Here is a 56,934-nt window from a genome sequence, read left to right as displayed (position 1 = left end):
TCCTGACGCGCCTGGCAAGCGTGGGCGGCGTTGTTCGTCGTTGCGTGGCTCGCCACGCGGCCTCCTCGCGCCTTGCCCACGTTTGCCATGCAATCGCCATGAGCTTCCCCCCGTCTACTGAGACAGGCTCTTATTCAACCAAAGTGTGGCACCTGTATGAAAAATCAAGCACACGGGTGTCATCTTAAGCTGGCACGCATTCTGCTAAAGGAAAGGTAAGCCGAATGACGCACAGATTGTAAACCGCATCGAACTCATTGTTCCAATAACAGGGGAATCGTCATGAAAAGCAGGATGGCAGCAAGCGCGGCGGCGTTCACGCTGATGGCAGCAGGCAGCAGCCTGGCCCGGGCCCAGGAAGCGCCGGCGCCCGAGCACCAGGTGAGCTACAACGCGGCGCTCACCAGCGAATACCGCTACCGCGGCCTGGCGCAGACGCGCTTCGAGCCGGCCCTGCAGGGCGGCGCCGACTACACCCACACGCCGAGCGGTTTCTACGCAGGCACCTGGCTCTCGACCATCAAGTGGATCGACGATGCCGGCGGCGATGCGAACGTCGAGGTCGACCTGTATGCCGGCAAGCGCGGCCAGCTCACCGACGCCATCAGCTACGACGTCGGCGGCCTGTACTACGTGTATCCGTCGAACGGCCTGCCGACCAACGCCAACACCTTCGAGCTCTACGGCCAGCTCGGCTACGGCCCGGCCTACGTCAAGTACTCGCACGCGACCAGCAACCTGTTCGGCACCGCCGACAGCAAGGGCAGCGGCTACCTCGACATCGGCGCCAACGTCGAAGTCGCCGACAAGCTGGTGCTGAACCTGCACGCGGGTCGCCAGCGGGTGAAGAACAACGGCGCTTACTCGTACAACGACTACAAGGTGGGCCTGAGCTACGACTTCGGCGTCGCCACCGCCTCGCTGGCCTGGGTCAAGGCGAACACCGACGCCTACCTGAGCCCGCGCGGCAAGAACCTCGGCAAATCGGCGGCCGTGTTTTCCGTATCAAAAACTTTCTGAAAGAGGCAACACCATGAAACTCATTACCGCCATCATCAAGCCCTTCAAGCTCGACGAAGTGCGCGAGGCCCTGTCCGAGATCAACGTGCAGGGCATGACGGTGACCGAAGTGAAAGGCTTCGGCCGCCAGAAGGGCCACACCGAGCTCTACCGCGGCGCCGAGTACGTGGTCGACTTCCTGCCGAAAATCAAGATCGAAGCGGCCGTCGACGATGCCGTGATCGACCAGGTGATCGACGCCATCCAGGGGGCCGCCCGCACCGGCAAGATCGGCGACGGCAAGATCTTCGTTTCCGACCTGAACCAGGTCATCCGTATCCGTACCGGCGAGACCGGCAACGACGCACTCTGAGGGGATCCCCATGAAATCAATAACGAGCAAAATCCTCGGCGCCGCGCTGGGACTGGGCCTGGCCCTGCCGGCCATGGCCGCGCCCTCCATCAACAAGGGCGACACCGCCTGGATGTTCGTCGCCACGCTCTTGGTGATCATGATGTCGATCCCGGGCCTGGCGCTGTTCTACGGCGGCCTGGTGCGCGCCAAGAACATGCTGTCGGTGCTGCTGCAGGTGTTCATGATCTTCTCGCTGATCATCGTGCTGTGGTGCCTGTACGGCTACTCGCTGGCCTTTACCAGCGGCAGCCCCTTCATCGGCGGCTTCGACCGCGCCTTCCTGAACGGCATCTACGATCCGGCCAGCGGCGTGTTCAGCATGGCGGCGACCTTCAGCAAGGAGACGATGATCCCCGAATTCATCTTCGTCGCCTTTCAGGGCACCTTTGCCGCCATCACCTGCGGCCTGATCGTCGGCGCCTTTGCCGAGCGCGCGCGCTTTGCCGCGGTGCTGCTGTTCGTCGTGATCTGGTTCACCTTCGGCTACCTGCCGATCGCGCACATGGTCTGGTTCTGGGCCGGTCCCGACGCCATCACCGACGCCGCCTCGCTGGCCAGCGTCACGGCGGACGCCGGCTGGCTGTGGCAGCAGGGCGCGCTCGACTTCGCCGGCGGCACCGTGGTCCACATCAACGCGGCGGTGGCCGGCCTGGTCGGCGCCTACGTGATCGGCAAGCGCGTCGGCTACGGCCGCGAATCGATGGCCCCGCACTCGATGACCATGACCATGATCGGCGCCTCGCTGCTGTGGGTCGGCTGGTTCGGCTTCAACGCCGGCTCGGCGCTGGAAGCGGGCGACGTCGCCGCCCTGGCCTTCATCAATACCCTGCTGGCCACCGCCGCCGCCACCGTCGCCTGGACCTTCGGCGAGTGGGCCACCAAGGGCAAGCCCTCGATGCTGGGCGGCGCCTCGGGCGCGGTCTCGGGCCTGGTGGCGATCACCCCGGCCGCCGGTTTCGTCGGCCCGATGGGCGCGCTGGTCATCGGCCTGGTCGGCGGCCTGGTCTGCCTGTGGGGCGTGAACGGCCTGAAGCGCATGCTGCGCGTCGACGATTCGCTCGACGTGTTCGGCGTGCATGGTGTCGGCGGCATCGTCGGCGCCCTGCTGACCGGCGTGTTCGCTTCTCCCGAACTGGGCGGCCAGGGCGTCTGGGACTACGTCGCCAACAAGGCCTCGAGCGAGCCGTACTCGATCGCCCACCAGCTGTGGGTGCAGCTCGAAGCGGTCGGCGTGACGATCATCTGGTCGGCCGTGGTTGCCTATGTCGCCTTCAAGCTGGTCGACCTGGCGATCGGCCTGCGCGTGACCGAAGAGCAGGAACGCGAGGGCCTGGACCTTACCAGCCACGGCGAAAGGGCGTACCATTCCTGATAGCCGCGAGCCGGTAGCGAAAGGGCGTCCTGCGGGACGCCTTTTTTGCGTGCGGGCCCGGCGGCCTTTAAAATGGCTGCATTGCCCCCAGATGAGGGCACTCATTGCCAAGAAGCCAATTAAGGACACCCACATGGTTCCGCACCTCGCCACCGCCTTGACCGGCCCGCTGCTCGACCTGGAAAAGAAGATTCTCGATGCCACGCCGGCCATCGAGCGCTGGTTCCGCCTCGAATGGCAGGAGCATACGCCGCCGTTTTATTGCTCGGTCGACCTGCGCAATGCCGGCTACAAGCTGGCGCCGGTCGACACCAACCTGTTCCCGGGCGGCTTCCATCACCTGGCCACCGAAATGCTGCCCCTTACCGTGCAGGCGGCAATGGCGGCCATCGACAAGTATTGCCCGGACGCGCGCAACCTGCTGCTGGTGCCGGAAACCCATACGCGCAACCCGCAATACCTGCAGAACGTCGCGCGCCTGATGCAGATCTTCCGCCAGACCGGCCTGCACGTGCGCCTTGGCTCGCTGTCGCCGGAAGTGACCCAGCCGACGCCGCTGGCGCTGCCGGACGGGAACATGCTGGTGGTCGAGCCGCTGGTGCGTTCGGCCAACGGGCGCCGCCTGGGCCTGGCCGACTTCGATCCCTGCACGATCCTGCTCAACAATGATTTGTCGGCGGGTATTCCTTCGATCCTGGAAAACGTCCACGAGCAGTCGCTGTTGCCGCCGCTGCATGCGGGCTGGGCGCTGCGCCGCAAGAGCAACCACCTGAAGGCGCTCGACGAAGTGGCCAAGAAGTTCGGCAAGCTGATCGACATCGACCCGTGGATGGTCAACCCGCTGCACGCGAAAGTCAGCGAAGTCGACCTCGAGCACGACCAGGGCACCGAGGCGCTGGCCGACGCCGTTTCCTCGCTGCTATCGAAGATCAAGAAGAAGTACAAGGAATACGGCATGAAGGAACAGAAGCCCTTCGTGATCGTGAAACCGGACGCCGGCACCTACGGCATGGGCGTGACGACCATCAAGGATGCCAGCGAAGTGCGCGATCTCTCGCTCAAGCAGCGTGCCAGGATGTCCGTGATCAAGGACGGCGTGGCCGTGACCGACCTGATCGTGCAGGAAGGCGTGCCGACGTTTGAAAGCATCGACGACGCCGTGGCCGAGCCGGTGGTCTACATGATCGACCGCTACGTGGTGGGCGGCTTCTACCGCGTGCACGCCGAGCGCGGCGTCGACCAGAACCTGAACGCCCCGGGCTCGCAGTTCGTGCCGCTGGCTTTTGCCCAGCAGCACGCGGTGCCGGACCTGAAGGCAAAACCCGGCACCGCCGCGCCGAACCGCTTCTACGTCTACGGCGTGGTGGCGCGCCTGGGCCTGCTGGCGGCCTCGCTCGAGATGGAGCGCACGGATCCGAATCCCGAAGTGTATTGAGCGGAAAGGGACCTCGACGGTCCCTTTTTCATGGGACCTGTAGGGTGGGCACCCCGTGCCCACGCGTTACGCACGTGACCGCTAGTCCCATGCGGCGATGTGTCGCCCGCAAAATGTGCGATGGACGCAAATCGGGCAGAGGCGAGGTTAGCAGGCGATACGTTCGGCCAACGTGAAAAGGATGTGCACGTAACGCGTGGGCACGGCGTGCCCACCCTACGTCTTTTTCCTGCACATGTAGATGAACTGCGAGCGCAGCGGCGGCGCCACGCTCGCCAGGATCTCGGTCACCAGGGCGGGCAGGCCGGCCAGGGCGCGGCCGACGGGCGGGACCAGCAGCAGGGTCTGGTATTGCTGGCGCTCGCCGGGCCAGAAGCCGTCGAGCTCATCGCGGGTGACGCGCCGCACGTGCGGGTTCTTCGGGTTGTTGTAGCGGAAGTCGAACACCATGCACCAGCCGCCGGGCTTGAGCAGGCGCCACATGTCGGCCGCGAGCTGCTGGCGCATGCCGGGATCGAGGTAGGACGAGAACACGGTTTGCGCGGCGACCAGGTCGCTGTTGCCGGCTGGTAGCGCCGACAGCGCACCGCAATGCCAGCCCACGCCGGGTGCGGTGCGCGTGGCGGCGATGTCGAGCCGGTCCTGCTGGAATTCGGTGCCGGTGAGGTTGGCGGGCGTGGCCCCCCAGTCGATCAGCTGGCGCAGGAAGGCGCCGGTGCCGCAGCCGACGTCCACCACGCGCACACGGGTGAGATCGGTGCCGACGGTGGAGACCAGCATGCGCGAGAGCACGCGTGCCCGCATGGCTTGCTGGCGCACGACGTCGGGCCGGTGCCAGGCATGGCGCGCCAGCGCGGCGCTGCCGTGCCAACCGCGGTACGCGCGCGCGATGCGTTCCTGTTCGGCCTGCTGGTCGAGTTGAACGTCCATGCCGCCATCCTTGCGCAGCTAATCGAAAAGGATTTGCGCACGCTCAGGCGTGCGCGCGATCCCCGTGCCTTGCTTATCTGAACAGTTCGCCTGCGCGGCAGATGCCGGCCGGGCCGCTCGGCCGCGCGGTTTCGGGTTTCCAGCTAAAATCGTGGGCATTACCTTCGATGGACACACCCATGAAAATCGCTTTCCTCGCCGATCCCTTATCCGGTTTCAAGATCTACAAGGACTCGACCTTCGCCATGATGCGCGAGGCGGCGCGGCGCGGCCACGAAGTCCATGCCTTCCAGCAGCGCGACATGGCGCTGGAAGACGGCGTCGTCACCGCCGAGGTCGCGCGCATCCACCTGACCGGCGAGCAGGATCCCTGGTACCGCGCCGACGAGGCGCACGACATCCGCCTGTCGAGCTTCGACGCGATCATCGAGCGCAAGGACCCGCCGTTCGACATGGAATACGTCTACGGCACCTATCTGCTGGAATTGGCGGAAAAGCAGGGCGCGCGCGTGTTCAACAAGCCGTCGGCGATCCGCGACCACAACGAAAAGCTGGCGATCGGCCAGTTCAGCGAATTCACTTCGCCGACCCTGGTCTCGTCGTCCGAGCAACGCCTGCGCGCCTTCCACGCCAAGCATGGCGACGTGATCTTCAAGCCGCTCGACGGCATGGGCGGCACCGGCATCTTCCGCGTCAAGCACGACGCCATGAACCTGGGCGCGATCATCGAAACGCTCACCGACAACGGAAAACGCACCATTATGGTGCAGCGCTACATTCCGGACATCGTCAAGGGCGACAAGCGCATCCTTGTCATCGGCGGCAAGCCGGTGCCGTTCGCGCTGGCGCGCATTCCACAGGGCACCGAAGTGCGCGGCAACCTGGCTGCCGGCGGCATCGGCGTGGCCCAGCCGATCACCGAGCGCGACCGCCAGATCGCCGAAGCCATCGGCCCCATGCTGGCCGAGCGTGGGCTGTTGCTGGTAGGATTAGATGTGATCGGCGATTTCCTGACCGAGGTGAACGTCACCAGCCCGACCTGCTTCCAGGAGATCACCGACCAGACCGGTTTCGACGTGGCGGCGATGTTCATCGACGCGGTCGAACAGCAGGTCGTGGGTAAATAAGCGGGCAAATAAATCAGGAACATACGACATCATGGTAGGGATATTGCTCCTGACCCACGCACCATTGGGACAGGCATTCATCGCGGCGGTCGCGCATGTGTTTCGCGGACCGACCGAACGCTTCGAGGCCATCGACGTGGCGGCCGACCAGGACCTGGTCGACGTCAACTGCAAGGCCAAGGAAGCGATCGCACGCCTGGACGACGGCGACGGCGTGCTGGTCATCACCGACATCAAGGGCGGCACGCCCTCGAATTGCTGCAATTCGCTGGCCGACGCCGGCCATGTGGAGGTGATCGCCGGGATCAGCCTGCCGATGCTGCTGCGCGCGATCACCTATCGCCGCGACACGCTCGACGTGGTGGTGGAAATGGCGCTGGCCGGCGCCCAGAACGGCGCGGTGCGGGTCGATAACCGCATCCGCGTCGGTTCCTGATGATTGGAAGTGGCAGCACGAAGCAGTAGCGAGGGCGCTGTGCGTCCTTTTGGCGTAGCGCGGTTCTGAAGACGAAGAAGACAACGACAACATGATTCAACAAGAGCTCGAGATCATCAACAAACTGGGCCTGCACGCCCGCGCATCCGCCAAATTCACCCAGCTCGCCGCCAAGTACAAGAGCGACGTCTGGCTCACCCGCAATGGCCGCCGGATCAACGCCAAGTCGATCATGGGCGTGATGATGCTGGCCGCCGGCAAGGGCGCGAAAGTGACCCTGGAGGCCGACGGCGCCGACGAACAGGATGCGGTCAGCGCGCTGAGCGCCCTGGTCAACGACAAGTTCGGCGAAGGCGAGTAATGCCCGACGCCGGCCGCTATCGCTCGGGACCCTCGATGGCTTCGTTCACCCTCCACGGCATTCCGGTTTCGCGCGGCATTTCGATCGGCCGCGCGCACCTGCTCACGCCGGCGGCGCTGGACGTCAAGCACTACCTGGTGCCCGAGGAGCAGGTCGAAGCCGAAGTGAAACGCCTGCAGGACGCGATCGCCGAGGTGCACCGCAACCTGCAGGAGCTGTGGACCGACCTGCCGAAGGACGCCCCGACCGAACTGGGCGCCTTCATCGACGTCCACGCCCTGATCCTGTCCGATCCGATGATCTCGGAGGCGCCGCTCGACATCATCCGCATGCGCCACTACAACGCCGAGTGGGCGCTGGTGACCCAGATCGACGAGCTCTCGGCCCAGTTCGACGAGATCGAGGACGAGTACCTGCGCGAGCGCAAGCAGGACATCCAGCAGGTCGCCGAGCGCGTGCTGAAGGTCCTGATGGGCACCGCGCTGTCGGTGCCGCCGGTGCTGGCCGGCGACGACGACTACCACCCGCAGATGATCGTGGTCGCCCACGACATCTCGCCGGCCGACATGCTGGCCTTCCGCGATCGCGGCGGCGCACCGCGTTCCTTCATCGGCTTCGTCACCGACGTCGGCGGCCAGAACTCGCACACGGCCATCGTCGCTCGCTCGCTCGACATCCCGGCGGCGGTCGGCATGAGCCAGGCCTCGCGCCTGATCGAGCAGGATGACTGGGTCATCATCGACGGCGACGCCGGCGTGGTGATCTGCAATCCGAGCCAGCTGGTGCTGGAACAGTACCGTGCGCGCCAGGCCACCCTGATCAAGGCCAGGAAGCGCCTGCTCAAGCTCAAGAAGACGCCGGCGGTGACGAAGGACGGCACCGCGATCCGCCTGCTGGCCAACATCGAGCTGCCCGACGACTGCCCGCATGCGCTGGAAGCCGGCGCGACCGGCGTCGGCCTGTTCCGTTCCGAATTCCTGTTCATGGGCCGCGGCGCCCATGGCCTGCGCATCCCAAGCGAGGACGAGCAGTTCGAGCAGTACCGCAAGGCCGTGGTCGCGATGAAGGGCCGGCCGGTGACGATCCGCACGCTCGACGTCGGCGCCGACAAGCCGCTCGACCCGAGCGAGCACACCGCCCTGAACCCGGCGTTGGGCCTGCGCGCGATCCGCTACTGCCTGGCCGAGCCGCAGCTGTTCCTGACTCAGCTGCGCGCCATCCTGCGCGCATCAAGCTTCGGCAAGGTGCGCATCCTGATCCCGATGCTGGCGCATGCCTTCGAGATCGACCAGACCCTGAACATGATCGAGCAGGCCAAGTTCCAGCTGCGCGAACAGAACATCAAGTACGACCCGGCGATCGAGGTCGGCGCCATGATCGAGATCCCGGCGGCCGCGCTGGCGCTGCCGATGTTCGTCAAGCGCATGAATTTCCTGTCGATCGGCACCAACGACCTGATCCAGTACACGCTGGCCATCGACCGCGTCGACTACGAGGTCGCGCACCTGTACAACCCGCTGCACCCGGCGGTGCTGCAACTGATCGGCATGACCATCGCGGCCGGGCAGAAGGCCGGCATCGACGTCGCCGTCTGCGGCGAGATGGCGGGCGACATCAAGCTGACGCGCCTGTTGCTGGGCATGGGCCTGCGCGAATTCTCGATGCACCCGGCCCAGCTGCTGGCGGTGAAGCAGGAAATCCTCGGCGCCGACCTGGCGCAGATCGCTCCCCGAATGCGCCGCATCATGCGCTCGATGGAACCGGGCGAGATCCAGGACGCGGTCGAACAGCTGCAGCTCATGTAATCCAAGGGCGGCCTCCGCAGCCGCCGCTCTCGCAAGTAAAGTCAAAGAAAGTCTCATGGGATCCATTGGAATCGTCTCACCGCAAGCGATGCATTTCGCCGAACCGCTGCGCCTGCAAAGCGGCGCCAGCCTCGGCGACTACACGCTCATGTATGAAACCTACGGCACCTTGAATGCCGACCGCTCGAACGCGGTGCTGATCTGCCACGCCCTGAACGCCTCGCACCACGTGGCCGGCACCTATGCCGACCAGCCAAAGAGCGCCGGCTGGTGGGACAACATGGTCGGGCCGGGCAAGCCGGTCGACACCGACCGCTTCTTCGTCATCGGCGTCAACAACCTCGGTTCCTGCTTCGGCTCGACCGGCCCGATGCACACCAACCCCGCCACCGGCAAGCCCTATGGCGCGGCGTTTCCGCTGCTGACGGTCGAGGATTGGGTGGCGGCGCAGGCGCGGCTGGCCGACCGCCTCGGCATCGACTGTTTTGCTGCCGTGATGGGCGGCTCGCTCGGCGGCATGCAGGCGCTTTCCTGGAGCATCATGTTCCCCGAGCGCCTGCGCCACTGCATCGTGATCGCCTCCACGCCGAAACTGTCGGCCCAGAACATCGCCTTCAACGACGTCGCGCGCCAGGCCATCCTGACCGACCCGGACTACCGCGGCGGCGACTTCTACGAACACGGCGTGGTGCCGAAGAACGGCCTCAAGGTCGCGCGCATGGTCGGCCACATCACCTACCTGTCGAACGACGACATGGCCGAAAAATTCGGCCGTAAATTGCGCAACGCCGCCGAGACCCCTAGCGCGGGCCGCAACGACTACAAATTCGACTTCGGCATCGACTTCGAGATCGAGTCCTACCTGCGCTACCAGGGCGACAAGTTCTCGGAATACTTCGACGCGAATACCTACCTCCTGATCACCAAGGCCCTCGACTACTTCGATCCGGCGCGCGAGCACGGCGGCGACCTGACGAAAGCCCTGGCGTCGACCCGCGCCCAGTTCCTGGTCGCGTCCTTCACCACCGACTGGCGCTTCTCGCCGGAGCGCAGCCGCGAGATCGTCGAAGCCTTGATCTCGAACCGGCGCAAGGTGACCTATGCCGAGATCGACGCGCCGCACGGGCACGACGCCTTCCTGCTGGAAGACGCGCGCTACATGGGCGTGGTGCGGGCCTACTACGACCGCATCTGGGAACAAACGACGAGCCGGGAGGCGGCATGAAATTCGACAACCTGAACACGCTGCGCCCCGACCTGGCCTTCATCGCCGACTGGGTGCCCGAGCGCGCCCACGTGCTCGACGTCGGCTGCGGCGACGGCGCCATGCTGCGCTACCTGGAAACCGGCAAGAAGTGCACCGGCTACGGCGTCGAGATCGCCGACGACAAGGTGCTCGAGAGCACCCGGCGCGGCATCAGCGTGATCCAGCACGACATGGAGCAGGGCCTGGACCTGTTCGGCGAGAATTCCTTCGACACGGTGCTGTGCCTGTCCTCGCTGCAGATGATGCTGCACGTCGAGGCGCGCCTGCGCGACATCGTGCGCGTCGGCACCGAGGCGATCGTCTCCTTCCCGAACTTCGCCTACTGGCCGCACCGCGTGGCGCTGCTGAAGGGCCGCATGCCGGTCTCGCGCACCCTGCCTTACCAGTGGTTCGATACGCCGAACGTGCGCTACGCCACGATCGTCGACTTCAAGGAACTGGCCGAGGAGTGCGGGCTGGAAGTGCTGGACTACGTGGCCCTGGCCGAGGGCAAGCCGGTCAGCTTCTTGCCGAACCTGCGCGGCAGCCTGGCGGTGTTCAGGTTGCGCAAGAAGGCGAAGCCCGCGTAATCGTAGGGTGGGCGCCCCGTGCCCACGCGGATGTGTGCGTCGCGTTGGCATGTCGGAGTCGCGTAGCCCGCATTTTGTTACAGTGTGCCCTGATCGACCGATAACGTCGAAACGCAGCCACCACTTGCCGGCTTCCGCGTGGGCACAGAGTGCCTACGCCGGCCGCGCCCACCCTACGGGTAGTTGCATGTGATCTCAGCTTGCGCCATGATGGCGCCGTTTATCGTGCGTACCCCATCCACGTATTTCTGCGACGATGTTGTTATCAAAAACAGCACGCTCATCGATACCATGAAGAAACTAAAACACCTCGCTCTCAGCCTGACGATGCTTGCCAGCATCGGCACCGCCTACGCCCAGGACCAGGTGGTCCAGGACGGTATCGCCGTCAAGCCGCTGTCGCGGGTACGCGTGCTCGTTCCGGAAGAACAGATGAACGAAGCCGCTGCCCAGCAGTACCGGGAAATGCTGTCGGAAGCGCAGCAGAAGGGCGCGCTGGTGCCCGCCAGCTCGCCGCAGGTACAGCGCCTGCGCGGCGTGGCCCAGCGCATCATCCCGCACACGCCGCGCTGGAACCAGTCGGCCAAGAACTGGCAGTGGGAAGTCAACCTGTTCGACGCGCCCCAGGTCAACGCCTTCTGCATGCCGGGCGGCCGCATCGGCTTCTTCACCGGCATCATCGACCAGCTGAAACTGACCGACGACGAGATGGCCGCCATCATGGGCCACGAGATCGCGCACGCGCTGCGCGAACACGGCCGCGAGCGTACCGCCAAGTCGGGCATCACCTCGATGGTCGCGCGCGGGGCCGGGGCGCTGGGCGCCGCCATCTTCGGCATCGATCCGAACATCACCAATACCGTCACCGGCCTGGTGGGGCAGGGCGTCGTCCTGAAATTCTCGCGCGACGAGGAGCGCGAGGCCGACCTGGTGGGCCTCGACATCGCCGCCCGCGCCGGCTACGATCCGCGCGCCGGCGTCGCCCTGTGGCGCAAGATGGGCGCGCTGAACAAGGCGGCGCCGCCCGAGTTCATGTCGACCCACCCGGGCGGCGAGACCCGCATCGGCGACATGGAACGGCACATGAACGTGCTGCTGCCGCTGTACGCGCGCGCGAAAGGCACGACCGTGAACAAGCTGCCGCCCTACCGCACCAACGTCGCGCTGAAGTAAGAATGGGTCGCCAGGCAGAAGCCAACGCCTACGTCCCCCTGCCGGTCCGCAACGGCGTCGCGCCCAGCTACCTGTGGCTGACCGAGACGCTGGCCGGCGGCATGCTGCGCTTCCTGGCCGAGCGTTTTCCCGACGTCTCGCGCGACTCCTGGGCCGCGCGCCTGCAGCGCGGCGAAGTGGTCGACGCCGTGGGCAAGCCGCTGCAAGCGGACAGCCATGTCCGCAAGGGCATGCGCATCTGGTACTACCGCGAGCTGGATCAAGCCGAGACCCCGATTCCATTCAGGGAACGCATCCTGTTCCAGGACGAACACCTGCTAATCGTCGACAAGCCGCATTTTTTACCAATGATCCCGACCGGGCGCTTCCTGCACGAGACCTTGCTGGTGCGCCTGAAGGCCCAGCTCGAACTGCCGCACCTGGTGCCGATCCACCGCCTGGACCGCGAGACCGCCGGCGTGGTGATCTTCTCGCACAACATCGAGACGCGCGGCAAGTACCAGTCGATGTTCCAGAAGCGCGTGGTGAAGAAGGTGTACGAGGCCCTGGCGGGCCCGATCGAAGGGCGGGAGTTCCCCTTCACCTACCGCAGCCGCATGCAGGACGCGGCGCAGTTCTTCGTCAGCGAAGAGGTGCCGGGCGAGCCGAATTCGGAAACCGTGGTGGAGATGATCGAGCGCCGCGGCGACGTGGTGCGCTACCGCCTGCATCCGCACACCGGGCGCAAGCACCAGCTGCGCCTGCACCTGGCGTCGCTAGGGGCGCCGATCCTGAACGACGCCTTCTATCCGGTGGCGCTGCCCTGCAAGGGCGACGATTTCAGCGCACCGCTGCAGTTGCTGGCGCGCTCGATCAGTTTCGAGGATCCGCTCACGGGCGAGCAGCGCAGCTTCCACAGCGAACGCACGCTCGACTGGCCGGCGTAGGTGATCGGTGGGCACGGGGCGCCCACCCTACATTATCGAAGACCGATACGCTTGATACGTAGGGTGGGCGCCCCTGTGCCCACGCGGTGATCGTTTGCGGTGACTGCTTCGTGCGGGATGATCTTGCCGGAAGCACCCACATGCATCACAGCCTGTAATCGATGATCAACGGCGCGTGATCCGAGAAGCGCTCGTCCTTGTAGACCGACACCGCATGCGCCGTGGCGGCGATGCCAGGCGTTGCGACGTGGTAGTCGATGCGCCAACCGACGTTGTTGGCCCAGGCCTGGCCGCGGTTGCTCCACCAGGTGTAGTCGGCGGCTTCCGGCGCCACCACGCGGTGCACGTCCACCAGGCCGACCTCGTCGAAGATGCGCGTCATCCAGGCGCGTTCTTCCGGCAGGAAGCCCGAGTTCTTCTGGTTGCTCTTCCAGTTCTTCAGGTCGATTTCCTTGTGCGCGATGTTCCAGTCGCCGCAGATCACGACCTCGCGTCCTTCCGCCTTCAGTTGCTCGAGGTGGGGCAGGAACACTTCCATGAAACGGAACTTGGCCAGCTGGCGCTCCGGGGAGGAGGAACCCGACGGGGCGTACAGCGAGATCACGGTCAGGTTGCCGAAGTCGCAGCGGGTGTAGCGGCCTTCGGCGTCGAATTCCGTGCAGCCGAAGCCGATGCGCTTGTTGTCCGGGGCGGTGCGGCTATACACGCCGGTGCCCGAATAGCCCTTCTTTTCCGCGTAGTGGAAGTGGCCGTGGTAGCCATGCGGCCCCAGCAGCTCCTCGGTCATGTCGGCTTCCTGGCACTTCAGTTCCTGCACGCAGATGTAGTCGGCGTCCTGCTTGGCCAGCCAGTTGAAAAAGCCCTTCTTGTGGGCGGAACGGATCCCGTTCAGGTTCGCGGAAATGATTCGTGGCATTGGTAGAAAAATAAAGAATGGCGGCGCAATGGGACGCGGCCGCAACGGCATGCGGGTCGCTAGTGTAGCGCGTTTTTCCGGGTGCGGAAATGCAGGGAGGCAATCTGTTAAACTGCTGTGCATGCGAAGTAACAAGACGCTTCACCCTCTCTCGACAGTTGCGCCGGCATCCGACATGCCGGTGCCTGCCGCACACGCGGCCGCGCCGTCCATCCGGTTCTTCGACACCGACGCCGTCCTGCTCGACGAAGCGGCCGATTTCATCGACGTCGCATTGCGCGCCGGCGGCACCGGGGTCGTGATCGCCACCCCGCCGCACGTGACGCAGCTGCGCCGCCGCCTGGCCGGCTTCGGCAGCTCGACCGGCGGCGCCTGCTGGTTCCCGGGGCGCCTGCTCGTCCTCGACGCCGAGGACACCCTGGACGCCTTCATGGTCGACGGCCAGCCCGATCCGCAGCGCTTCCGCGACAGCGTCGGCGCCCCCCTGGCGGCCGCCTGTGCCGGCGGCGGCGCGGTGCATGTCTTCGCCGAGATGGTGGCGCTGCTGTGCGCGCGCGGCCAGTACGAGGCCGGCGTGCGCCTCGAACAGCTCTGGGATGCGCTCGGCGACGAATTGCGCTTCTCGCTGTTCCATGCCTGTCCCACGCAAGCCCTGGCCGAGAGCGGCGCGCCGGCCGCCTTTGCGCACAAGCCGGGGCCGCGGCAGGAGGGCGCCGTGTCCGTGCGCGGCGAGCACGACCAGCGCACTTCCCAGCTCGAAGCCGAGATCGCGCGCCGCAAGGCGGCCGAGCAGACCCTGCGCCGGCGCGAAAAGGAATTCGCCGACTTCGTCGAGAACGCCGCCGAAGGCCTGCACCGGGTCGCCGGCGACGGCACCATCCTGTGGGCCAACCGCGCCGAGCTGCAGATGCTGGGCTATACCTGGGAAGAATATGTGGGCCGCCACATCGCCGACTTCCACGTCGACGCCCCGGTCATCGACAGCATCCTGGTCAAGCTGTCCTCGGGCGAGACCTTGTACGACCAGCCGGCGCGCCTGCGCTGCAAGGACGGCTCGATCCGCCACGTGGTGATCCATTCGAACGGCTATTTCGACGACGGCCAACTGCGCTACACGCGCTGCTTCACGCGCGACGCCACCGAGCGCCACCAGCGCGACGCCGCGCTGGCCCAGCGCGACCGCATGCTGCTCAACGCACCGGTCGCGGCTGCCTTGCTGATGGGCCCGGAGCTGCGCTTCCGCCTTGCCAACCGCCGCTATTGCGAGCTGGTCGGGCGCGATGCGCTCGAGACCCAGGCCTTCGCCGCGGCCTTCCCCGAGTGGCGGGGCAGCGAGATGATGCGCCTGCTGGAGCAGGTCTACCGCAACGGGGCGCCGGTCTCGGTCGAGGAACTGCGCGTCGAACTGGCGCGCCCCGGCGGCGGCCTCGAGGAGCGCTTCCTGAAGTTCAGCCTCGAGCCCCTGGCCGACACGCCGGGCGAGGAGCAGGGCGTGATCCTGGTTGCGATCGACGTCACCGAACAGGTGCGCAGCCGCCGCAGCCTGGAGCGCGCCCATGCCGAGCGCGAGCAGCTGCTGGAAGAACTCACCGCCGCCAACCGCACCAAGGACGAATTCCTCGCCATGCTCGGCCACGAGCTGCGCAACCCGCTGTCGCCGATCGTCACCGCGCTGCAGCTGATGCGCATGCGCGGCGAGGGCGGCGCATTGCGCGAGCGCGAGATCATCGAGCGCCAGGTCGAGCACCTGGTGCGCCTGGTCGACGACCTGCTGGACGTGGCGCGCGCCACGCGCGGCCAGGTCGAACTCAAGTTCGAGCAGGTCGACCTCGGCGCGCCGCTGGCCAAGGCGGTGGAGATGGCCAGTCCGCTCTTGGAGCAGCGTGGCCACCGCCTGTCGGTCGAGGTCGAGCCCGGCCTGCGCTGGGAGGGCGATCCGATGCGCCTGGCGCAGGTGGTGTCGAACCTGCTGACGAATGCCGCGCGCTACACCGAGCCCGGCGGCGAGGTAGCCCTGCGCGCCGGGCGCGACGGCCCCGGCTGGCTGCGCATCGGCGTGAGCGACAACGGCATCGGGCTGGCGCCGGAGATGCTGACCCAGGTGTTCGGCCTGTTCTTCCAGGGCAAACGCAGCGTCGACCGCAGCGAGGGCGGCCTGGGCATCGGCCTGGCGCTGGTGAAGAACATCGTCGAGCTGCACGGCGGGAAGGTCGAGGCGAGCAGCGCCGGACCGGGGCAGGGCAGCCAGTTCGTGGTCCGCCTGCCGCTGCGCAGCACGGGCGCAGGCTGCGGGGCAGAGGTCGTGACGGCCGCGCCGGCGCCGGCGGCGCCGCACAGGCGCATCATGGTGGTCGACGACAACGCCGATGCCGCCGAGACCCTGGGCCTGCTGTTGAAGGCGCATGGCCACCAGGTCGAGGTGTTCAACGATCCGCTGCAGGCCTTGTCCGCGGTGACGCGGGTGCAGCCCGACATCGCGGTGCTCGACATCGGCCTGCCGGGCATGGACGGCTGCCAGCTGGCGCGCAGCCTGCGCGCGCTGCTGGGCACGCACCCGTGCCGCCTGGTCGCGCTGTCCGGCTATGGCCAGGCGGCGGACCGCCAGCGCAGCAAGGAAGCCGGTTTCGAGCAGCACCTGGTCAAGCCGATCGGCCCGGACCAGGTCGCGCGCCTGGCGCTGGCGCTACCCTAAAAGCAGGGTCGGCCGGCGCAGGCGCGGCGGCGCGGATTACAATACCCGTTTTCGAATTTCAGGAGAACAGCGTGAGCAATCTGCGCCAGGAGTTTATTGCGTTTTCGGTCGAGACCGAAGTCTTACGATTCGGTCAATTCACGACCAAGGCCGGGCGCCTCTCGCCTTACTTCTTCAACGCCGGCCTGTTCCACGACGGCGCCACCCTCGGCCGCCTGGCGCAGTTCTACGCCCAGACCCTGCTCGCCTCCGGCGTCGAGTTCGACATGCTGTTCGGCCCGGCCTACAAGGGCATCACCCTGGCCAGCGCGACCGCGGTAGCGCTTGCCGCCGAGGGCCGCAACACCTCGTTCGCCTACAACCGCAAGGAAGCCAAGGACCACGGCGAAGGCGGCACCATCGTCGGCGCCAAGCTTGCCGGCAAGGTCGTCATCGTCGACGACGTGATCTCGGCCGGCACCTCGGTGCGCGAATCGGTCGACATGATCCGCGCCGCCGGCGCCGAGCCGGCCGCCGTCCTGATCGCGCTCGACCGCATGGAGCGCTCGGGCAAGGACGACGCGCTGTCGGAAGGCTCGGCGGTGCAGCAGGTGGCCAAGGAATTCGGTATTCCCGTGATCTCGATCGCCAACCTGGACGACCTGTTCACCTACCTGTCGGGTGAGGGAGCGGGCGCCGAGCTGGGCCAGCACAAGGAAGCGGTGGCGGCCTACCGTACGCGTTACGGCGTGTAGGGTGGGCGGGGTCCCCGCCCACGCGTTCGACGCACGGTTGAAACGAGGGAACGGTATTGCAGGCGCCGCTTGAACGCGTGGGCGGCGTTCCTGCCGCGTGAACGCACGCAGAAGCGTGTAGCCGCCCACCCTACGTCCTTCCGCAAACGCTGCGGACGTAAAAAAACCGGAACATGCTCCGGTTTTTTTATGCTTCGTTTTTCTACTGCCGGGCCGATCAGCCTGCCAGCTTCTGCTTCAGCAGCTCCGTCACCTGGGCCGGATTCGCCTTGCCCTTGGACGCCTTCATGGTCTGGCCGATCAGCGCGTTGATCGCCGCTTCCTTGCCGGCGCGGTACTGCTCGACCGACTTGGCGTTCGCCGCCAGCACCTCGTCGACGATGGCTTCCAGCGCGCCGGTGTCCGAGATCTGCTTCAGGCCCTTCTGCTCGATGACGACGTCGGCGAGGTTTTCGTCCGTCGACTTCGCTTCCCACATGGCCGCGAACACTTCCTTCGCGGCCTTGTTCGAGATCGTGCCGTCGGCGATGCGCTTCACCAGCAGCGCCAGCTGCGAGGCCTCGACCGGCGACTCGGTGATGTCCACGCCTTCGCGGTTCAGGGTCGAGGAGACGTCGCCCATCATCCAGTTGGCGATGGTCTTCGCGTTTTCCTTGCCGGCTTTCGCCACCACGGCTTCGTAGTAGGTCGCCATGCCCTGCGACGAGGTCAGGATCAGGGCGTCATACTCGGGCAGGCCGTAGTCGCCGGTGAAGCGCGCGCGCATTGCGCCCGGCAGTTCCGGCATGTCGGCCTTCACGCGCTCGATCCAGTCTTCCGAAATCATCAATGGCGGCAGGTCCGGGTCCGGGAAGTAGCGGTAGTCCTGCGCGTCCTCCTTCGAGCGCATGGCGCGGGTTTCCTTGCGATCCGGGTCCCACAGGCGGGTGGCCTGCTGGACCTTGCCGCCGTCTTCGATCAGCTCGATCTGGCGCCGCACTTCGTAGTGGATCGCTTCTTCCATGAAGCGGAAGGAGTTCAGGTTCTTGATCTCGCAGCGAGTGCCGAATTCCTTCTGGCCCAGCGGGCGCACCGAGACGTTGACGTCGCAGCGGAACGAGCCTTCCTGCATGTTGCCGTCGCAGACGCCCAGCCACATCACCAGCGAGTGCAGAGCCTTCGCGTAGGCGACCGCTTCGGCGGCGCTGCGCATTTCCGGCTCCGAGACGATCTCGAGCAGCGGCGTGCCGGCGCGGTTCAGGTCGATGCCGGTCATGCCGGCATAGTCCTCGTGCAGCGATTTGCCGGCGTCTTCTTCCAGGTGAGCCCGGGTCAGGTTGACGGTCTTGGTCTCGAGCTTGCCGTCCTTCTCGTAACCGAAGGTGATGGTGCCGCCCTGGACCACCGGGTCCTCGAACTGGCTGATCTGGTAGCCCTTCGGCAGGTCGGGGTAGAAGTAGTTCTTGCGCGCGAAGACCGACTGCGGCGCGATCTTCGCCCCGACCGCCAGGCCGAAGCGGATCGCGCGCTCGACGGCGCCCTTGTTCATCACGGGCAGCACGCCCGGCAAGGCCAGGTCCACGGGGCTGGCCTGCGTGTTCGGCTCGGCGCCGAACTGGATCGAGCTGCCGCTGAAGATTTTCGAGTTGGTCGTGAGCTGGACGTGGTTCTCAAGACCGATGACGACTTCCCATTGCATGGTGTTCTCTCTTTTCTGTTCGGTTCGGGCCGCAGGTTGCTCTTATGTCACGCGTGGGCACGGGGTGCCCACCCTACGGTGTCCGATTCCTGATGCTTTAGATGCCTTCGGGTGCGCGCTGGTGCCAGTCGGTGACCTGCTGGTACTGGTGCGCGATGTTCAGCAGCTTGGCTTCGGCGAAGTAGTTGCCGATGATTTGCAGGCCGACCGGGCGCTTGGCGTTCTTTTCGCCCTGGCCGAAGCCGACCGGGATCGACATGCCCGGCAGGCCGGCCAGGCTGGTCGACAAGGTGAAGATGTCGGCCAGGTAGTTGGCGACCGGGTCGTTCGCCTTCGAACCGAGATCCCAGGCCACCGTTGGCGCCACCGGACCCATGATCACGTCGCACTTGTCGGCAAAGGCGGCCTGGAAGTCGTCGGCGATCAGGCGGCGGATCTTCTGCGCCTGGACGTAGTAGGCGTCGTAGTAGCCATGGCAGAGCACGTAGGTGCCGACCATGATGCGGCGCTGGACCTCGCGGCCGAAGCCTTCGGCGCGGGTTTTCTTGTACATGTCCTGCAGATCCTTGTACTCGGCTGCGCGGTGGCCGTAGCGCACGCCGTCGAAGCGCGACAGGTTCGACGAGGCTTCGGCCGGGGCGATGATGTAGTAGGTCGGGATCGACAGCGCTGTTTTGGGGAGCGAAATGTCGACCAGGGTCGCGCCCAGCTTCACGAACTGCTCGAGCGCGGCGCGCACGGCCTGCTCGACGTCGGCGGCCAGACCCTCGCCGAAGTATTCGCTCGGCACGCCGATGCGCAGGCCGGTCAGGGGCTTGTTCAGGTCGCGCGCGAAATCCTCGTGCAGGTTGCCCTGCTCGGGCGTGAGGCTGGTCGAGTCGCGCTCGTCGTGGCCGATCATTTCGTTCAGCAGCAGGGCGCAGTCCTCGGCGGTCTGGGCGATCGGGCCGCCCTGGTCGAGCGAGGAGGCGAAGGCGATCATGCCGAAGCGCGAGACGCGGCCGTAGGTCGGCTTGATGCCGGTGACGCCGCAGAAGGCGGCCGGCTGGCGGATCGAGCCGCCGGTGTCGGTCGCGGTCGCGGCCGGCGCCAGGCGCGCGGCGATCGCGGCGGCCGAGCCGCCCGAGGAGCCGCCCGGCACCGCCAGCGGATCCCAAGGGTTCTTCACCGGGGAGAAAGCCGAGTTCTCGTTCGACGAGCCCATCGCGAATTCGTCGAGGTTCACCTTGCCCAGCGTGACCATGCCGGCGGCGCCGAATTTCTCGACCACGGTGGCATCAAAAGGGCTGACGTAGTTGGCCAGCATCTTCGAGCCGGCAGTCGTGCGCCAGCCGCGCGTGACGAAGATATCCTTGTGGGCGATCGGGACGCCGGTCAGCGGGCCGGCCGTGCCTTCGGCGATGCGCGCGTCGGCGGCGGCGGCCTGGGCCAGCGACAGTTCCGGATCGACGTGCAGGAAGGCGTTGTGGCCGCTCGCGTCGATGCGGGACAGGTAATGGCGGGTCAGTTCCGTGCTCGAGACTTGTTTCGAGTGCAGCAGCGCGGACAGCTCTTTGATAGTCTTGTTGTGCATATGCGTGTTCCGTTCGTGGATGCTGGTTACTCGATCACCTTCGGCACCAGGTACAGGCCGTCCTGGGCTTTCGGCGCCGGCGCCTGGTAGGCGTCGCGGCGGTTTTCTTCCGTGACCACGTCTTCGCGCAGGCGCAGCGGCAGCGCCAGGATCGCGGCCAGCGGGTGCGACAATGGCGCAACATCGGTGGTGTCGACCGCCTGCATCTGTTCGGCCAGGGCGAAAATGCCGTTCAGCTCGGACAGCGCGGTCTCGGCGTGGGCGTCGTCCATATCGAGCTGGGCCAGATTGGCGATCCGTTTTACGTCTGAAAGAGTCAGGGACATGGCAAAAGGCGCGGCGCGGTGCCGCGTTCAAAATGGGGTTGGGCGCATGACGGGATCGCGGCGCCCTTTGTTGAACGCCTTGCTACAGCCGATAAAACCTTGCTAATCCCGTCGATCTCGCTTGAGGAACTGGGGGCTAAAACCACCTGTTTTCAGCGTTTAATCGGTAAATTATAAGGTAGAATGGCGGGCTAATGCGTGGTTGGCGCCGAACGAGCGCCGCCACGGCAGCTTCAACAAGACCGCAGGGTGCAGCAGCAGGCCAGGGCGGCGAGGATTCCCGATCAATAGTTTAGGCGCGGCTAGCGCGCATCAGGACATACATGTTTGGTTCTTTACGCAGTTATTTCTCGAACGACCTGGCCATCGACCTGGGTACCGCCAATACGCTGATCTATGTGCGCGGCCAGGGCATCGTGCTGGATGAACCTTCGGTCGTGGCGATCCGCCAGCAGGGCGGCCCGAACGGCAAGAAGACCATCCAGGCGGTCGGCAAGAAGGCCAAGCAGATGCTGGGCAAGGTGCCTGGCAACATCGAAGCGATCCGCCCGATGAAGGACGGCGTGATCGCCGACTTCACCGTCACCGAAGAAATGCTCAAGCAGTTCATCCGCATGGTGCACGACTCGAAGTTCTTCCGCCCGTCGCCGCGCATCATCATCTGCGTGCCTTGCGGTTCGACCCAGGTCGAGCGCCGCGCGATCCGCGAATCGGCGCTGGGCGCCGGCGCCTCCCAGGTGTTCCTGATCGAGGAGCCGATGGCGGCCGCAATAGGCGCCGGCCTGCCGGTGTCGGACGCGACCGGCTCGATGGTGGTCGACATCGGCGGCGGCACGACCGAGGTCGGCATCATCTCGCTGGGCGGCATGGTCTACAAGGGTTCGGTGCGCGTGGGCGGCGACCGCTTCGACGACGCCATCGTCAACTACATCCGCCGCAACTACGGCATGCTGATCGGCGAGCAGACCGCGGAAGCGATCAAGAAGGCGATCGGTTCGGCCTTCCCGGGGTCGGAAGTGAAGGAAATGGAAGTCAAGGGCCGCAACCTGTCCGAAGGCATCCCGCGTGCGTTCACGATCTCGTCGAACGAGATCCTGGAAGCCCTGACCGATCCGCTGAATAATATCGTCTCGGCGGTCAAGAACGCGCTCGAGCAGACGCCGCCGGAACTGGGCGCCGACATCGCCGAGAAGGGCATGATGCTGACCGGCGGCGGCGCGCTGCTGCGCGACCTGGACCGCCTGCTTATGGAAGAAACCGGCCTGCCGGTGCTGGTGGCCGAAGACCCGCTGACCTGCGTGGTGCGCGGCTCGGGCATGGCGCTGGAGCACAACGACAAGCTGGGCTCGATCTTCTCGTACGAGTAAGCACTGGCACCGGTCGTTAATCGTTAGACCATAGCGTGGGCAGGCGAGCGGCATAAAAGCGCCTGGTAAAACCTTCAGGGCAAGGCGCGTCGTCGAAGACAGTACGAGCGTACGGCGAGACGATGCAACGCAGCCATGGAGGTTTTGCCAGGCGCTCTAAGCCGTGTTCCTGCCCATTTGCGTATCTGTCGGGCCCGGACCCGTCATCATCGAAAGTCATGGAATACAGTCCTCCGCCGCTTTTCAAACAGGGCGCCCCGGCGCGGGTAAAGGTGACCGTGTTCGCGCTGGTGTCGATCGTGCTGCTGGTGGTCGACGCGCGCATGCACCTGCTCGGCGCCGTGCGCCAGGTGGCCGCCACCGTGCTCTACCCGCTGCAGATGGCGGCGCTGATGCCGCGCGACGCCGTCTACAGCATGGGCGACTACTTTTCCTCGCTCTCTAGCCTGCAGAAGGAAGTCGCCGAGCTGAAGAACCAGCAGGTGGCCCAGGCCCAGGCGATGCAGCAGGCCCAGCTCCAGATGGCGGAGAACGCCCACCTGCGCCGCCTGCTCGATGCGCGCGACCACCTGCCGGTGAAGTCGATGATGGGCGAGATCCTGTACGACGCGCGCGATCCCTCGACCCGCCGCATCGTGCTCGACCGCGGTTCGCGCAACGGCGTGCAGCTCGGCCTGCCGGTGATCGACAACCTCGGGGTGGTCGGCCAGGTCACCCGCGTCTTCCCCTTCACCTCGGAAGTGACGCTCCTGACCGACAAGGACCAGGCCATTCCGGTGCAGGTGCTGCGCTCGGGCCTGCGCAGCGTGGCCTATGGCCGCGGGCGCTCGGGCCTGCTCGACCTGCGCTTCGTCGCGCCGAACGCCGACATCCAGGTCGGCGACATCCTGATCACGTCCGGCCTGGACGGCATGTACCCGGCCGGCCTGGCCGTGGCCAAGGTGGTGCAGGTCGAGAGCGTCGCCGCCGGCGCCTTCGGGCGCGTGGTGTGCCAGCCGCTGGCCGGCATCGACCGCAACCGCCAGCTCCTGATCGTCATGTCGCAGGCCGCGCGCGAACCGCGTCCGGCCGACGTGCCAGCTGCGCCGGCCCAGGGCGGCCGCCGCAACCTGCCGAAGATGGCGCCGGTGCCGCCGCCGCCGCTGCCGGCCACGCCGTTGCCGGCGCAGGTGCCGCCGGCCGCCAACCAGGGTGGGACCGCGGGCGTGGGTACGCCTGCCGGCGCCACTGCACCTGCGGCCACGGCACCGGCGGGCACCGCCCCGGCCGGCCAGCGTCCCGCGAACCCGCCCGCCACGCAAGGCGCACCGCGCCCCGGCACAGCGGCAACCCAGCCGGCCCGCCCGGCCACTCGGAAGGAGGGCGCGTAAATGCCCGGACATCGCCCCCATTACATCCTGCTGCCGGTCAGCCCGCTGTTCATCGCCTTCAGCCTGACCTGCGCCTTCATGCTCAACCTGCTGCCCTGGGGCCGCTGGATCGGCGCGCCGGACTTCGTCGCGCTGGTGCTGGTGTTCTGGGGCATCCACCAGCCGCGCAAGGTCGGCATCGGCGTCGCTTTCTGCATGGGCCTGTTGATGGACGTGCACGACGCCACCCTGCTGGGCGAGAACGCGCTGGCCTACACGCTGCTGTCCTATGTCGCGATCATGATCCACCGCCGCGTGCTGTGGTTCCCGGTGCTGACCCAGGCCATGCACGTGTTCCCGCTGCTGCTGCTGGCCCAGGCGATCCAGGTGCTGGTGCACCTGTTCGCCACCGGCCGCTTCGCCGGCTGGCTGCATTTCGTCGAGAGCGCGGTCGCCGTCGCCCTGTGGCCGGCGATCACCTGGCTGCTGCTGGCGCCGCAGCGCCGCGCCGTCGACCGGGACCATACCCGCCCGATCTGAGCGTTCGAACGACCGACGCAGTAAATGACCGACGCCGTAGATGACTGACGCAGTAAATGACCGAGATTAAAGATAGCGACCGCGAGATCCACCAGTTCCGCCTGCGCATGACCGCGCTCGCGGTGCTGGTGTTCGTCTGCTTCGGCATCCTGGTGGCCCGTTTCGTCTGGCTGCAGGTGGTCCAGCACGAGAAATACCATGCGCAGGCCGAGGACAACCGCATCGCGCTGGTGCCGATCGTGCCGAACCGCGGCCTGATCGTCGACCGCAACGGCGTCGTCCTGGCGCAGAACTTCTCGGCCTACACGCTCGAGATCACGCCCTCGAAGCTGCAGGCGAGCCTGGACTCGGTGATCGACGAACTGGCCAAGCTGGTGACGATCGAGCCGCGCGACCGCAAGCGCTTCAAGCGCCTGATGGAAGAGTCGCGCAGCTTCGCCAGCGTGCCGTTGCGCACCCGCCTGACCGACGACGAGGTGGCCCGCTTCACGGCCCAGCGCTTCCGCTTCCCCGGCGTCGAAGTGCAGGCGCGCCTGTTTCGCCAGTACCCGCTGGGCGAGGTCGCCTCGCACGTGGTCGGCTACATCGGCCGCATCAATGCCCGCGAAGCCGCGGCCATCGAGGACAGCGACGACGCCGCCAACTACAACGGCACCGACCACATCGGCAAGGAAGGCCTGGAGAAGAAGTACGAGCGCTACCTGCACGGCACCACCGGCTACGAGGAGGTCGAGCGCTCGGCCGGCGGCCGCGCGATCCGCACGCTGTCGCGCCGCCCGCCGGTCCCGGGCAGCAACCTGATCCTGTCGATCGACATCGAGCTGCAGAAGATCGTCGAGGAAGCCTTCGGCGACCGGCGCGGCGCCTTTGTCGCGATCGATCCGGCCACCGGCGACGTGCTGGCCTACGTCTCGCGCCCCGGCTTCGACCCCAACCTGTTCGTCGACGGCATCGATACCCAGAGCTGGAACGAGCTGAACACCTCGCTCGACCGGCCGCTGATGAACCGTCCGCTGTCGGGCACCTATCCGCCCGGTTCGACCTTCAAGCCCTTCATGTCGCTGGCGGCGCTCGAGATGGGCTTCCGCCGGCCCGAGCAGGGCATCCGCGACCCCGGCTTCTACATGCTGGGCGGGCACCGCTTCAACGACGACAAGCCGGGCGGCCACGGCTACGTTGACATGTACAAGTCGATCGTCGAGTCCTGCGACACCTATTACTACCAGCTCGGCAACGAGATGGGGATCGATAACATCTCGCGCTTCATGGGCCAGTTCGGCTTCGGCTCGCCGACCGGGATCGACCTCGAGCACGAGAAATCCGGCGTGCTGCCCTCGAAGGAGTGGAAGGCCAACCGCTTCAAGCGCAACCGCGCGGCCCAGAAGTGGGTCGGCGGCGACACCATCTCGATCAGTATCGGCCAGGGCTTCAACAACTACACGATCATCCAGCTGGCGCACGCGGTGGCCAACCTGGCCAACGACGGCGTGGTGATGAAACCGCACCTGGTCAAGCTGATCGAGGACGGCGCCACGCGCGAGCGCACCCTGACCGTGCCGAAGGAAAGCCGCCGCATCCCGCTGAAGCAGGAAAACGTCGACTTCATCAAGCGCGCGATGGTGGGCGTGACCCAGGAAACCTACGGCACGGGTTACCGCGTGTTCGCCAATGCCGGCTATATCTCGGCGGGCAAGACCGGCACCGCCCAGGTGATCGGCCTGAAAGGCCAGAAGTACAATGCCCACGCGATCGACGAGCGCCACCGCGACAACGCCTTGTATACGGCGTTCGCGCCGGCCGACAAGCCGCGCATCGCGATCGCCCTGATCGTCGAGAACGTCGGCTTCGGCGCCGCGCACGCCGCGCCGATCGCGCGCAAGGCGCTCGACTATTACCTGCTCGGCAAGCGCCCGCCGCCGCCGAAGCCGGAAGCCGGCGCCGCCCCGGCCGCGAAGAAAACCGCCGCCACCGTTCCGGCCGGCGCCCGGCCGTCCGGGAACGGGGCCGTCGCTTCCCAGGTCATCGCCGCCGCGCCGCCCGCCACCACCAAGGAGTAAGCAGATGGCCTATTATCCGGAGCGGCGCTCGCTCAGCCGCCGCCTGAAGCCGTATTTCACCGTATTCGACTGGCCGCTGGCGATGGTGCTGTTCATGCTGCTCACGACCAGCATGATCACCATGTCCTCGGCCGGCCACGAGTTCCCGGGCCGGGTGGAGGCGCAGATGCGCAACTTCATCCTGGCCTTCGGCATCATGTGGATGGCCGCCCTGGTGCCGCCGCAGACGCTGATGCGCCTCGCGGTGCCGGTGTATACCTTCGGCGTGACCCTGCTCATCGCGGTGGCGATGTTCGGCATCATCAAGAAGGGTGCGCGGCGCTGGCTGCACGTGGGCGTCGACATCCAGCCTTCGGAGATCATGAAGATCGCGACACCGCTGATGATCGCCTGGTACTTCCAGCAGCGCGGCAGGGTGGGGGAATGGAAAAGCTACATTGTCGCGGCCATCCTGCTGGTCATCCCGTTCACGCTGATCGCCAAGCAGCCCGACCTCGGCACCGCCCTGCTGGTGGGCGCCTCGGGCTTCTACGTCATCTTCCTGGCCGGCCTGTCGTGGCGGGTGTTGATCGCCCTGGCCGTTGCCGGCGCGGCCTGCCTGCCGGTGGCCTGGTCGATGCTGCACGACTACCAGCGCGAACGGGTGATGACGCTGATCGATCCGACCTCCGATCCGCTGGGCAAGGGATTCCACATCATCCAGTCCGTGATCGCGATCGGCTCGGGCGGCCTGAGCGGCAAGGGTTACCACCAGGGCACCCAGGTCCAGCTCGAATTCGTGCCGGAACAGACCACCGACTTCGTGTTTTCGGTCTATTCGGAAGAATTTGGGCTTGTCGGAAACCTATTTCTTTTGGTAATTTACCTGCTGCTGATCGGCCGCGGCATGATGATTGCGGCCAACGCCCCGAATATGTTCTCCCGGTTGCTGGCCGGGGCGATCACGATGATTTTCTTTACTTATGCCTTTGTCAACATGGGCATGGTGAGCGGGATCCTTCCTGTGGTCGGAGTTCCGCTGCCTTTCATGAGCTATGGCGGAACCGCGTTCATTACGCTTGGGCTCGGCGCTGGTATATTGATGAGCATTCAAAGGCACCGCAAGCTGGTGCAGACCTGAAGGAGAAAGACGCGCATGACCGCTTCGAGAACGCTCCCAGTGGTCATCGCGTTGGCAGCGTTGATGACCGGCTGCGGGACGACAGGGGACAACAAGACCCTGATCCCGCTGCCGTGGAAACACAAAATCACCGGCAAGCATCCTCCGCTGTCGCCCAAGCTGCCGCCGGCCAACTCCGGCCGTGGCGGCTACTACAAGGACGACGGCCCCGGCACCGATATCCCGGACGGGCTTGAATTCACGCCCGACGCCGTGGTCAAGGCCGAACCCTACGCCAGGTGGGCGAACCGCCCGTACTCGGTCTTCGGCCAGACCTATACCCCGATCCTGCACGAGGAACCCTTCGTGCAGCGTGGCGTGGCCAGCTGGTACGGCGTGAAATTCCACGGCCAGAAGACCTCCTCGGGCGAACCCTACGACATGTACAAGATGACGGCGGCGCATCCGACGCTGCCGATCCCGTCGTATGCCCGCATCACCAGCGTCGAGAGCGGCAAGTCGGTCGTGGTGCGCATCAACGACCGCGGCCCCTTCCACGCCAGCCGCATCGTCGACGTGTCCTACACCGCTGCCCTGAAGCTGGGCCTGCTGGGCAAGGGCAGCCACGAGGTCGAGCTCGAGCGCCTGTTCCCCGGCGACGAGGTGCGTCTCGCTGCCGAGCGCCGCGCCGCCACCTCGCAGGCGCAATCGGCCGAGGCGCCGCCGGAAATCGCCGCGCTGATGCTGGAAGACCGTGTCCAGACCGACAGCGCCGCCGTGGCCCAGGCGCTGCCGGCGGCCGAATCGAAAGCGGCGGGCAGGCAGTTCTATGTGCAGCTGGGTTCCTACAGCCGGGCCGAGAAGGCGCAGGAGATGAGCCGGAAACTGGCGGACGCGGGTCTCGAGGTCGGCACCATCGAAGTCGTGCCGAGCGGGTCGGTGAACCGTTTGTACGGCGGGCCGTTCGAGACGCGCGCGGCGGCGCAGGAAGCGGCCAGGGGATTGCCGTCGGGCCTGGGGATCAAGCCGATCGTGGTGCGGCGTTAAATCGTTCGCGGCCGCGTGGTTTCACGGTGGCCTTGGTGGTTTTCATCCGTACGACCGCGTGGGTTCAAGAACCCACCCTACCACTCCGGGTTCGTAGGGTGGGTTCTTGAACCCACGCGGTATGGTGCTCATGCACACCGCCAGCGCCGCGCGCCAACGCTAAATCATTTGCAAACGTGCAGCACCGCCGCCGGAAACCCCCGCCCGGCCTCGACGATCCGCGTGCGCGTCGGCGCATCGATGTCGCGGAAGCGGTAGGCGAAGCGGTTGGTCTGCGGCCCCCGCGGCAGGATGCGCACGCCCTGCACGCCCCGTTTCGCCAGCTCCGCCGCCAGCGTGCGCGCCCCGGCCTCGGTCTTGAATACGCCCAGCGACACCGCCCAGCGCAGCGGCGAATCGCCCTGCATGATGAAGAAATTGGTCACGCCGCGTTCGCGCAGGTCGGCTACGCGGCGGTCGGCCCCTTCCTTGCCGCCTTGCGGGGGCAGGTAGACCAGGTGGCTGGTCACTTCCTGGAAGGGGATGGCCAGGCGGGCCTGGCGCGCGCCGAGATCGAGGCGGGCCAGGCGCGTCTCGTAGCGCCGCGCGTCGCCCGCGGCGAAGGCCTCGGTTTCGAGGCAGGCAAAAGCGGGCGCCGCCGGGGGAGCGGCCGGCGCCGGCGGTTCGGCCGCGGCCGGGACGACGGCTTCGGCTTCGGGTTCGGGTTCCGCGTCCTTGGCGGCGGCCAGCGCCTGCGCCTGTTCGCCGGTCAGCAGCGTTAGCTTGTCGGGCGCCACCTGGTTGCGCAGCCGCGCGGGCTCGTGCACTTCGGCGTCGACGTTGCCCAGCAGGCCGCGGCCGTAGGCGAACAGCAGCGCGTTTGCCGCCAGCAAAGCCCAGAATACGAATTTCAGCACGCCTCAGTCTCCTTTCGCCGCATCCGCCAGCGCCACCGCGTGCAGACCGACCAGCACGATATTATCGACCAGCTTGTGCGCGACCTTGAGCGCGGGCGCGATATACGGCGCCGCGCCGCCCGACAGGACGCAGAGCGCGCCGCCATGGCCGCCGACCGCGCGCTCGATGGCGCCGGCCTGGGCCGACAGGCAGCCGGACACGATCGCGTCGTTGGTGTTGTCCGCGAACAGGGGCGGCGGGGCGGCGCCCGGCGTGGCTTGCGGCAGCTGGGCCGTGTTGCGCGCCAGTGCGCCCGCCATCAAGGCCAGGCCGGGCAGGATCATGCCGCCCGCGAAGCGGCCGCCGGCGGTGACCGCGTCGACCGTGGTCGCGGTGCCGCAGGTGGCGACGACCAGGTCGCGGCCAGGGGCCAGCGCACGCGCGCCGATCGCCGCGGCGAAGCGGTCGCACCCCAGGCGTTGCGGCTCGCGGTAGCCGTTGACCAGGCCGGCGCGCTCGGCGCTCGATGCGAACCACTCGACCGCGATCGGGCCGAGCAGGGCGGCCAGGCGCCCCCGCAGTCCGTCACCCGCGACGTTCGAGACGATGGCGCGCGTCACGCCCGCGCCCTGCCATCCGGCGCCCAGCGCATCGAGTCCCTCGTGCAGCGCGGCGCCGGTGGCGACCCACGTGCCCGGCTGCGCATCCGGGTGAGCGAGCGCCCACTTGACCCGCGTATTGCCGGCGTCGACCAGGAGCAGCATCTCAGGCGCCCTTCACGCGCAGCGAGACGTCGCCCGCCATGATCGCGATGCGGCCATCAAGGGTGTCGAGCAGCAGGCGGCCGGCATCGTCGACACCGGCGGCGGCGCCTTCGTGCAGCACCGCGCCGCGGTCGAGGATGGTGACGGTCTCGCCCTGCCAGGCATGGCGCAGGTTCCAGCGCGCGGCGAAGGCACTGAAGCCGGCGCGCTCGAATTCGCGCAGCGCGCCAGCCAGGCCGTCGAGCAGGGCGGCCAGCAGCTCGTTGCGGTCCATGCGCGCCAGCCAGGGCAGGGAAGCGATGCTGCGGCCGAGCAGCGCTTCGGCTTCGTCCGGCATCAGGAGGTTCAGGCCGATGCCGAGCACCGCCCACACGCCGCCATCCTTCGCGGACTGGGTCTCGATCAGGATGCCGGCCAGCTTGTCGCCGTCGCGCAGCACGTCGTTCGGCCATTTCAATCCGACCTGCACGCCGAGGCGGCCGAGGGTCTCGGCCAGCGCCACGCCGACCGCCAGCGGCAGCCCGGCCAGCCGGTTGACGCCGCCTTCGAAACGCCAGGCCAGCGAGAAGGTGAGCGAGCCTTCGCTCGAGGACAGCCAGCTGCGGCCGGCGCGGCCACGGCCGGCGGTCTGGTTGCGGGCCACCAGCAGCAGCGGTGCTTCCAGCGAGGAAGCGCGCGCCAGCAGGTCGGCGTTGGTCGAGCCGGTCTCCTCGACCACCTCGACGGCCACGTTCGCGCTCGAACGGGCGGCAATCTCGACGGCGTTCATGCGGCCTCCTTGCGGTGTTTTTGCGGGGCGCGCGAGAAGACCAGGTCGAACAGGGGATTCGGCAGGGCGCGCAGCAGCCTGGCGGCGACGCCCATCTGCCAGGGCAGCACGCGGTAGCTGTCGCCGCGCGCGATCGCATCGGCGGCGCTTGCCGCGAAACGCCCGGCCGGCATCAGGAAAGGCATGGGAAAACGGTTATTGCGTGTCATGGGTGTATCGATGTAGCCGGGCGCGATGGTCACGACCCGGACGGCGGTGGATTTCAGTTCGAGGCGCAGCGATTCGGCATAGCTGTGCACGGCGGCCTTCGAGGCGCAGTAGGCGCCCGCGCCGCGCATGCCGCGAATGCCCGCCACGCTGCCGATGGCGACCAGGCGGCAGGGCGTGCCCTGCGCCTTCATCGGCGCGACAAAAGGGGCGAAGGTGGCGACCATGGCGTTCACGTTGGTCGCGAACACGGATTCGAACACCGGCAGGTCTTCAGGCCGCTCGGTGAGCGTGCCGTGGGAGATGCCGGCGCTGGCGATCACGATGTCGGCGCCGCCGCAGGCGCGCAGGAAGTCCTGCGCGGCCCGGGCCAGCGCCGCGTGGTCGCAGACGTCGACGGCGTAGCAGTGGTGGCGGCCGGGATCGGGAAGCGCGGCGCGCAGCGCGGCAAGGGCGTCGGCGCGCCGGCCCAGCAGGCCGAGGGTGGCGCCGCGTGCGGCATATTCGCGCGCCAGGGCCGCGCCGATGCCGCTCGAGGCGCCGGTGATGAAGACGCGGTCCGGGCGGGCCGCCAAGGTCATTTCTTGTCCGCTTGGGCTTTCGCGACCAGTGCGTCCATCACCTGCAGCGCCACCTGCTGCTGCTCGGTCTCGGTGCGGGCGGTCGAGCCGCCCTGGTTCGCCATCGAAGGCGAGGTGACGAAGCGGCCGTCGATCGCCACGAACGGCCAGTGGTCGACCTTGTAGGCGTCCATCATGGCGGCTGCGTGGCGCAGCTTGCCCTGCACGCCGAAGGAGCGGTAGGCGTCGACGAAGCGCGCGCGGTCGATGCCGGACCTGGCCGCCCACTCGATCACTTCCTCGTCGTCCTGGAGACGCAGGCCCTGCCGGTGGATCGCGGCGAACGCCTTCTCGTGGTACTGGCCGAGCAGGCCGAGCGCCTCGAGCGTGTAGAACAGGCGTTGTTGCGGCACGATGCGCGGGCCGGCGCCCACGTGCACGCGCTTGAAGACGATGTTGTCGCCCTGCTTCCTGACCCACTCCTGGAGCAGCGGTTCGAAGGCGTTGCAGTGCGGGCAGTAGTAAGCGAAGAACTCGACGACTTCGACCTGCTTGCCGGCCGGGGTTTCCTGCTTCTGCGGCAGGACCTGGTACTGCACGCCTTCCTTGGGCGCGAGCGGCGCGGCGGCGGCAATACCGGCAATTCCCATCACAATGGCGCTGCACAGCAGGCGGCGAAGCATTTGCATCGAATTCTCCTTGCAGGATTATTTCTGGTTGCGGACGATGGCCACGTCGATGCCACTGTCGAGCAGCTTGGCGCGGGCCTTGTTGACGGCTTCGACCTGGTTGAACGGGCCCAGGCGCACGCGGTGCAGCACGCCGCTGTCGCTGGTGCGGTCGCTGATCGCGGCCTCGAAGCCGAGCAGGGCCAGCTTGGCGCGGGTGTTCTCGGCGTCGGACATCTCACGGAAGGCGCCGGCCTGCAGGTAGTAGACGTACTTGTCGTCGCCGCCGGCGCTGTCCGCCGCAGCCGTGGGAGCACCGGCCGGGGCTGCCGCCGGCGCGCGCGCGGCCGGGCTGGCGGCCGGTTTCGGATCGGCGGCCGCACTCATGCCGGCGATCGCTTCGCCCAGCGGGTCGGCCTCGGTATCGGCGGGGCGCGCCGCCGCGGCAGGCGCCGGCGCCGGTGCGGCCGCCCGGGCGGCTTCGCGCTCGGCCAGCTGCTTGTTCGCTTCGCGCGCGGCGTCGCGGTTGCCGTACATCGGCTTGTTCGGATCGTTCGCCTGGCTCGGATCGAGGTCGGCCGGACGGCCCATCTTGTTCGAGCGGTCGGTGAAGGGCGAATTGCCCTTGGTGATCATCAGCGCGACCGCCACCGCGATACCCAGCCCGATGATCAGGCCGATGATGATGCCGGTCAGGGTGCTGCCGCGCTGGCGCAGGAGGGAAGGAGGTCGGATGGTGGCGGTCATGTTGCGTGCTTACTCTTGTGGTTCGGTGGTGTTGCGTTCCATCTTGGCCGGGGCCGAGACGCCGATCAGGGCCAGGCCGTTGCGCAGCACCTGGCGGGTGGCGGCCATCAGGGCCAGGCGGGCCATCTTGACGGCTTCGTCGTCGACCAGCACGCGCTCGGCGTTGTAGTAGCTGTGCAGCTCGCCGGCCAGCTCGCGCAGGTAGAAGGCGACCTGGTGCGGGCCGAGCTCGGCCTTCGCGCGCTCCAGCATTTCCGGGTAGGCCGACAGCGTGCTCAGCAGGGTCGCTTCGCGCGGCGCGGTCAGCGGCGCCAGGTCGACCTTCGACAGCGTGCTCTCGTCGCCGCCCCACTGGGCCAGCACCGAGCAGATGCGCGCGTGGGCGTACTGCACGTAATAGACCGGGTTCTCGTCCGAGGTCTTCAGGGCGACGTCGACGTCGAACACGAATTCGGTGTCGGCCTTGCGCGAGATGAGGAAGAAGCGCACGGCGTCGCGGCCGCGCGTGATGTCGCCGTTGCCCGACCATTCGATCAGGTCGCGCACGGTGACGTAGGAGCCGGCGCGCTTCGAGATCTTGACCTCTTCGCCGTTCTTCATCACGGTGACCATCTTGTGCAGCACGTAGTCCGGGTAGCCCTGCGGGATGCCGATGTTCACCGCCTGCAGGCCGGCGCGCACGCGCGCGATGGTGCCGTGGTGGTCGCTGCCCTGGATGTTGATGGCCTGGTCGAAGCCGCGGCGGAATTTCTGGATGTGGTAGGCCACGTCCGGCACGAAATAGGTATAGGTGCCGTCGGACTTGCGCATCACGCGGTCCTTGTCGTCGCCGTAGTCGGTGGTCTTCAGCCACAGGGCGCCGTCCTGCTCGTAGGTGACGCCGGCGTCGACCAGGGCCTGGACGGCCGCTTCGACCTTGCCGTCGCCGTACAGCGAGGACTCGAGGTAGTAGTTGTCGAACTTGACGCCGAAGGCCTGCAGGTCGCGGTCCTGCTCGTTGCGCAGGTAGGTGACCGCGAAGCGGCGGATCGATTCGATGTCGTTCACGTCACCGCTGGCGGTGGCCGGCTCGCCGTCGCTGGCCGAAACCGTTTTCTTCGCCAGGAAGTCGTCGGCGATGTCCTGGATGTAGTCGCCGTTGTAGGCCGACTCGGGCCACTCGGCGTCGCCCGGCTTGAAGCCGCGCGCGCGCGCCTGGACCGAGTTGGCCAGGGTGGCGATCTGCACGCCGGCGTCGTTGTAGTAGAACTCGCGGGTCACCTCGTGGCCCTGCGATTCGAACAGCGCCGACAGGGCGTCGCCCAGCGCGGCCTGGCGGCCGTGGCCGACGTGCAGCGGGCCGGTCGGGTTGGCCGAGACGAATTCGATGATCGCATGGTGGCCGGCGCCCGAGCTGCCGCGCCCGAAGGCGGCGCCGGCTTCCAGGATGCTGCGCACCACCGACTGCTTGGCGCTGGCGGCCACGCGCAGGTTGATGAAGCCGGGACCGGCGACGTCGGCCGATTCGACCAGGCCGGCGGCCTTCGGTTCGGCCAGCAGGGCGGCGACCAGGCGCGTGGCCAGTTCGCGCGGATTGGTCTTCAAGGGCTTGGCCAGCTGCATGGCGATGTTGCAGGCGATGTCGCCGTGGCTGGGATCGCGCGGGCGTTCCAGGACGATGTTAGGGGTCAAATCGGTGCCGGCGACGATCGGCGCAAGGGCGGCCTGGAACAGGGCAACGATTTCTTGTTTTTGTTGGGCGAGCATAAATGATACGCAGTGAATGGTCCGAGAATTCGAATGGAGCGGTGGCGCGGCCACGGCAAACAGGGATTCATTATACTGGTTTGCCGCAACAGCGAATACGCCCGCGGCCGGCGCAGGTACCGAGCAAGGTGCTGAGTATTTAAGCGCGGCCAAAGGCTGAACCGGTACAATGTCGCCTTTTCGTATCGACCCGTCACCATGACCGACAAGCGCCCCACGCTCACCATCAAACCCAAGTCCGGCAGCGCCGCCAAGCCGGCGCCGAAGAAGGTGGGCAACCCCGCGGCCCAGTTCGCAAAGCCCGCCGGCAAGCCGCCGGCCCAGGCCGCGCAGGGCCGCGAAACGGGGCAGGGCAGGCCGGCGCCGCGTCCTGAAGCACGCGCGAGCGCCCCGGCCGAGGCAAGACGCCCGGCCGCGCCGTCGCGCCCGGCCCCGCAGGCGCGCCCGAGCTACGAGGTCAAGCCGCACTTCCAGTCCGACTATCGCCCTGACCTCCCAAGCGATTCGCTGGCGCTGGCCCTGCTGGGCGCGGCCAACGCGATCGCCCAGGTCGGCGCCGGCACCGCGCTGCCGCAGGCACTGGCCCACGTGTTCCAGGCCTGGGGCGCCACGCCGCAGACGCGCGGCGCGATCCAGGACCTGTCCTACCGCAGCATGCGCCAGATGGGCCGCAGCGAAACCCTGCTGGGCCTGATGACGACCAAGGCGCCGGACGCGCCGCAGCTGGCCGGCCTGCTGTGCTGCGCGCTGGCCCTGCTCGATCCGCCGGAAGGGCAGGCGGCGCCCTACGAGGCCTTCACGGTGGTCGACCAGGCGGTGACGGCGGCGGCCAGCCACCCGGATTTCGCCCATGCCAAGGCGATGGTGAACGCGGTGCTGCGCCGCTTCCTGCGCGAACGGGACAAGCTGGTCGAGGCCGCACTGGCCGAGCCGCTGGCCGAATGGAATTACCCGCAATGGTGGATCGACGCGACCAAAGCGGCTTACCCGCGCGACTGGCAGGCGATCCTCGCGGCCGGCAACACCCATCCGCCGCTGACCCTGCGCGTGAATACCCGCAAGACCTCGGTCGAGGCGTACGTGCGCCTGCTGGACGAGGCCGGGCTGCAGGCCGACCAGGTCGGCCCCCAGGCCCTGCGCCTGCGGCAGGCCGTGAACGTGGCCCAGATCCCGGGCTTCCACGACGGCCTGGCCTCGGTCCAGGACGCCGGCGCCCAGCTGGCCGCGCCGCTGCTCGACCTGGCCGACGGCATGCGCGTGCTCGACGCCTGCGCCGCGCCGGGCGGCAAGAGCGGCCACATCCTGGAACTGGCGGACGTCGCGCTGACCTCGGTCGACGCCGACCCGCAGCGCCTGGCGCGCGTGGGCGACAACCTCGGCCGGCTGGGGCTGCAGGCCACGCTGATCGCGGCCGAAGCGCAGACGAAAGAGTGGTGGGATGGCCGTCAATACGACCGCATCCTGGCCGACGTGCCTTGCACCGCCTCGGGCATCGTGCGGCGCCATCCGGACATCCGCTGGCTGCGCCGCAAGACCGACACGCGCCAACTTACAACACTTTCCGCGCAGATACTCGACAATCTTTGGCAGATGCTGCGGCCCGATGGTAAATTGCTGTTTGTGACATGTTCGCTCTGGCCCCAGGAATCGGAGGCGCAGGCGGCCGCGTTTGCGGCGCGCCACATTGATGCCACCCGCCTCGAAGCGCCGGGCCAGCTGCCTCCATCGAGCGGCGCCGGGCTGGATCATGACGGTCTGTTCTATGCCCTTTTCCACAAGAAGGGGGCGTGAGACATCCATAACAAGCTCGATTAATTTAGGTTCCGGCCCACCTGTGACTTTACGATTTTTCCGCCTCCTCGCCTGCCAGTTGCTGCTGGTCTTCGCGTGCGCAACGGCGCAGGCGGCCGACGGGATCGACATCACGATGGCGAAAATCGAGGCCTCCGATGACGGCTATCGCCTCGCCGCCAACTATTCCTTCGAGCTGAGCCGCGACCTCGAGGACGCCCTGCAGCACGGCATCAAGCTGTACTTCACGACCGAAATCGAGCTGGTGCGCCCGCGCTGGTGGTGGCGCGACGACCGCGCCGTGTTCGCCCGGCGCACCGTGAGCATTTCCTACGACGTCCTGCTGCGCCAGTACTACGTGGCGGCGGTCGGCAGCGTGCAGCAGACCTTCCAGACCCTGGACGAGGCGATGTTCCAGATCCGGCGTCCGGGACGCTGGCTGATCGCGCCCAGGAACGCGCTCAAGCATGGCGAGACCTACGAGGTCAGCCTGCGCATGTTCATGGACCGCGACTACCTGCAAAAGCCCTTGCAGGTGAGCGCCTTCTCCAACTCCGACTGGCGTCTCGCCTCGAACAGGAAGACCTTCAATTACCGTGCGGAGTAAGGCGTGAACCAGGCCATGCGCTACGCGCTGGTGGTCGGCGGGGCGGTCGTCTCGATCCTCTTGTTCCTGCTCGCCTCGGCCTCGAACAACTCCGGCTTCTTCGACCGCTACTACGCCTGGCTGCTGGGCCTGAACGCCACCATCGCGTTCCTGCTGCTGATCCTGGTGGTGGTGGCGCTCGGCCGCCTGTATTCGCGCTATAAAGCCAAGCGCTTCGGCTCGCGCCTGATGGCGCGGCTGGTGCTGCTGTTCGCCGGCATCGGCATCCTGCCGGGCCTGATCATCTTCATGGTGTCGGTGCAGTTCGTCTCGCACTCGATCGAATCCTGGTTCGACGTCAAGATCGAAGCCGCGCTCTCGTCCGGCCTGAACCTGGGCCGCGCCGCTCTCGACGAAGCGCAGGCCGGTCTGGTCGCCAACGCCCAGACCGTGGCCGCCACGCTGTCCGGCCAGCCCGACATGGGCGCGCAGCTGGTGCTGTCGCAGACCATCACCGACAGCAACGGCATGCAGAGCGCGATGCTGATCGATGCTGACGGCAGGCTGGTCGCCAGCGCCAGCGCCGACCGGCGCGCCGACCTCACGCCCGACCTGCCGAGCCCGCAGATGCTGCGCCAGGCCGCCATGCCGGGCGGGTATGCGCGGCCCGAGGGCGGCATCGAACTCGATTTCCGCGACGAAGGCGGCGAAGAGCCGAACGCGCTCGACGCCGCCACCGGCCTGCGCCTGCGCGTGGTGCTGGCGGTGCCCGAGCCGCCCGGCGCCGCGCCGCGCTACCTGCAGATGATGCAGGCGGTGCCGGTCAACCTGGCGACGAATGCCGAGGTGCTCAGGAGCGCCTTCAGCGAATACCGCCAGCGCTCGGTGGCGCGCGAAGGCTTGCGCCAGATGTACATCAACACGCTCACGCTCACCTTGCTGCTGGCGATCTTCGGCGCCATCGGCAGCGCGGTGCTGATCGCGGGGAACCTGGCCCAGCCGCTGCTGGTGCTGGCCGAAGGCACGCAGGCGGTGGCCGAGGGCGATTTGTCGCCGCGCCCGATCGTCGAGACCGACGACGAGCTGGGCACGCTGACCCAGTCCTTCAACGCCATGACCGGCCAGCTGTTCGAGGCCAGGAGCGCCGTCGAGCGCAACCGCGCCGCGCTGCAAAGCGCCAAGGCCCACCTGGAATCGGTGCTGGCCAACATGTCGGCCGGCGTGCTGGTGCTCGACGCCGAAGGCCTGGTCGTGAACTCGAACGACGCCGCCTGCCGCATCCTGCAGATGGAGCACTGCCACCTGACCGGTCCGCTGAACCGGATCGAGGGCCTGGCCACCTTCGCCAATGCGGTCACGCGCGCCTTCTCGGCGCAGAGCGCGCAGTCGGCCGCCGGCAGCACGCGCCAGCGCACCCACTGGCAGCAGCAGATCGAGATCCCGCGTCCGGGCGAAGACCACGACACGACCCTGCTGGCGCGCGGCTCGCGCCTGCCGGTGGGCGTGGGCAGCGGCTTCATCGTGGTGTTCGACGACATTTCCGACGTGATCTCGGCCCAGCGCTCGGTGGCCTGGGGCGAGGTCGCGCGGCGCCTGGCGCACGAGATCAAGAATCCGCTGACGCCGATCCAGCTCTCGGCCGAACGATTGCAGATGAAGCTGGAGGACAAGCTGGAAGCGCCCGATGCCGCGCTGCTGGCGCGCGCCACCACCACCATCGTCAACCAGGTCGACGCGATGAAGCGCATGGTCGACGACTTCCGCGACTATGCGCGCACGCCGCCGGCGGTGCTCGAGCCGCTCGACCTGAACGCGCTGATCGAGGAGATCCTCAGCCTCTACCTGGCCGAGGACGCGTCCGACATCATCCATGCCGCGCTGGCGCCGCAGCTGCCGCGCGTGATGGGCGACCCGACCCAGCTGCGCCAGGTGATCCACAACCTGCTGCAGAACGCCCAGGACGCCCTGGTCGACCGCGGTCCGGACGCGCCCGCGCCGCGCATCGACGTCGCCACCGAGATCATCCACTACACCGGCGCCGACGGCGCGGCCGGCCTCGCGGTGCGCCTGGCGATCATGGACAACGGCCCGGGATTCGCGCCGAAGATCCTGGCGCGCGCCTTCGAACCCTACGTCACCTCGAAGGCGCGCGGCACCGGCCTGGGCCTGCCGATGGTGAAGAAGATCATCGACGAACACGGCGGACGGATCGATATCCAGAACCGTCCGGACGGAAGTGGCGCGTCGGTATTCATTTTGCTGTTAAAGTTAGCACAAGAGGCGAACTTGGCCGAAAGCGACAATCGGGCATAAAATCACGGCTGGAAAATCACGACTGGCAAGGAGCGTGCGAAAAAACCGTCAGGGCAAGGAATGCCGCCCGACGCATGGCCGCAGCGGCGGACCGCGAAGACAGTACGAAGGTACGGCGAGACGATGCAACGCAGCCATGGCGATTTTTTCACACGCTCAACGGGTGGAGACAGGAAGGCGAAAAGATGGCGAACATACTCGTAGTTGATGATGAAATGGGCATCCGCGAGCTGCTCTCGGAAATCCTGGGAGACGAAGGCCACGCAATCACGCTGGCGGAAAACGCGCAGCAGGCGCGCGAGGCGCGCGCGGCCGGTGCGCCCGACCTGGTCCTGCTCGATATCTGGATGCCGGACACCGACGGCGTCACCCTGCTCAAGGAGTGGCAGCGCGACGGCCTGCTGACCATGCCGGTCATCATGATGTCCGGCCACGCAACCATCGACACGGCGGTCGAGGCCACCCGTATCGGCGCCCTGAACTTCCTCGAAAAGCCGATCGCCCTGCAGAAGCTGCTGAAGGCCGTGCAGCAGGGCCTGACCCGCGCCCAGGAAGTGGCGCGCGCACCAAGCCCGCCGCCGCGCCCGGTCATGCCGCCGCCGATCGTGGAAAGCATGCCGGCCAGCGCGCCGATGTACGCGCCGCCGCCGATGCCGGCGCCGCTCAACGGCGCGCGCGTCGGCGTGGTCGGCCATGGCGAAACCCAGGGCTACACGCTGTCCTTCGACCTGCCGCTGCGCGAGGCCCGCGACGCCTTCGAGCGCATGTACTTCGAGCACCACCTGGGGCGCGAGGGCGGCAGCATGACGCGCGTGGCCGAGAAGACCGGCCTGGAGCGCACCCACCTGTACCGCAAGCTCAAGCAGCTTGGCGTCGAGCCGGGCAAGCTCGGCAAGCGCGGGGGATGAAGGGGCTCGCCGCCCCCATCCCCACCACCCTCGTCACCGGTGCCAGCGCCAGCCGGCGCGAGGCGGCGATCGCCGCCGCCCTGGCCGAGTCAACTCCGCATCAACACGGTGTGTCCGCCATCATCCTCGAAGGACTGCCCGACGGCAGCCCCGTTCTCGACGCTTCCGACTCGCTCTTGATCGCCCGCATTGCCCCAGGTTGCCTATGCTGCGCCGGCAATCTGGTGATGCGTGTTACATTGAATCGTCTCCTGCGCCAACGTCCGACGCGTCTCCTGGTCGGCGTGGCCAGCGGCGAGCACCTGGGTCAGTTGCGATCATGGTTAAGCAGCGCACCATACGATCAGCTGTTGAAACTGACGCCGGACCGGCACTCTTGAAATCGGTTCGCGCAGCCCCACCTCTTCACTGAAGTCGAAAGCCAGCCGCCCGCCGCCGCGCGGCTGGTCCAACACTCTGATCGAGAGAAGGAGTCATCATGAACATGATCTATAACAGCGAACAGTACAGCGTGGTCGAATTTGGCGTCGATCGCGACCTCGAAGCCCTGCGCTTCGGCGGTTACGAGATCGTCGACAAGGCCGGCCGTCGCGAAGCGTTCATCGGCGGCAAACTGGCGCAATCGTTCCGGCGCGACGTCAACAACCTGATCGCCAGCGAGCCGACCATGGAGGAAATCGACGATTTCCTGGGCTCCTACGATACCCTGATGAGCCAACCGGTCGTGCTGCACTAACCCGTTCCATCATCGTGCCGCACAGTGCGCGCACTGTGCGGCATCGTGAAGAACCCCGTACTCTTCTCCCTGCTGCGCCATGGTAAGCTGCGCGCCATGTGCCAACTTCTCGCAATGAACTGCAATGTTCCAACGGACATTGTGTTTTCCTTTACCGGCTTCGCCCACCGCGGCGGCCGCACCGATACCCACCACGACGGCTGGGGCATCGCCTTCTTCGAGGGCGCCGGCGTACGCCATTTCGTCGACCACCAGGCCGCGATCGCTTCCCCGATTGCCGAACTGATCAAGCGTTACCCGATCAAGTCGACCAACGTCATCGCCCACATCCGCAAAGCCACGCAAGGCGAGGTGGCGCTCGAGAACTGCCATCCCTTCGTGCGCGAACTGTGGGGCCGCTACTGGGTGTTCGCCCACAACGGCGACCTGAAGGCATTCGTGCCCGCGCTCGACGGCGCCTTCCGGCCGGTCGGCAGCACCGACAGCGAGCTGGCCTTCTGCTTCCTGCTGCAGGAATTGCGGCGCCGCTTCGGCGACACCGCGCCCGAGCGCGGCGCGCTGCATGCGGCCCTGGAAGAACTGGTGCGCGGCATCGCCGCCTACGGCACCTTCAACATGATGCTCTCCGACGGCACCGCCCTGTTCGCGCACTGCTCGACCAAGCTGTGCTACGTCGTGCGCAAGTATCCGTTCGCCTCGGCCTGCCTGTCCGACGAAGACCTGTCCGTCGATTTCTCGCAGGTAACCACGCCCAACGACCGAGTCGCGATCATCGTCACCGAGCCGCTGACCACCAACGAGACCTGGACGCATTTCGCGCCGGGCGAATTGAAATTGTTCGTCGACGGCGCGCCGCAGGCGGCGCCAATTTAGCATTCCGGCATCTTTTTTTGCTTCATGGAGATGCCAAAAAGCCACTAACTGCCGAGAATCGGGTAGAGTGAGCAGCTTGAACCGACCACGGGACCGCGATGACCGATACCGCCAGCCTCGACCAGGCATCCCAGCCTCTGCAACTACGCAATTTCTACCTGGCGCGCCAGCCGCTGCTCGACCGTAACCAGGCCCTGTTCGGCTACGAACTGCTGTTCCGCAGCCGCCAGGAGGGTGGCGCCGAGATCGATTCGGCGCTCGCCGCCACCAGCGGCGTGCTGGCCCATGCGGCCCAGCTCGGCCTGCCGCGCGCGATCGGCGATGCGCTCGCCTTCCTGAACGTCGACACCGACGTGTTGATGAGCGATATCTTCGCCTTCCTGCCGCGCGAGCGCACCGTGCTCGAGCTGGGCGCCTCGGTGGAGGCAAGCGACGCGGTGCTGTGGCGCCTGGCCGAGCTGGCCGGGCACGGCTTCCGCTTTGCCGCCGAGGCATCCAGCCACGGCGCGCGCCTGGGACGGCTGCTGCCGCTGCTCGACTACGTCAAGGTCGACCTGCGCGCCACGCCCGTGGTGGCGATGCTGTCCCTGGTGCCGCGCCTGCGCGGCACCGGCAAGCGGCTGGTGGCCGAAAAGGTCGAAAGCCAGACCGATTACCGCACCTGCCTCGACCTCGGCTTCGATTACTTCCAGGGCTATTATTTCGCCAAGCCCTCGGTGCTGGCCGGACGCAAGCTGTCGCCCTCGCAGCAGGCGCTGGTCGAGTTGATGCACCTGGTGGATTCGGACGCCGACAACATCGAGATCGAGCGCGCCATCAAGCGCGACGTGCCGCTCTCGGTCAACCTCCTGCGCATCGTGAACACGCCGGCGGCCAGCCTCGGCCAGCGCATCGATTCGCTCAGCCAGGCCCTGCTCGTGCTTGGCCGGCGCCAGTTGCAGCGCTGGCTGCAGATCATGCTCTACGCCGAGCCCGGCACGCGCGGCCACGCGATGACGCCGCTCCTGATGCTCGCCAGCACCCGCGCGCGCCTGATGGAACTGCTGGCCCAGCGGCTGCGCCCGGGCCAGCGCCAGGTGGCCGATGTCGCCTTCACGGTCGGCATCATGTCGCTGATGGACGCGTTGTTCTCGGTGCCGATGGCCGACCTGGTCGAACAGATTCCGGTGAGCGACGAGGTGGCAGCCGCGCTGGTGAAACGCAGCGGCTTCTTCGGCGAACTGCTGCGCCTGGCCGAGTCGCTCGAACAGATGGAGGAGGGCGACGCGCTGCTGCCGGTGCTGGGCGAACTGGCCGACAGCGGCGACGAACTGGTCGAACTGGAGATGGCCGCCTTCGAGTGGAGCGACAAGGTGGTGCGCCACGCGTTGTAAACGTACCGCTTGCTTGCGGCAGCGTCGGAAAGCGGGCACTGAGCCCTAGGGTGGGCGGGTCTTCCCGCCCACGCGTTCGACAAGCGCCTGCACAGCCGGGTTGCTTCGAAGTCAGCCCATCACGTCCCCACCCACTGCTGATGCAGGTCCGGATCGGTCCGCATTTCCCATAATCCCAGCCCGACCGCCGCCAACCCGACGACCAGCATGCTGGCGCTCATCGCCCGGTCGCCGACGACGCCCACCAGCCAGGGCGACACCGCCACCCAGGCGCCGACCACGATGTTCACGATCACGGCCCAGATATAGGTTTTATACAGGTCGAAGGCAGCCAGCGCCACCATGAGGGCGCCCGCCATGTAGGCGTTGACCGCCGGTGTCGAATCGCTCGGGTAGCCCATCACCCAGGGCGAAACGAACAGCCAGAGGCCCAGCAGCAGGATCGCCTGGTCCTGCCAGCGCCGGATGGGAAGATGCATTGCCATGATGCGCTCCTCGAAGCGGGACCGAGGTCCCCGAGGAGTTAGGCAATACAGGTTAAAGAAAGTTCCACGGTGAATGGCGGGGCTGGCGAGGCATCTTTCAGGATAACTATCGACGCGTGGACGGCAGAGCCGTCCACCCTACGTCCCTTGCATAGGCTGTAGCGTGGACGGGTTCCCCGTCCACGCGTCGATCGTTACCGGCTGAATCACTGCAACCGTGCCGGCGCCAACGGACGATTAAGACAGATTCGGCGCCAGGTGACGCTCGACCTCGGCCTTGTCCATGCCGCGGCGCTGCGCCATGTCCTCGACCTGGTCGTCGCCGATCTTGCCGACCACGAAGTACTTCGACTCCGGGTGGGCGAAATAGAAGCCCGACACGGCCGCGCCCGGATACATCGCGTAGGACTCGGTCAGCTGCATGCCGATTTCCTCGGCCTGCAGGGTCTCGAACAGTTCCTTCTTGACCGTGTGCTCGGGGCAGGCCGGGTAGCCCGGCGCCGGGCGGATGCCGAGGTATTCCTCGGCGATCAGCGCCTTGTTGTCCAGGTCTTCGCCCGCCGCGTAGCCCCACAGGTCGGTACGCACGCGCTCGTGCAGGTATTCGGCGAAGGCTTCGGCCAGGCGGTCGGCCAGGGCCTTCAGCATGATCGACGAGTAGTCGTCATGCGCGTCCTCGAAGCGCTGCTCGTGCTTCTCGATGCCCAGGCCCGCCGTCACCGCGAACATGCCGATGTAGTCGGCCACGCCCGATTCCTTCGGCGCGATGAAGTCGGCCAGGCATTGGTTCGGACGCTGGACGCCGTCGACCACGGGTTTCACGCCCTGCTGGCGCAGGCCGTGCCAGGTGAAGGCGACCTGCGAACGCGATTCGTCGGTATAGATCTCGATGTCGTCGTCGCGCACGCTGTTGGCCGGCAGCAGGGCGATCGCGCCGTTCGCGGTCAGCCAGCGGCCTTCGATAATCTTCTTGAGCATGGCCTGGCCTTCCTCGAAAACCTTGGTCGCGGCTTCGCCCACGACCTCGTCGGTGAGGATGGCGGGGAAGGGACCGGCCAGGTCCCAGGTCTGGAAGAACGGGCCCCAGTCGATGTAGCGCGCCAGCGTGCCGAGGTCGACATTTTTAAATACGCGGCGCCCGATGAACTTCGGCTTGAGCGGCGCAAAGTCCAGTTTTGCCTTGTTGGCGCGCGCCTGTTCCAGCGTGACCATCGGCAGCGCCTTCTTGCCGGCGTGCTGCACGCGGATACGCTCGTAGTCGGCCTTGATCTCGGCCATGTACTGCTCGCGCGTTTCCTCGGTCAGCAGCGACTGGCCGACCGACACCGAACGCGAGGCGTCCGGCACGTAGACCACCGGGCCGTCGTAGTGCGGCGCGATCTTGACGGCCGTGTGGGCGCGGCTGGTGGTGGCGCCGCCGATCAAGAGCGGGATGCGGCGCTCGCGGAACCACGGGTCGCGCTGCATCTCGCGCGCGACGTGGGCCATCTCTTCCAGCGAAGGCGTGATCAGGCCGGACAGGCCGACGATGTCCGCGTTCTCTTTCTTGGCTTTCGCCAGGATGTCGGAGCAGGGCACCATCACGCCCATGTTTACGATCTCGAAGTTATTACATTGCAGGACCACCGAGACGATGTTCTTGCCGATGTCGTGCACGTCGCCCTTCACGGTGGCGATCACGATCTTGCCCTTCGGCTTGGCGACGATGCCGGTGCGCGCTTCTTCCTGCGCCTTTTCCTCTTCGATGAAGGGCACGAGGTGGGCCACGGCCTGCTTCATCACGCGGGCGGACTTCACCACCTGCGGCAGGAACATCTTGCCCTGGCCGAAGAGGTCGCCGACGATGTCCATGCCGGCCATCAGCGGGCCTTCGATGACGTTGATCGGACGCCCGCCGGCAGCAAGCACGGCCTGGCGCGCTTCCTCGGTGTCCTCGACGATCCACTGGGTGATGCCGTGCACCAGCGCGTGCGCCAGGCGCTTCTCGACCGGGCCGCTCCTCCACTCCAGGTTCTGTTCCTGCTTGCCGCCGCCGGCCTTGAGCGTGCCGGCGAATTCGATCATGCGCTCGGTGGCGTCCTCGCGGCGGTTCAGCACCACGTCCTCGACGCGCTCGCGCAGCTCGGCGGGCAGTTCGTCGTAGACGCCGATCATGCCGGCGTTCACGATACCCATGGTCATGCCGGCCTTGATCGCGTGGTACAGGAAGACGGTGTGGATCGCTTCGCGCGCCGGGTCGTTGCCGCGGAACGAGAACGACACGTTCGAGACGCCGCCCGACACCTTCGCATGCGGCAGGTGCTCGCGGATCCAGCGCGTGGCGTTGATGAAGTCGTTCGCGTAGTTGTTGTGTTCCTCGATGCCGGTGGCGATCGCGAAGATGTTCGGATCGAAGATGATGTCCTCGGGCGGGAAGCCCACCTTCTGCACCAGGGTGTCGTAGGCGCGCTTGCAGATCTCGATCTTGCGCTCGAAGGTGTCGGCCTGGCCCATCTCGTCGAAGGCCATCACGATCACGGCCGCGCCGTAGCGGCGGCACAGCTTGGCCTGGCGCAGGAATTCCTCCTCGCCTTCCTTCATCGAGATCGAGTTGACGATGGCCTTGCCCTGCACGCACTTCAGGCCGGCCTCGATCACGCTCCATTTCGAGGAGTCGATCATGATCGGCACGCGCGAGATGTCCGGCTCGGAGGCGATCAGGTTCAGGAAGCGCGTCATCGCCGCCTGCGAATCGAGCATCGCCTCGTCCATGTTGATGTCGATGACCTGGGCGCCGTTCTCGACCTGCTGGCGCGCCACCGACAGCGCCTCGTCGAACTGCTCGTTCAGGATCATGCGCGCAAAGGCTTTCGAGCCGGTCACGTTGGTGCGCTCGCCGACGTTCACGAACAGCGACGAGTCGTCCACCGTGAACGGCTCCAGGCCCGCCAGGCGCATCGCGACCGGCACTTGCGGCAGCGCGCGCGGGGTGGCGGTCGAGAGCAGTTCGGCGATCGCCTTGATGTGTTCCGGCGTGGTGCCGCAGCAGCCGCCGGCGATGTTGACGAAGCCGGCGTCGGCGAATTCGCGCAGCAGCGCCGAGGTGTCGGCCGGCAGCTCGTCGAAGCCGGTGTCGCTCATCGGGTTGGGCAGGCCGGCGTTCGGGTAGATGCAGACGAAGGTATCGGCGATCTGCGACAGCTCCTCGGCATACGGGCGCATCAGCGCCGCGCCCAGCGCGCAGTTCAGGCCGATGGTCAGGGGCTTGGCGTGGCGCACCGAATTCCAGAAGGCCTCGACGGTCTGGCCCGACAGGATGCGGCCCGAGGCATCGGTGACCGTGCCCGAGATCATGATCGGCTTGCGCAGGGTATCCGGATGCTCGTCGAAGTACTGGTCGATGGCGAACAGCGCCGCCTTGCAGTTCAGGGTGTCGAAGATGGTTTCGACCAGCAGCACGTCGACGCCGCCGTCGACCAGGCCGCGCACCTGCTCGTGGTAGCTCGCGACGAGCTGGTCGAAGGTGATGTTGCGCGCCGCCGGGTCGTTCACGTCGGGCGAGATCGAGGCCGTCTTCGGGGTCGGGCCGAGGGCGCCGGCAACGAAACGCGGCTTGTCCGGCGTCGAGTACTTGTCGCAGGCGGCGCGCGCGAGCTTCGCGGCCTCGACGTTCATCTCGTAGGCCAGGTGGCCCATGTGGTAGTCGTCCTGGGCAACGCTGGTCGCGCCGAAGGTATTGGTTTCGATCAGGTCGGCGCCGGCCGCGAGGTAGCGCTCGTGGATCTCCTGGATCACCCGCGGCTGGGTGAGCGTGAGCAGCTCATTGTTGCCCTTGACGAAAAGTTCGCGGTTGCCGGCGCCCTCGGGCGCGGCGAAGCCGGCAAACCGTTCGCCGCGGTAGGCCGCTTCGTCGAGCTTGTATTGCTGGATGATGGTGCCCATCGCGCCATCCAGGATCATGATGCGGCGCGACAGGATCTCGCGCAGCTGGGTGTCGATCGGGGAGAGGGCGGTCTTTGGGGCGGTCATGATGAGCTTTCGGTAGGCGTGCGCAAGCATCGGCACGGTTTGGACGACCTGAAATTATACGTCATCGCCGTCGCGCACTTCAGCCACGGCGGGCTGGGGAGGCAGATTGTATCGTTATGTGTTTATGCGCATCATTGTTACATGATGTTACAAAACCCACCCGTTTAGCAATTTTGCGGATACATACAGCGACGACAATAAATAAATGCCACGAGGAATGTGGCACGTTTTAAAGAGACGGGATGATTGCATGAACAAAGAGTACGAACCCGATTGGGACCAGGCGGTGGTGCAGAATCACGTGGCGCCAGTAGCGAAACAGCAGCCGGCTGGCGTGAAGCAGATCGTGACGATCCGCCTCGACGTCGATATGCTGGAATGGTTCAAGGCGGCCGGTCCGGGCTACCAGACCCGCATCAACCAGGTTCTGCGCGAACACATGGACGCGCAGCGTGCTGCGGAAGCAGCCGGCAATTAAATTGTCATCGAACGCGCCGAAGGGCGCGTTTTTTATTTGGGGATGGTTGGCGACGCCTCGCCGACTACGATGATCTCGCCGATAACAAGCCCCGCGTGGGCGGAGAATCCGCCCACCCTACGAGAATGTCTTGCCCTCGAGCGGGAAGCCCTTCAGGAACTCCGCCGCCGCCAGGCGCTTGCCGCCCGGCTTCTGCAACTCCAGCAAACGCAGCGCGCCTTCGCCGCAGGCGACGACGATGCCTTGCGCATCGCTCGACAGCACCGTGCCCGGCGCCGCCTTGCCTGCGTAGTCGGCCAGTTCGGCCTTCCAGATCTTGACCGCCGTCCCGTTCACCATGCCTTGGGCGGCGGGGAAGGGATTGAAGGCGCGCACCTTGCGCCACAGCGCGACGGCCGTCAGGGCGAAGTCGAGCTTGGCTTCGTCCTTGCTGATCTTGGCGGCGTAGGTCACGCCTTCCTCGGGCTGCGGGGTGGACGTCAATTCGCCGCGTTCCATGCGGCGCAGCGCCTCGACGATCATGCTCCCGCCCAGCGCCGCCAGCTTGTCGTGCAGGCTGCCGGTGGTGTCGCTGTCCTCGATCGCCACGCGTTCGATCAGCATCATCGGGCCGGTGTCCAGGCCTTCTTCCATGCCCATGATGGTCACGCCGGTCTCGACGTCGCCGCTTTCGATCGCGCGGTGGATCGGGGCGGCGCCGCGCCAGCGCGGCAGCAGCGAACCGTGGATGTTGATGCAGGGCGCGATGTCGAGGGTGCTGCGCGGCAGGATCAGGCCGTAGGCCGCCACCACCATCACGTCGTAGTGGAGCGCCGTCAAGCGCTCATGGGCGGCGCGTGCTTCCTCGGCGCGCTGCGGGTCCTTGCTGTCCATGCGCAGCGACAGCGGCTGCAGCACCTCGATGCCATGCTCCAGGGCCAGCTGCTTGACCGGCGAGGCCTGCAATTGCATGCCGCGCCCGGCCGGGCGGTCGGGCTGGGTCAGCACCAGGGGAATCTCGAATCCAGCCTCGACCAGCTCGCGCAGGGCGACAGCGGCAAACTCCGGCGTGCCGGCGAAAACGACCTTCATGCGCGGCGCCTTAGTAACGGCGGCCGGCGGCCTTCAGCGCCGCTTCGCGTTCCATGCCGCGTTCTTCCTTCTGCAGCTTGGCCTTGATGCGGTTGCGCTTCAGCGGCGACAGGTATTCGACGAACACCTTGCCCATCAGGTGGTCCATCTCGTGCTGGATGCACACGGCCAGCAGGCCGTCGCACTCGAGCTCGAAGAACTCGCCCTTGGCATCCTGGGCGCGCACTTTCACGCGCGCCGGACGCTCGACGCCGTCGTAGATGCCCGGCACCGACAGGCAGCCTTCGTCGTAGACCTGCTTTTCCTCGCTGGCCCAGGTGATTTCCGGGTTGACGAAGACGCGCAGCTCGTCGTGCGATTCGGTGACGTCGATCACGACCACGCGCTCGTGCACGTCGACCTGGGTCGCGGCCAGCCCGACGCCTGGCGCGTCGTACATGGTCTCGGCCATGTCGGCCACCAGCTTGGCGAGGCGCTCGCCGAATTCGGTCACCGGCTTGGCAACCTTGTGCAGGCGAGGGTCGGGATAGCGCAGGATCTTCAGGAGGGCCATATCAGCTAATTCAGTAACAGTTCAATAAGGATTGGTGGGAGTACGACAACAGGTGGGGGCGCACGAGCAGGAATGCAACACGACGCCCCGGCTGCAGGACGCGGTTTGTCTTGCTAGTTCAAGGATTTGTGTGCAGAATTTGATTCAATTCGGCAACTCTTTGCGATCCGCCTCGCGGTCAGGGGACGTCGATTCGTGCTGTCTCTTGCGCCCCGGCTGGCCAAGGTGACCGGCGCAGCCTGCAATTTCCGTGTCAATGCCGCACTTTACGGACGTCTTCAATGAAAAATTTTAGCACAGTCGTGACCCGCGCTGCTGCGGCGGCCCTCGTCGCGTGTGTCGTAGCCGGCCCCGTCCAGGCCGCCGAATGCGCCTTCAAGCCGAACGCTCCCGACCAGCATCGTGTCGTCAAGGGTGACACCTTGTGGGATATCTCCGGCGCCTTCCTCCAGCACCCCTGGTGCTGGCCCCAGGTCTGGGGCATGAACCGCGACGAGATCCGCAACCCGCACTGGATCTATCCCGGCCAGATCGTGTATTTCGACCGCGCGCGCGGCCGCCTGTCCCTGAGCAAGCCGGTCAGCGGCGACGGCCGCGGCGAGCCGCCCCTGCTGCGCCTGTCGCCCCAGGTGAGAAGCAGCGGCCTGGAGAACGACGCGGTGCAGTCGATTCCCTCGGGCGTCATCGAGCCCTACCTGACCCAGCCGCTGGTGATCGAGCAGGACCAGTTGGCCAGCGCGCCGCGCATCGCGGCGTCCGAGGAAAACCACGTCTACCTGGGCGTGGGCGACCGCGTCTACGTGCGCGGCGACCTGCAGGGCGCAAGCAGCTTCCAGGTGTTCCGTCCGGGCGGCCCGCTGGTCGATCCGCAGACCGGCGCCGTGCTGGCGCACGAAGCCAGCTACGTCGGCACCGTCACGCTGACGAAAGCGGCCGCGCCCGGCGTCGACGTGCACACCTTCACGGTGTCGAGCTCGGTGCGCGAGATGGGCGTCGGCGACCGCCTGGTCCCCAGCCCGCCGCCGGCCGTGCGCAACTACGTGCCGCATGCGCCGCTGCAGGCGATCGACGCGCGCGTGATGTCGATCTATTCCGGCGTGACCTATGCCGGACAGAGCCAGGTCGTCACTGTCAATCGGGGCGCGCTTGACGGGCTCGATGTCGGCTCCGTGCTGCAGCTCTATCATTTCGGGAAGACGGTGCCGGACCCGGAAGGCCGCAGGGGCTTCCTCGGTTTCGGCCGGTCGACGATCAAGCTTCCCGATGAGCAGTATGGCACCCTGTTCATCTTCCGAGTGTTCGGGCGCGTTTCCTATGGCCTGATCATGCAAGTGACGGCGCCGGTGGAAGTCGGCGACGTGGCGAAATCACCGGAGTAAACCCACCGTGCAGGACACGGCCCCCAACCCCGCCAGCGGCAGCGTAGTTCGCAACAATCGACGCGTTGATCAACGCATTGAGCAACTCCTTGACTGGCTGCGCCTCGAAGGGGCAAGCGGGGTCGGGTGCCGCACCGCGCAGCAGCTGCTGCGCACCTTCGGTTCGCCGCGCGCCATCTTCGAGGCCGGTCATGCGGCGCTCGCGGCCCACGTACCTGCCGCCACCGCGCGCGCCCTGTGCGCGCCGCCGTCCTCCGCCACTTTGCGCCTGCACGACGCGCTGCTCGCCTGGCTCGACGATCCCGCGCACGCGCTGCTGGCGCTGGGCGAGCCCGGCTATCCGGCCAGCCTCGCCAACATCCCCGATCCGCCGCTGCTGCTCTATATACATGGACGCAGCGAATTGCTGACGCGTCCGGCGCTGGCCATCGTCGGCAGCCGCAACGCCACCAGCCAGGGCCAGGCGAACGCCAGGCATTTCGCGGCCAGCCTGTCGCGCGCCGGCGTGTGCGTCGTGTCCGGGCTGGCGCTGGGCATCGATGCCGCCGCGCACGAAGGCGCACTGGAAGGGATGGGCGCGACGATCGCCGTGGTCGGCACCGGCGCCGATTTGTTCTACCCGAGCCGCAACCGGGCGCTGGGCGAACGCATCGCGCGCGATGGCTGCATCGTCAGCGAGTATCCGCTGGGCACGCCGCCGACACCGGGCAACTTCCCACGACGCAATCGCATCATCAGCGGCTTGTCGGCCGGCGTGCTGGTGGTCGAAGCGGCGGCGCAGTCCGGTTCGCTCATCACGGCGCGCGTGGCGAACGAGCAGGGCCGCGAGGTGTTCGCCTTGCCCGGCTCGATCCATGCGCCGCTGGCCAAGGGTTGTCACGCCCTGATCCGCGACGGTGCGCGCCTGGTCGAAACCGTCGGCGAAATTCTCGAGGCGATGCGCGTCTCGCCGCTTGCGCCGGACGTCGCCAGCGCGCCGCCAAGCGAGACGGAGTGTCTCGGATTGCTCGAGCAGCTGGGCCACGAGCCGGTCGACATCGATACGCTGCTGCTGCGCAGCGGCGGCAGCATCGGCGAGTTGAGCCTGGGCTTGCTGGCGCTGGAAATGGCCGGCATGCTCGAGCGGCTGCCGGGGGGGAAGGTGCAACGCGTATCGTTGATTGCAACGCAGTGATTGCCATGTCGGCGTTGTTCGATGCAGAAGCCGCACAGATAATTACTTACATGCGTATATGAACCGATAAGGCCGAAAAACGACGAATTACGCATTGCGAATGCTCATGTACGTAGCAAGCTTGTGCCCATACGAGCTTAGCTGCTACAGTAGCGCCACTATGTTCGACATCCTGGTCTACCTCTACGAGACGTACTATCGTCCCGAAGCCTGCCCCGAGCCGGCTGCATTGGCGCGCAAGCTCTCCGCCGTCGGCTTCGACGACTTCGAGATCTGCGAAGCCATCGATTGGCTCACGGGTCTGAATGAAATGGCCGCCGAAGAGCTGGCCGACGTGGTCGCCTCCACCGGCACCCGTTACTACGTGGACGAGGAGTACAACGAGCTCGGCAGCGCCGCGATCGGCTTCATCCAGTTCCTCGAAAGCGCCAGGCTCATCACGCCGGTGCAGCGCGAGATCATCATCGAACGCGCGCTCGCGGTCGACGAGTCGCCGGTTACGCTGAGCAAGCTGAAGATCATCGTCCTCATGCTCATGTGGAGCCAGGGCAAGGAGCCGGACGCGCTGATGTTCGACGACCTGTTCGGCGCCGACGACGAGCAGGCGCCGCGCCTGCTGCACTAAGCTTTTCGGAATCCACTGAACGGCCTGCCGGTATCCGGCAGGCCGTTTCCTTTTGTATCGCTGCGAGCCTGCCAATCGGGCGGCTTAGCGATGACCCGATCCGCCGCCCGGCTTGCCCTTGCCGACATCCGACGCCGGCTGGTCCGGCTGGCCGCCTTGCCGCGCGCCGCCCGCGCCCGATTGCCGCGATCCCGGCGGCCCGCTGGGCGACTCCTGCGCGCCGGCGCGCTGGTCCTGCTCGAGGCCGCCGTAACCGGACTGCTGCGACATGCCGAGCCGGTCTTCCTCGGCGCGCTCCTGCATGCGCTGGCCCTTCTGGCGCGCGCTCCAGCCGCCTTGTTGGGCGGCCCCGCCGCCACGTCCGCGGTCCGGATGGCCGCCTACCGAAGCCTGGCCGGCGTCCAGATTCTCCGACTGCATGTTGCCCGCAGGACGCTGGTCGTCGTTCGGTGTCCAGGATTGCGAATTCGGCGCCGACGATGCCACCGCGCCGGGCGGCTTGCCTTGCTGGCTGCCCTCGGCCACCGGCACCATCTTCTCGCGCGAGACACTGCGTCCGTGTTCGTTCACCATGCCTTTCTGGTTGTCGCTCATGGTCATTTCCTCCCATCAAACGGCGGCGTCACGGCCGCCAACAAGGTGATCTTGCGCGCACGGCCGCGCCAGTCCTATCGGAATGGTGTCCGATCCCATGTAGGAAAGCGCCCACTTTCATGGAAGAAGGCATTCTTGGCCGCATTGTCAACGCCGGGAAAGGGCCGCGCGTTTTCGGCGCAGTGCCGCGCAAGCTTGCACAACAGAGGTGCAGAGTCCACTTGCGGCCAGCGCGATAACGCGCTTATCATTGGCCGCTCATTCCAGACTGTTACCACTAAGACACTAGCCGCGCAGCGGTCCCGCCGCCAAGCATGTATGATGCGCGAGCCAAACCTCTAATAAATAAGTAAGACGAGAAACTTTATGACCAAAACCCTCATCATCGCCGAGAAGCCCTCCGTCGCGAATGACATCGCCAAGACGCTGGGCGGCTTCACCAAGCACGATGAGTATTTCGAATCCGACGAATACATCCTCTCGTCCGCCGTCGGCCACCTGCTCGAGATCGCGGTGCCGGAAGAGTACGACGTCAAGCGCGGCAAGTGGAGCTTCCAGCACCTGCCGGTGATTCCGCCATACTTCGCGCTGAACCCGATCGCCAAGACCGAGTCGCGCCTCAAGGTGCTGAACAAGCTGATCAAGCGCAAGGATGTCTCGACCCTGATCAACGCATGCGACGCGGGCCGCGAAGGTGAACTGATCTTCCGCCTGATCGCGCAGAACGCGAAGGCGAAGCAGCCGGTCAAGCGCCTGTGGCTGCAGTCGATGACCCCCACCGCGATCCGCGAAGGCTTCCGCCAGCTGCGCAGCGACGAAGAGATGCGTCCGCTGGCCGACGCCGCGCGCTGCCGCTCGGAAGCGGACTGGCTGATCGGCATCAACGGCACTCGCGCCATGACCGCCTTCAACTCGAAGGAGGGCGGCTTCTACCTGACCACCGTGGGCCGGGTCCAGACCCCGACCCTGTCGATCGTGGTCGAGCGCGAAGAGAAGATCAAGAAGTTCGTCCCGCGCGACTACTGGGAAGTGCGCGCCGAGTTCGTCTGCGCGGCCGGCATCTACGAAGGGCGCTGGCTCGACCAGAAATTCAAGAAGGACGAGAACGATCCGGAAAAGCGCGCCGAGCGCCTGTGGAGCCGCGCCGCCGCCGAATCGATCGTCGCCGCCTGCCGCGGCAAGCAGGGCGTCGTCACCGAGGAATCGAAGCCGACCACCTCGATGGCGCCGGCCCTGTTCGACCTGACCTCGCTGCAGCGCGAGGCCAACGGCCGCTTCGGCTTCTCGGCCAAGAACACCCTCGGCCTGGCCCAGGCCCTGTACGAGAAGCACAAGGTCCTGACCTACCCGCGTACCGATTCGCGCCACCTGCCGGAAGACTACATCGCCACGGTGAAATCGACGATGGAGTCGCTGGCCGAGAACAACAATTACCACCAGTTCGCCAAGCAGATCACCAAGAACGGCTGGGTCAAGCCGAACAAGCGCATCTTCGACAACACCAAGATCTCGGACCACTTCGCGATCATCCCGACCGGTGTCGCGCCGAAGAACCTGTCCGAGCCGGAACAGAAGCTCTACGACCTGGTCACGCGCCGCTTCATGGCCGTGTTCTTCCCGCCGGCCGAGTTCCTGGTCACGACCCGCTTCACCGAAGTCTCGGGCCACCAGTTCAAGACCGAGGGCAAGGTCATGACCAACCCGGGTTGGCTGGCCATCTACGGCAAGGACACGACCGGCGACGACAAGGACGGCGCCACCCTGGTGCCGGTGCAGAAGGGCGAGAAGGTCCTGGCCGACAAGGTGACCCCGAACGGCCTGGTGACCAAGCCGCCCGCACGCTACACCGAAGCGACGCTGCTGTCGGCGATGGAAGGCGCCGGCAAACTGGTCGACTCCGACGAACTGCGCGACGCCATGGCCGGCAAGGGTCTTGGCACCCCGGCCACGCGCGCGGCGATCATCGAAGGCCTGCTCACCGAAAAATACCTGGTGCGCGAAGGGCGCGAGCTGATCCCGACGGCGAAGGCGTCGCAGCTGATGACCTTGCTGCGCGGCCTGGGCGTGAACGAACTGACGGCGCCGGAACTGACCGGCGAATGGGAATACAAGCTGTCGCAGATGGAGAAGGGCAAGATCTCGCGCGACGAGTTCATGCGCGAGATCGCGCAGATGACCCAGATCATCGTCAAGCGCGCCAAGGAATACGACAACGATACGATTCCGGGCGAGTACGCGACCCTGCAGACGCCTTGCCCGAACTGCGGCGGCGTGGTCAAGGAAAACTACCGCCGCTTCGCCTGCACCAAGTGCGACTTCTCGATGAGCAAGACGCCGGGCAGCCGCCAGTTCGAGATCAACGAGGTCGAGGAGCTGCTGAAGAACCGCACCATCGGTCCGCTGCAGGGCTTCCGCTCGAAGATGGGCCGTCCGTTCGCGGCGATCCTGCGCATCGTGCGCGACGAGGACATCAACAACTTCAAGCTGGAGTTCGACTTCGGCCAGGACCAGGCCGAGGGCGAAGAGGGAGAAGGCGTCGACTTCACCGGCCAGACCCCGCTCGGCCCCTGCCCGAAGTGCAACGGCGGCGTCTACGAGATGGGCCTGGCCTATGTGTGCGAACACCAGGTCGCCAAGCCCAAGACCTGTGACTTCCGCAGCGGCCGGATCATCCTGCAGCAGGAAATCCTGCCCGAGCAGATGGCCAAGCTGCTGAACGACGGCAAGACCGACCTGCTGCCGGGCTTCATCTCGCAGCGCACGCGCCGTCCGTTCAAGGCTTTCCTGGTGCGCGGCAAGGACGGCAAGATCAGCTTCGAGTTCGAGGAGCGCAAGGCCAAGCCGGCCGCCAAGGGCAAGGCCGCGGCCAACGACGACTCGGCGGGTGTCGATGGCGAAGCCGTCGAGACCAAGGTCACCAAGAAGCCGGCCGCCAAGGCCGCGGCCAAGACCGTCGCGGCGAAGAAGCCGGCGGCCAAGCGGGTGGCGGCGAAGAAGTGATGGAGTGCGTAGGGTGGGCACTTGTGCCCACGCGGTGATCGGTATCGGTTCCGTTATCGAGCGCGATGATCTTGCCAATATCGATCACCGCGTGGGCGCGGAGCGCCCACCCTACGTCCCTCGCGTTGACGGTAACGAAATGCCGGCAGACATAAAAAAACCGCGATCGGCAGATCGCGGTTTTTTTATGTCCTGTGCTTCAGATATGTGCGGCGGCGAATTATTCCTGCCAGTCCTGCAGCGCGCGGATCGCCGCTTCGCCGTTGCGGATCGCCTTCACGCGGCGCACCACTTCCATGCGCCAGGCTTCGTCGGCGTCCTCGTCGGCGCCATCGACGTCCTTCAGCAGCGTACGCAGCAGCTCGTGCTTTTCGTCGGCGCTCAGCATCTGAATTTTTTCGCGGATTTCGGCGACCATGCTCGACATTGCTCACCCTCACTAATAGTTTTAGCCGAT

At 66.6% G+C, this 56,934-nt stretch carries 51 protein-coding genes; 33 read left to right on the top strand and 18 right to left on the bottom strand.

Annotated elements, in window-relative coordinates; all coding sequences use genetic code 11:
• The first annotated feature begins 282 nt into the window (after positions 1-282).
• The 4 genes from RT688_RS08595 (at position 283) to gshA (ending at position 4,221) form a co-directional block, all read left to right on the top strand.
• On the top strand, positions 283-1,020 hold the full coding sequence (locus RT688_RS08595) for a TorF family putative porin (protein ID WP_313704433.1): 738 nt from the start codon (positions 283-285) through the stop codon (positions 1,018-1,020).
• Positions 1,021-1,033: 13 nt separating this feature from the next.
• The gene (glnK, locus tag RT688_RS08590) at positions 1,034-1,372 is read left to right on the top strand and encodes a P-II family nitrogen regulator (protein WP_192053152.1); all 339 of its coding nucleotides are present in this window, start codon (positions 1,034-1,036) and stop codon (positions 1,370-1,372) included.
• Between the two features lie 10 nt (positions 1,373-1,382).
• Positions 1,383-2,786, top strand: coding sequence for an ammonium transporter (gene amt / locus RT688_RS08585; protein ID WP_313704431.1), 1,404 nt, complete (start codon positions 1,383-1,385; stop codon positions 2,784-2,786).
• Positions 2,787-2,919: 133 nt separating this feature from the next.
• Positions 2,920-4,221, top strand: a complete 1,302-nt coding sequence (gene gshA / locus RT688_RS08580) for a glutamate--cysteine ligase (RefSeq protein WP_312548848.1) — start codon at positions 2,920-2,922, stop codon at positions 4,219-4,221.
• Between the two features lie 216 nt (positions 4,222-4,437).
• On the opposite strand, the gene RT688_RS08575 is transcribed toward gshA, so the two are convergent.
• A complete protein-coding gene (locus tag RT688_RS08575) occupies positions 4,438-5,151 on the bottom strand; it encodes a class I SAM-dependent methyltransferase (RefSeq protein WP_313704429.1) in 714 nt (237 codons plus the stop codon).
• A gap of 179 nt (positions 5,152-5,330) precedes the next feature.
• Here RT688_RS08575 and gshB point away from each other — a divergent pair, with 179 nt between their 5' ends.
• From gshB to RT688_RS08535, 8 genes are all read left to right on the top strand, one after another.
• Complete coding sequence (gshB, locus tag RT688_RS08570) at positions 5,331-6,278, top strand: glutathione synthase (RefSeq protein ID WP_313704427.1); 948 nt, start codon at positions 5,331-5,333, stop codon at positions 6,276-6,278.
• Between the two features lie 31 nt (positions 6,279-6,309).
• On the top strand, positions 6,310-6,714 hold the full coding sequence (locus tag RT688_RS08565; RefSeq protein ID WP_313704426.1) for a PTS fructose transporter subunit IIA: 405 nt from the start codon (positions 6,310-6,312) through the stop codon (positions 6,712-6,714).
• Positions 6,715-6,805: 91 nt separating this feature from the next.
• Complete coding sequence (locus tag RT688_RS08560; protein ID WP_313704425.1) at positions 6,806-7,075, top strand: HPr family phosphocarrier protein; 270 nt, start codon at positions 6,806-6,808, stop codon at positions 7,073-7,075.
• Between the two features lie 35 nt (positions 7,076-7,110).
• Complete coding sequence (ptsP, locus tag RT688_RS08555) at positions 7,111-8,880, top strand: phosphoenolpyruvate--protein phosphotransferase (RefSeq protein ID WP_313704450.1); 1,770 nt, start codon at positions 7,111-7,113, stop codon at positions 8,878-8,880.
• Between the two features lie 88 nt (positions 8,881-8,968).
• On the top strand, positions 8,969-10,105 hold the full coding sequence (locus RT688_RS08550) for a homoserine O-acetyltransferase (protein ID WP_409521895.1): 1,137 nt from the start codon (positions 8,969-8,971) through the stop codon (positions 10,103-10,105).
• Positions 10,102-10,716, top strand: coding sequence for a methionine biosynthesis protein MetW (gene metW, locus RT688_RS08545; RefSeq protein WP_313704422.1), 615 nt, complete (start codon positions 10,102-10,104; stop codon positions 10,714-10,716). Before RT688_RS08550 ends, metW begins: the two co-directional genes overlap by 4 nt.
• Positions 10,717-11,007: 291 nt before the next feature.
• A complete protein-coding gene (locus tag RT688_RS08540) occupies positions 11,008-11,889 on the top strand; it encodes a M48 family metallopeptidase (RefSeq protein ID WP_313704421.1) in 882 nt (293 codons plus the stop codon).
• A gap of 2 nt (positions 11,890-11,891) precedes the next feature.
• Positions 11,892-12,815, top strand: a complete 924-nt coding sequence (locus RT688_RS08535) for a pseudouridine synthase (protein ID WP_313704420.1) — start codon at positions 11,892-11,894, stop codon at positions 12,813-12,815.
• Positions 12,816-12,960: 145 nt separating this feature from the next.
• Here RT688_RS08535 and RT688_RS08530 read toward each other — a convergent pair whose 3' ends face one another.
• Positions 12,961-13,731, bottom strand: coding sequence for an exodeoxyribonuclease III (locus tag RT688_RS08530; RefSeq protein ID WP_313704419.1), 771 nt, complete (start codon positions 13,729-13,731; stop codon positions 12,961-12,963).
• A 181-nt stretch (positions 13,732-13,912) separates the two neighbouring features.
• On the opposite strand from RT688_RS08530, the gene RT688_RS08525 reads away from it, so the two are divergent.
• Entirely contained in the window at positions 13,913-16,423 is a 2,511-nt protein-coding gene (locus RT688_RS08525) for an ATP-binding protein (protein ID WP_313704418.1), read from the top strand.
• A gap of 71 nt (positions 16,424-16,494) precedes the next feature.
• Positions 16,495-17,157, top strand: coding sequence for an orotate phosphoribosyltransferase (gene pyrE, locus RT688_RS08520; protein ID WP_313704417.1), 663 nt, complete (start codon positions 16,495-16,497; stop codon positions 17,155-17,157).
• Between the two features lie 217 nt (positions 17,158-17,374).
• On the opposite strand, the gene gatB is transcribed toward pyrE, so the two are convergent.
• The 3 genes from gatB to gatC all read right to left on the bottom strand — a co-directional run bounded on the left by gatB (position 17,375) and on the right by gatC (position 20,734).
• The gene (gatB, locus tag RT688_RS08515) at positions 17,375-18,835 is read right to left on the bottom strand and encodes an Asp-tRNA(Asn)/Glu-tRNA(Gln) amidotransferase subunit GatB (protein ID WP_313704416.1); all 1,461 of its coding nucleotides are present in this window, start codon (positions 18,833-18,835) and stop codon (positions 17,375-17,377) included.
• A gap of 97 nt (positions 18,836-18,932) precedes the next feature.
• On the bottom strand, positions 18,933-20,408 hold the full coding sequence (gene gatA / locus RT688_RS08510) for an Asp-tRNA(Asn)/Glu-tRNA(Gln) amidotransferase subunit GatA (RefSeq protein WP_313704415.1): 1,476 nt from the start codon (positions 20,406-20,408) through the stop codon (positions 18,933-18,935).
• Between the two features lie 26 nt (positions 20,409-20,434).
• Positions 20,435-20,734 (bottom strand): Asp-tRNA(Asn)/Glu-tRNA(Gln) amidotransferase subunit GatC, encoded by a 300-nt coding sequence (gene gatC, locus RT688_RS08505; RefSeq protein WP_313704414.1) that lies wholly within the window; start codon positions 20,732-20,734, stop codon positions 20,435-20,437.
• 323 nt (positions 20,735-21,057) lie between these two features.
• On the opposite strand from gatC, the gene RT688_RS08500 reads away from it, so the two are divergent.
• The 6 genes from RT688_RS08500 to RT688_RS08475 all read left to right on the top strand — a co-directional run bounded on the left by RT688_RS08500 (position 21,058) and on the right by RT688_RS08475 (position 28,193).
• Complete coding sequence (locus RT688_RS08500; RefSeq protein WP_312554157.1) at positions 21,058-22,101, top strand: rod shape-determining protein; 1,044 nt, start codon at positions 21,058-21,060, stop codon at positions 22,099-22,101.
• Between the two features lie 218 nt (positions 22,102-22,319).
• Positions 22,320-23,471, top strand: coding sequence for a rod shape-determining protein MreC (mreC, locus tag RT688_RS08495; protein WP_313704413.1), 1,152 nt, complete (start codon positions 22,320-22,322; stop codon positions 23,469-23,471).
• On the top strand, positions 23,472-23,990 hold the full coding sequence (gene mreD, locus RT688_RS08490; protein WP_313704412.1) for a rod shape-determining protein MreD: 519 nt from the start codon (positions 23,472-23,474) through the stop codon (positions 23,988-23,990).
• A 56-nt stretch (positions 23,991-24,046) separates the two neighbouring features.
• Positions 24,047-26,047 carry a penicillin-binding protein 2 gene (mrdA, locus tag RT688_RS08485; RefSeq protein WP_313704411.1) on the top strand — a complete coding sequence of 667 codons (2,001 nt, stop codon included), beginning with the start codon at positions 24,047-24,049 and terminating at the stop codon, positions 26,045-26,047.
• Between the two features lie 4 nt (positions 26,048-26,051).
• Positions 26,052-27,167, top strand: a complete 1,116-nt coding sequence (gene rodA / locus RT688_RS08480) for a rod shape-determining protein RodA (RefSeq protein WP_313704410.1) — start codon at positions 26,052-26,054, stop codon at positions 27,165-27,167.
• Between the two features lie 15 nt (positions 27,168-27,182).
• Positions 27,183-28,193 carry a septal ring lytic transglycosylase RlpA family protein gene (locus RT688_RS08475; RefSeq protein WP_313704409.1) on the top strand — a complete coding sequence of 337 codons (1,011 nt, stop codon included), beginning with the start codon at positions 27,183-27,185 and terminating at the stop codon, positions 28,191-28,193.
• A 164-nt stretch (positions 28,194-28,357) separates the two neighbouring features.
• Here RT688_RS08475 and RT688_RS08470 read toward each other — a convergent pair whose 3' ends face one another.
• The 7 genes from RT688_RS08470 to argS are packed head-to-tail and all read right to left on the bottom strand — an operon-like array spanning position 28,358 to position 34,530.
• Entirely contained in the window at positions 28,358-29,089 is a 732-nt protein-coding gene (locus RT688_RS08470; protein ID WP_313704408.1) for an SPOR domain-containing protein, read from the bottom strand.
• Between the two features lie 3 nt (positions 29,090-29,092).
• Positions 29,093-29,833, bottom strand: a complete 741-nt coding sequence (locus tag RT688_RS08465; RefSeq protein ID WP_313704407.1) for a type III pantothenate kinase — start codon at positions 29,831-29,833, stop codon at positions 29,093-29,095.
• 1 nt (position 29,834) lies between these two features.
• Positions 29,835-30,602, bottom strand: a complete 768-nt coding sequence (locus RT688_RS08460; RefSeq protein WP_313704405.1) for a biotin--[acetyl-CoA-carboxylase] ligase — start codon at positions 30,600-30,602, stop codon at positions 29,835-29,837.
• Complete coding sequence (locus tag RT688_RS08455) at positions 30,599-31,390, bottom strand: SDR family oxidoreductase (RefSeq protein WP_313704404.1); 792 nt, start codon at positions 31,388-31,390, stop codon at positions 30,599-30,601. Before RT688_RS08455 ends, RT688_RS08460 begins: the two co-directional genes overlap by 4 nt.
• Positions 31,387-32,058, bottom strand: a complete 672-nt coding sequence (locus tag RT688_RS08450) for a thiol:disulfide interchange protein DsbA/DsbL (protein WP_313704403.1) — start codon at positions 32,056-32,058, stop codon at positions 31,387-31,389. Before RT688_RS08450 ends, RT688_RS08455 begins: the two co-directional genes overlap by 4 nt.
• Before the next feature lie 18 nt (positions 32,059-32,076).
• On the bottom strand, positions 32,077-32,784 hold the full coding sequence (locus RT688_RS08445; protein ID WP_313704402.1) for an SPOR domain-containing protein: 708 nt from the start codon (positions 32,782-32,784) through the stop codon (positions 32,077-32,079).
• Between the two features lie 9 nt (positions 32,785-32,793).
• The gene (gene argS / locus RT688_RS08440; protein ID WP_313704401.1) at positions 32,794-34,530 is read right to left on the bottom strand and encodes an arginine--tRNA ligase; all 1,737 of its coding nucleotides are present in this window, start codon (positions 34,528-34,530) and stop codon (positions 32,794-32,796) included.
• Between the two features lie 198 nt (positions 34,531-34,728).
• Here argS and rsmB point away from each other — a divergent pair, with 198 nt between their 5' ends.
• The 8 genes from rsmB to RT688_RS08400 all read left to right on the top strand — a co-directional run bounded on the left by rsmB (position 34,729) and on the right by RT688_RS08400 (position 43,110).
• A complete protein-coding gene (rsmB, locus tag RT688_RS08435) occupies positions 34,729-36,321 on the top strand; it encodes a 16S rRNA (cytosine(967)-C(5))-methyltransferase RsmB (protein WP_313704400.1) in 1,593 nt (530 codons plus the stop codon).
• A 43-nt stretch (positions 36,322-36,364) separates the two neighbouring features.
• Positions 36,365-36,928, top strand: a complete 564-nt coding sequence (locus RT688_RS08430; RefSeq protein WP_312548241.1) for a DUF4390 domain-containing protein — start codon at positions 36,365-36,367, stop codon at positions 36,926-36,928.
• A 15-nt stretch (positions 36,929-36,943) separates the two neighbouring features.
• Positions 36,944-39,220: an ATP-binding protein gene (locus RT688_RS08425; protein WP_409521894.1), complete on the top strand. Its 2,277-nt coding sequence runs from the start codon at positions 36,944-36,946 to the stop codon at positions 39,218-39,220.
• Between the two features lie 185 nt (positions 39,221-39,405).
• Positions 39,406-40,128, top strand: a complete 723-nt coding sequence (locus tag RT688_RS08420) for a response regulator (protein ID WP_313704398.1) — start codon at positions 39,406-39,408, stop codon at positions 40,126-40,128.
• Positions 40,125-40,508, top strand: coding sequence for a GTPase (locus tag RT688_RS08415; protein ID WP_313704397.1), 384 nt, complete (start codon positions 40,125-40,127; stop codon positions 40,506-40,508). Before RT688_RS08420 ends, RT688_RS08415 begins: the two co-directional genes overlap by 4 nt.
• A 98-nt stretch (positions 40,509-40,606) precedes the next feature.
• The gene (locus tag RT688_RS08410; RefSeq protein WP_027865841.1) at positions 40,607-40,864 is read left to right on the top strand and encodes a DUF3567 domain-containing protein; all 258 of its coding nucleotides are present in this window, start codon (positions 40,607-40,609) and stop codon (positions 40,862-40,864) included.
• A gap of 96 nt (positions 40,865-40,960) precedes the next feature.
• Positions 40,961-41,737: a class II glutamine amidotransferase gene (locus RT688_RS08405; protein WP_313704395.1), complete on the top strand. Its 777-nt coding sequence runs from the start codon at positions 40,961-40,963 to the stop codon at positions 41,735-41,737.
• Positions 41,738-41,835: 98 nt separating this feature from the next.
• On the top strand, positions 41,836-43,110 hold the full coding sequence (locus tag RT688_RS08400) for an EAL domain-containing protein (RefSeq protein WP_313704394.1): 1,275 nt from the start codon (positions 41,836-41,838) through the stop codon (positions 43,108-43,110).
• A gap of 119 nt (positions 43,111-43,229) precedes the next feature.
• Here RT688_RS08400 and RT688_RS08395 read toward each other — a convergent pair whose 3' ends face one another.
• Together RT688_RS08395 and metH are read right to left on the bottom strand one after the other, a co-directional pair.
• On the bottom strand, positions 43,230-43,595 hold the full coding sequence (locus tag RT688_RS08395; RefSeq protein ID WP_313704393.1) for an SPW repeat protein: 366 nt from the start codon (positions 43,593-43,595) through the stop codon (positions 43,230-43,232).
• Positions 43,596-43,832: 237 nt separating this feature from the next.
• On the bottom strand, positions 43,833-47,603 hold the full coding sequence (gene metH, locus RT688_RS08390; RefSeq protein WP_313704392.1) for a methionine synthase: 3,771 nt from the start codon (positions 47,601-47,603) through the stop codon (positions 43,833-43,835).
• A gap of 250 nt (positions 47,604-47,853) precedes the next feature.
• On the opposite strand from metH, the gene RT688_RS08385 reads away from it, so the two are divergent.
• Positions 47,854-48,081, top strand: a complete 228-nt coding sequence (locus tag RT688_RS08385; RefSeq protein ID WP_313704391.1) for a BrnA antitoxin family protein — start codon at positions 47,854-47,856, stop codon at positions 48,079-48,081.
• A 117-nt stretch (positions 48,082-48,198) separates the two neighbouring features.
• On the opposite strand, the gene fmt is transcribed toward RT688_RS08385, so the two are convergent.
• Together fmt and def are read right to left on the bottom strand one after the other, a co-directional pair.
• Positions 48,199-49,152, bottom strand: a complete 954-nt coding sequence (fmt, locus tag RT688_RS08380) for a methionyl-tRNA formyltransferase (RefSeq protein ID WP_313704390.1) — start codon at positions 49,150-49,152, stop codon at positions 48,199-48,201.
• A gap of 10 nt (positions 49,153-49,162) precedes the next feature.
• Positions 49,163-49,705 (bottom strand): peptide deformylase, encoded by a 543-nt coding sequence (gene def / locus RT688_RS08375; RefSeq protein ID WP_313704389.1) that lies wholly within the window; start codon positions 49,703-49,705, stop codon positions 49,163-49,165.
• A gap of 281 nt (positions 49,706-49,986) precedes the next feature.
• Here def and RT688_RS08370 point away from each other — a divergent pair, with 281 nt between their 5' ends.
• The 3 genes from RT688_RS08370 to RT688_RS08360 all read left to right on the top strand — a co-directional run bounded on the left by RT688_RS08370 (position 49,987) and on the right by RT688_RS08360 (position 52,883).
• Positions 49,987-51,084 carry a LysM peptidoglycan-binding domain-containing protein gene (locus tag RT688_RS08370; protein ID WP_313704388.1) on the top strand — a complete coding sequence of 366 codons (1,098 nt, stop codon included), beginning with the start codon at positions 49,987-49,989 and terminating at the stop codon, positions 51,082-51,084.
• Positions 51,085-51,091: 7 nt separating this feature from the next.
• On the top strand, positions 51,092-52,258 hold the full coding sequence (gene dprA, locus RT688_RS08365) for a DNA-processing protein DprA (protein ID WP_313704387.1): 1,167 nt from the start codon (positions 51,092-51,094) through the stop codon (positions 52,256-52,258).
• A gap of 160 nt (positions 52,259-52,418) precedes the next feature.
• Positions 52,419-52,883, top strand: coding sequence for a DUF494 domain-containing protein (locus RT688_RS08360; RefSeq protein WP_313704386.1), 465 nt, complete (start codon positions 52,419-52,421; stop codon positions 52,881-52,883).
• An 84-nt stretch (positions 52,884-52,967) separates the two neighbouring features.
• Here the strand turns inward: RT688_RS08360 and RT688_RS08355 are convergent, their stop codons facing one another.
• The gene (locus RT688_RS08355; protein WP_313704385.1) at positions 52,968-53,477 is read right to left on the bottom strand and encodes a hypothetical protein; all 510 of its coding nucleotides are present in this window, start codon (positions 53,475-53,477) and stop codon (positions 52,968-52,970) included.
• Positions 53,478-53,843: 366 nt separating this feature from the next.
• On the opposite strand from RT688_RS08355, the gene RT688_RS08350 reads away from it, so the two are divergent.
• The gene (locus RT688_RS08350) at positions 53,844-56,477 is read left to right on the top strand and encodes a DNA topoisomerase III (protein WP_313704384.1); all 2,634 of its coding nucleotides are present in this window, start codon (positions 53,844-53,846) and stop codon (positions 56,475-56,477) included.
• 220 nt (positions 56,478-56,697) lie between these two features.
• Here RT688_RS08350 and RT688_RS08345 read toward each other — a convergent pair whose 3' ends face one another.
• Positions 56,698-56,895: an addiction module protein gene (locus RT688_RS08345; protein WP_313704383.1), complete on the bottom strand. Its 198-nt coding sequence runs from the start codon at positions 56,893-56,895 to the stop codon at positions 56,698-56,700.
• Between the last annotated feature and the right edge of the window lie 39 nt (positions 56,896-56,934).

Source organism: Massilia sp., from assembly GCF_032106685.1.
GTDB lineage: Bacteria > Pseudomonadota > Gammaproteobacteria > Burkholderiales > Burkholderiaceae_D > Telluria.
Note: the sequence above shows the minus strand (reverse complement) of the source record. Positions and strands in the feature narration are given on the sequence as shown.

Bases quoted from the DNA above. Each gene is read 5' to 3' on its own strand.
- RT688_RS08595 (WP_313704433.1), top strand. From the start codon at position 283: ATGAAAAGCAGGATGGCAGCAAGCGCGGCGGCGTTCACGCTGATGGCA.
- glnK (WP_192053152.1), top strand. From the start codon at position 1,034: ATGAAACTCATTACCGCCATCATCAAGCCCTTCAAGCTCGACGAAGTG.
- amt (WP_313704431.1), top strand. From the start codon at position 1,383: ATGAAATCAATAACGAGCAAAATCCTCGGCGCCGCGCTGGGACTGGGC.
- gshA (WP_312548848.1), top strand. From the start codon at position 2,920: ATGGTTCCGCACCTCGCCACCGCCTTGACCGGCCCGCTGCTCGACCTG.
- RT688_RS08575 (WP_313704429.1), bottom strand. From the start codon at position 5,151: ATGGACGTTCAACTCGACCAGCAGGCCGAACAGGAACGCATCGCGCGC.
- gshB (WP_313704427.1), top strand. From the start codon at position 5,331: ATGAAAATCGCTTTCCTCGCCGATCCCTTATCCGGTTTCAAGATCTAC.
- RT688_RS08565 (WP_313704426.1), top strand. From the start codon at position 6,310: ATGGTAGGGATATTGCTCCTGACCCACGCACCATTGGGACAGGCATTC.
- RT688_RS08560 (WP_313704425.1), top strand. From the start codon at position 6,806: ATGATTCAACAAGAGCTCGAGATCATCAACAAACTGGGCCTGCACGCC.
- ptsP (WP_313704450.1), top strand. From the start codon at position 7,111: ATGGCTTCGTTCACCCTCCACGGCATTCCGGTTTCGCGCGGCATTTCG.
- RT688_RS08550 (WP_409521895.1), top strand. From the start codon at position 8,969: ATGCATTTCGCCGAACCGCTGCGCCTGCAAAGCGGCGCCAGCCTCGGC.
- metW (WP_313704422.1), top strand. From the start codon at position 10,102: ATGAAATTCGACAACCTGAACACGCTGCGCCCCGACCTGGCCTTCATC.
- RT688_RS08540 (WP_313704421.1), top strand. From the start codon at position 11,008: ATGAAGAAACTAAAACACCTCGCTCTCAGCCTGACGATGCTTGCCAGC.
- RT688_RS08535 (WP_313704420.1), top strand. From the start codon at position 11,892: ATGGGTCGCCAGGCAGAAGCCAACGCCTACGTCCCCCTGCCGGTCCGC.
- RT688_RS08530 (WP_313704419.1), bottom strand. From the start codon at position 13,731: ATGCCACGAATCATTTCCGCGAACCTGAACGGGATCCGTTCCGCCCAC.
- gatB (WP_313704416.1), bottom strand. From the start codon at position 18,835: ATGCAATGGGAAGTCGTCATCGGTCTTGAGAACCACGTCCAGCTCACG.
- gatA (WP_313704415.1), bottom strand. From the start codon at position 20,408: ATGCACAACAAGACTATCAAAGAGCTGTCCGCGCTGCTGCACTCGAAA.
- gatC (WP_313704414.1), bottom strand. From the start codon at position 20,734: ATGTCCCTGACTCTTTCAGACGTAAAACGGATCGCCAATCTGGCCCAG.
- RT688_RS08500 (WP_312554157.1), top strand. From the start codon at position 21,058: ATGTTTGGTTCTTTACGCAGTTATTTCTCGAACGACCTGGCCATCGAC.
- mreC (WP_313704413.1), top strand. From the start codon at position 22,320: ATGGAATACAGTCCTCCGCCGCTTTTCAAACAGGGCGCCCCGGCGCGG.
- mreD (WP_313704412.1), top strand. From the start codon at position 23,472: ATGCCCGGACATCGCCCCCATTACATCCTGCTGCCGGTCAGCCCGCTG.
- mrdA (WP_313704411.1), top strand. From the start codon at position 24,047: ATGACCGAGATTAAAGATAGCGACCGCGAGATCCACCAGTTCCGCCTG.
- rodA (WP_313704410.1), top strand. From the start codon at position 26,052: ATGGCCTATTATCCGGAGCGGCGCTCGCTCAGCCGCCGCCTGAAGCCG.
- RT688_RS08475 (WP_313704409.1), top strand. From the start codon at position 27,183: ATGACCGCTTCGAGAACGCTCCCAGTGGTCATCGCGTTGGCAGCGTTG.
- RT688_RS08465 (WP_313704407.1), bottom strand. From the start codon at position 29,833: ATGCTGCTCCTGGTCGACGCCGGCAATACGCGGGTCAAGTGGGCGCTC.
- RT688_RS08460 (WP_313704405.1), bottom strand. From the start codon at position 30,602: ATGAACGCCGTCGAGATTGCCGCCCGTTCGAGCGCGAACGTGGCCGTC.
- RT688_RS08455 (WP_313704404.1), bottom strand. From the start codon at position 31,390: ATGACCTTGGCGGCCCGCCCGGACCGCGTCTTCATCACCGGCGCCTCG.
- RT688_RS08450 (WP_313704403.1), bottom strand. From the start codon at position 32,058: ATGCAAATGCTTCGCCGCCTGCTGTGCAGCGCCATTGTGATGGGAATT.
- RT688_RS08445 (WP_313704402.1), bottom strand. From the start codon at position 32,784: ATGACCGCCACCATCCGACCTCCTTCCCTCCTGCGCCAGCGCGGCAGC.
- argS (WP_313704401.1), bottom strand. From the start codon at position 34,530: ATGCTCGCCCAACAAAAACAAGAAATCGTTGCCCTGTTCCAGGCCGCC.
- rsmB (WP_313704400.1), top strand. From the start codon at position 34,729: ATGACCGACAAGCGCCCCACGCTCACCATCAAACCCAAGTCCGGCAGC.
- RT688_RS08425 (WP_409521894.1), top strand. From the start codon at position 36,944: ATGCGCTACGCGCTGGTGGTCGGCGGGGCGGTCGTCTCGATCCTCTTG.
- RT688_RS08420 (WP_313704398.1), top strand. From the start codon at position 39,406: ATGGCGAACATACTCGTAGTTGATGATGAAATGGGCATCCGCGAGCTG.
- RT688_RS08415 (WP_313704397.1), top strand. From the start codon at position 40,125: ATGAAGGGGCTCGCCGCCCCCATCCCCACCACCCTCGTCACCGGTGCC.
- RT688_RS08410 (WP_027865841.1), top strand. From the start codon at position 40,607: ATGAACATGATCTATAACAGCGAACAGTACAGCGTGGTCGAATTTGGC.
- RT688_RS08405 (WP_313704395.1), top strand. From the start codon at position 40,961: ATGTGCCAACTTCTCGCAATGAACTGCAATGTTCCAACGGACATTGTG.
- RT688_RS08400 (WP_313704394.1), top strand. From the start codon at position 41,836: ATGACCGATACCGCCAGCCTCGACCAGGCATCCCAGCCTCTGCAACTA.
- RT688_RS08395 (WP_313704393.1), bottom strand. From the start codon at position 43,595: ATGGCAATGCATCTTCCCATCCGGCGCTGGCAGGACCAGGCGATCCTG.
- metH (WP_313704392.1), bottom strand. From the start codon at position 47,603: ATGACCGCCCCAAAGACCGCCCTCTCCCCGATCGACACCCAGCTGCGC.
- RT688_RS08385 (WP_313704391.1), top strand. From the start codon at position 47,854: ATGAACAAAGAGTACGAACCCGATTGGGACCAGGCGGTGGTGCAGAAT.
- fmt (WP_313704390.1), bottom strand. From the start codon at position 49,152: ATGAAGGTCGTTTTCGCCGGCACGCCGGAGTTTGCCGCTGTCGCCCTG.
- def (WP_313704389.1), bottom strand. From the start codon at position 49,705: ATGGCCCTCCTGAAGATCCTGCGCTATCCCGACCCTCGCCTGCACAAG.
- RT688_RS08370 (WP_313704388.1), top strand. From the start codon at position 49,987: ATGAAAAATTTTAGCACAGTCGTGACCCGCGCTGCTGCGGCGGCCCTC.
- RT688_RS08360 (WP_313704386.1), top strand. From the start codon at position 52,419: ATGTTCGACATCCTGGTCTACCTCTACGAGACGTACTATCGTCCCGAA.
- RT688_RS08355 (WP_313704385.1), bottom strand. From the start codon at position 53,477: ATGAGCGACAACCAGAAAGGCATGGTGAACGAACACGGACGCAGTGTC.
- RT688_RS08350 (WP_313704384.1), top strand. From the start codon at position 53,844: ATGACCAAAACCCTCATCATCGCCGAGAAGCCCTCCGTCGCGAATGAC.
- RT688_RS08345 (WP_313704383.1), bottom strand. From the start codon at position 56,895: ATGGTCGCCGAAATCCGCGAAAAAATTCAGATGCTGAGCGCCGACGAA.